Origin of the sequence: Nonomuraea phyllanthi (assembly GCF_006334985.2) — a bacterium.
GTDB classification, from domain to species: Bacteria; Actinomycetota; Actinomycetes; order Streptosporangiales; family Streptosporangiaceae; genus Nonomuraea; species Nonomuraea phyllanthi.
In genome coordinates this window covers 111,660-152,377 of sequence record NZ_VDLX02000025.1, presented here as the reverse complement: position 1 = coordinate 152,377, position 40,718 = coordinate 111,660, and the positions used below count along the sequence as shown (strand labels likewise).

The window sequence follows — 40,718 nt, the reverse complement described above, 5'->3', positions numbered from 1 at the left end:
CAGCGCGGTTCCCAGCACCCGGCTCCTAAACGATCTCGAAGATCACCATCAAACCGGCGTCGGCGAGCAACCACCCCCGATTTTCAGCCCGGAACGGGCGTCCGCACAGGGACAACTTGGGCTCCTATGGATGCCATGTCGGTCCTGCCGGTCGGTACGCTCTTCGGGGTCCCCGCCGGCGGCGACCTGTCCGGGAGCGGGCTCGTCGTCATGGGCGTGCCGTTCGACATGGGCTATCACCCCACGCGCATCGGCGCGCGTTCCGGGCCCGCGCACGTGCGCGGGCACTCCGCCCTCGTCGCCGAGCACCTCGACGGGTTCGGGGTGAACCTGCTCAAGGAGCTGGGCGTGGTCGACATGGGGGACGTCGAGGTCCTGCCCGGCAACGTCGAGCAGAGCTTCCCGGCGATCCGGGCAGGAGTGTCGCGGATCCTCGAGGCGGGCGCGGTGCCCCTGACCTTCGGCGGTGACGGCGCGGTGACGCTGCCCCAGCTCCGCGCCGTCAAGGAGCATCACGGCGACTTCGCCGTCCTGCACTTCGACGCGCACACCGACGCCTACGAGGGCATCTACCCGTACGAGTACAACAACGCCAACACCTTCGTCCACGCCGTCACCGAGGGCCTGATCGACCCCGCCGGGTCAATGCACGTGGGCATGCGCGACACCGACTACCGGGGCCACCCCGGGATCGTGGGCGTGGCCCGCGACCTCGGCTACGAGGTCGTCACGATGAACGAGCTGACGGCCATGGGCGTGCCCGCGCTCGTCGAGCGGATCCGCGCCCGGCTCGCCGGGGTCCCGGTCTACCTGTGCTGGGACATGGACGTCTTCGACCCTTCGGCGGCGCCCGGGGTGGTCACGCCGTCCTGGGGCGGGCTCACGGTGCGCGAAGGGCTGAGCATCCTGCGCGGGCTGCGCGGCCTCGACTTCGTCGCCTTCGACGTCAACACCGTGAGCCCGCCCCACGACCACGCCGGCCTCACCGGCAGCCTCGCGGCCCAGGTGGCGATGGAGTGCGTGTTCCTGCGTGCCGAATCCCCGCGCTGACCGTCCGGGCGAAGCTCACTCGGTGTTCGCGTGGGCCCGCGCGGCCTGCTCGTCCGTCACCCCGTGCCGCCGGGCCAGCTCCAGGCACACGCAGTCGAGCACCAGGTGCGCGCACTGGTCGAACAGGCTCGACAGGGGCTGCACCGTGGCCGCCTCGTCGTCGCGCCGGTGCTTGGTGGCCGCCGGGACGTGCAGGACGTGGGCCGCGCCGGCGGCCAGGGGCGACGCGGGCGCGGTGGTGACCGCCAGCACGGCGCCCCCGCCGCCGGTCACCGCTTCGGCGGCGCGGACCGTGGCCGCCGTGGTGCCCGAACCCGAGACGGCGACGAGCAGGTCTCCCCGCCTCGTGGCGGGCGTGCAGGTGTCGCCGACGAAGTACGCCGTGCGGCCGAGGTGGACCAGGCGCATGGCGAAGGCCCTGGCCATGAACCCGGACCTGCCCTCGCCCGCCACGAAGATCCGCGGTGCGCGGTCCAGCAGGTCCGCCACCGCCGACAGCGCGGAGGGGTCGATCCCGGCCAGCACGCCGGACACCTCCGCCTGGACGACGTCCAGCAGGTTCGGGCCGGTGGCGGGTGGGGTGGTCATGGCGTTCCTTCCGAGGGCCGCTCGGTGGCGGCCCGCAGCTCGATGACGGCGGCCAGGGGGTCAGGGGCGGAGGTGACGGCGCCGCCGACGATGGCGCGCAGGTGCGGCCATGCGGGGGCGAGCGCGGCGAGGTCGGCCGTACGGAGTCCGCCGCCGAGGGCCGTCCGCAGGCCCCGCGCCCAGGGGCCGAGCTCCCCGGTCACCCGGGCGGCGGTCCCTCGGGCTTCCTGGTCTTCTTGCTGGGCGTCCTTGCCCACGTGAGGCGCCCACAGGACGTGGGGAGCCGGTCCGATCGACGCGAGAAGGTCCGCGCGGCGCGGCGGGCGTACCGACAGCAGGTCGACGACCAGCTCCGCCCCTCGCCCGGCCGTGATGGCGACCGCGGCCCGCACCGTGGCGTCCGACGTCAGGCCGAGCACCGTGACGGCCCTGGCCCCGGCCTCGAAGCACATCTCGAACTCGGTCGAGGCGTCGTCGGCCGTCTTGGTGTCGGCGAGCACCGGGACCGGGCCGGCCGCGTCCACGACGGCCCTGATCGCCGCCACCCCGTACCGTTTGATCAGCGACGTCCCGACCTCGATCCAGTCGGCGTGCGGGGCGACGAGCGCGGCCAGGGCCACTGCGCGGTCGAGGGGCAGCCGGTCGAGCGCGATCTGCAGCTCCATGCCTCCCTCCTGCCCGCGCCGGCGGCGAGCAGGCGGCTGGTCCACGTCAGCAGCTGCGCCGTCTACGGCGACGGCACCCCCGGGCTCGACCCGCAACCCGAGGCCGGGCCGCTCGACCCCGGCGAGCTCTACGGCATCAGCAAGGCGGTCGCCGAGCGCGTGGTCGCCCGCTACGGGCAGCTGTTCGGGATGCCGTACGTGGTGGCCCGGCCCGGCAAGCTGTTCGGCTGGCTCAACGCCGAGGACGCCGCCCGCGCCCTCGCGCTGCTCGTCCGAGGGGCAGGGCCGGACGGCATCACGTACAACCTGGGGACCGGCCGGCGCGTCCCCTTCCGCGAGCTGCTGCGCATCGCCGAGGAGCAGGCCGGGCGCGGCCTCGTGCGCGTCGTGCCCCCCGATGAGGCCGAGCTCGACCTCGACCCGGACGCCCGCCTGGGCCGGGACGCCGCCGGCGCCATCGGCCTGGCCCGCCGGAACCTGTCCTGGCGGCCCCGGACCTTCCGCGAGCAGGCGCTGTCCTACTTCGCGTGGGCCTCGCGGAACCTGGGCTAACCACGGCTCCCATTCAGGGCGGCCCTGGTGCGGCCGGCCCATCGGCCTTCTGCCCGGTCTTGAGCGCGGCCCGGGTGCGGCGTACTATCAGGGCAGTCGTACAGGGCGATCGCCCTAGTAGGGAGGAGCGATGGTCTCGCCGGCGGCCGAGCGCGGGCGCGCGGTCCGGGAACGGCTGCTGAACGCGGCGGCCGAGCTCATCCCCGAACGCAGCTGGGCCGCGGTGAGCACGCGGATCCTCGCCGAGCGCGCCGGGGTGACGCCGAGCGTGGTGCACTACCACTTCCCCTCGTTGCAGAGCCTGCTGAACGAGGCCGCGACCAGCCGGATGAGGCAGTTGCTGGCCGGGCTGTACGAGCTGCTGGAAACCACCCGGACGCCCGCCGAGGCGATCGAGACGATGCTCGCGTCGGCCGACGAGTACACCGGCGCCGACGCCACCTCGCTGCTGTTCGTCGAGGCGTATCTGGCGAGCACCCGCGACGACGACCTGCGCGAGCGGATCGCCGGGGTGGTCGCCGAGTTCCGGCAGCGCTTCGGCGCGTGGCTGGAACGGCACGGGGTGCCCGCGCCGTTCGAGACCGCCGCCGTCCTGGCGGCCTCCCTGGACGGCGTCCTGCTGCACCGCGGCCTGGGTCTGAAGGCGAACGCTCCCTCGGCGGTGCTGCTCAGGCTCGTGTCCGCATCCCCCGAGGAGGAACGACAATGCGAACAGTGATCTGCGGGGCCGGGATCAGCGGCCTCGCCCTGGCGCACCTGCTCGCCGCGCAGGGCGGCGAGGTCGTGGTGGTCGAACGGGCGCCGGGGCCGCGCCCCCAGGGATACATGATCGACTTCTTCGGCCCCGGGCTGGAAGCGTCCGAGGCCATGGGGCTGCTGCCGGCGCTGGAACGCGTGGCCTACCACTATGACGAGGGGCACCTGGTCGACGGGGACGGCCGCCGCCGCTCCACGATCCAGACCAAGAGCTTCTCCCGCGGCCGGCTGCTGAGCCTCATGCGCCCCGACATCGAGGCCGTGCTGGCCGGGAACCTTCCGGCCGAGGTCGAGCTGCGTTACGGCACGGCGCTGACCGACGTGGCCGATCGCCCCGGCGGCGTGGCGGTCACGCTGGAGGACGGCACCGTCCTGGACGCCGATCTGCTCGTGGGCGCCGACGGGATCCACTCGACCGTCCGCCGGCTGGTGTTCGGGCCGGAGGAGCGCTACCTGCGCTACCTGGGCCTGCACACGGCGGCGTTCACCTTCGACGCGCCCGACGTGCACGCCGCCACCAAGAGCGCGTTCTGCCTCACCGACTCCATCGACCGGCAGCTGGGCCTGTACGGGCTGCGCGACGGCCGCGTCGCCACGTTCGCGGTGCACCGCAGCGCCGACCCCACGATTCCGGACGACCCGCGGCCGGCGATCCAGCGGGCCTACACCGGTCTGGGCTGGGTGACGCCGCGCGCGCTGGAGCTGTGCCCGCCGGCCGAGGAGATCTACTACGACCAGGTCGCCCAGATCGAGCTCCCGCAGTGGAGCAGCGGCCGGGTCGTCCTGCTCGGGGACGCCGCCTACGCCGTGTCGCTGATCGCCGGGCAGGGCGCGTCGCTCGGCATCGCCGGCGCCTTCCTGCTCGCCGATCGGCTCGCGCACACCCGGAGCATCGAGCGGGGAGCCGCCGAGTTCGAGCGCCTGTGGCGGCCCGTGGCCGAGGAGAAGCAGCGCAACGCCCGGTCGATGGCCCGCTGGTTCCTGCCCGCCTCGCCGACCGACCTGCGCATCCGGCGCGTCATGCTCGGGCTCACCCGGGTGCCCTTCGTCATGGGGTACGTGAGCTCCCTCCTCGCGGGAAAGGACACCAAGCTCGCCGACGTGCTGCGCCAGGCGTCCGGCACCGCGACCGAACCGGTGGTCACGTAGCGCCACCGGCGGCCTTCCGCGACCCGGGGCTGCGGCCGTCCCACGCGCCCGCGGCCGCATGGTCGGCGTCGTCCCGATCAAGGGAGCAGGGGGCCGGTGGTGAGGGGAAGCGCGGCCCCGCCGGCGATGCCGAGCGCCAGGGATCCCGCACCGGCGACGTAGGCCACCGCGGCGGACCAGCGCCCGGCGGCGTCCGCGGGCGTGTCGCCGGCAGTGCTCCAGAAGACGGGGGCAAGCCAGCGCAGGTAGTAGAAGAGGGAGGCGACGGTGTTGGTGACGGCGAGGGCGGCGAGCCAGGTGTAGCCGCCGTCGATGGCCGCGCTGAAGACCTGGAGCTTGCCGAGGAAGACCCCGGTGGGTGGTGTGCCGACCAGCCCGAGCAGGCAGATGACCAGGACGGCGGCCAGTCCTGGGCGATGGCGGGCGAGGCCGCGGTAGTCGTCGAGGGTGCGGGCGTCGGGGAGTTCGGTGACGACGGCGAAGGCGCCCAGGTTGGTGAGGGCGTAGGCGGCCAGGTAGAACAGCAGGCCCCGCTGGGCGAGGTCGCTGCGGGTGGCGACGGCGACCGCCATGAGCAGGTAGCCGACCTGGCTGATGGTGGAGTAGGCGAGCAGTCGCTTGACCGAGGTCTGGAAGAACGCGGCCAGGTTGCCGAGTGTCATGGACAGGGCCGCGAGGACGGCCAGCAGCAGCGGCCAGTTCACCTCGCTGGTGGGCAGCGCTTGGTGGAGGAGCCGGTACGCGGCGATCAACCCGCCGATTTTTGGAAGGGTGGTGACATATGCGGCCACCGGCGCCATGGCACCGTCGGTGACGTCGGGGACCCAGAAGTGGGCGGGCACGCCGCCGATCTTGAACAGCACTCCCGCCAGCAGCGCGACGAGGCCGGTCGCCACCAGGCCGTACGCGGCGGAGGGCAGCGCGGTCCTCAGCTCCCCGTACAGCGTGGCGTGGCCCGCGCCGTACGTCGTCGCGATCCCGGCGAGCATGACGGTGCCCAGCAGGGCTCCCATCAGGTAGTACTTCAGGGCGGCCTCGGTGCCCGCGGCGTCCTTGGCGAAACCGGCGAGCGCGTAGGCGGGGACGCCGGCGAGTAGGTAGCCGGCGAAGAGCATGAGCAGGTCGTTCGCGCCGATCATGGCGAGGGTTCCGGCTCCTGTCAGGAGCAGCAGCACGTAGTATTCGGCCTCGCGCCGGTGATGGCGCATTCTCTCCACCGACATCGCGCCCACGAGCAGCAGGGCGCCGAGGACGGTCAGCCGCCCGGCGTCGGTGGCGGTGTCGACGGCGAAGGCGTCGGAGAACACCGTCTGCTCCCGGCCTTCGGCCATCGTGAAGGCGGTGGCGATCATACCGGTCACGCACGCCGCGGCGGCCAGTGCCGCGATGATCCACTGACGGCGGCGGGGCAGCCATGATCCGGCGAGCAGTCCGATGACGGCCGCGGCGAGCAGCGCGATTTCGGGGACGAGTGCGGTGAGGTTCTCGTTCACCTGGCGACCAGCTCCACCAGGGTGCGGCCGGCTGGTTCGATGACGTCCAGCAGGAAGCGGGGCGCGATGCCGATGAGCAGGGAAAGTCCCAGCAGCGGCACGATGGAGAACGATTCCGTGGCGGCCAGATCGCGAAATTCGCCGCCGACGGCGGGCGGCAGGCGTACCGGGCCCAGGAACATGCGGCGCAGGGCCCGCAGGAACAGGGCTGCGGTGATGACGATCCCGGTCAGGGCGATGGCGGTGGCCACAGCCTGGGAGGCGAGGCTGCCGGTGAAGACCTGGAATTCGGCGACGAAGCCGGAGAAGCCCGGGATGCCGAGGCTGGCGAACGCGGCGACGGCGGTGGCGGCGGCCAGTTTCGGTGTGGGGGAGGCCAGTCCTGAGTACGCGTCCATCTCGTACGTTCCGCCGCGGTCATGTAGCGCGCCGGTGAGCAGGAAGAGAGCGCCGGTGAGCAGGCCGTGGCTGACCATCTGGGTGACTGCTCCGGTCACCGCGAGGGAGCGGGCCTGGACGTCGGTGCCGGCGAGCACGCCGGCGGCGCCGACCGCGAGGATGACGTACCCCATGTGATTGACGGAGGTATAGGCGATCATCCGTTTGAAGTTGGTCTGAGCCAGGGCGACCAGCGCCCCGTAGACGACCGAGACGACGCCCACGACGATGAAGACCAGCGCGTGGGCGCGCCAGCCGGCGGGCAGCAGAGGCATCGCGATGCGGACGAAACCGTAGGTGCCCATCTTCAGCAGCACCCCGGCCAGGATGGCGGAACCCGCGGCGGGAGCGTCGGTGTGCGCGGGCGGCAGCCACGTGTGGAACGGCACGGTCGGGGTCTTGACGGCCAGGCCGGCGCCGATCGCCAGCAGGACCAGCGCCGCGTATGTGCCCCGGCCGGCCAGAGGGTCGGCCCGGGCCAGTTCGACCATGTCGAAGGTGTGCGGGAAGGCAGCCAGATACAGGCCGATGAAGCCCAGCAGCAAGGCCAGCGAGCCGATGAAGGTGTACAGGAAGAACTTCAGCGCCGCCGCGCGTCCCTGCTCGCCGTGCCCCCAGCCAGCGATGACGAAGAACATGCCGACGATCGACAGGTCGAAGAAGACGAAGAACAGGATGAGGTCGAGGGCGACGAACAGGCCCAGGCAGACCGTCTGCAGGAAGAGGAACAGGCACACGTAGGAGCGGATCCGGCGCCGTTCCCGCAACGAGTACACGGCGACGGCGAGGAAGAGCAGGCAGGTCAGCGCCACCAGTGGCAGGGACAGCCCGTCCACGCCGACGTGGTAGCTCACTCCGGCGCCCGGGATCCAGCGCGCCCGCTGCTCGTACTGCAGGCCGCCGCCGGCGTCGAGACCGGCCCACAAGACGATGACGAGGGCCAGATCGGCCGCGCTGGTGGCGATCCAGGCCCAGCTGTACGCGCGGTCGTGAAGCCGGCGCCGCACCGGCAGCAGTACCGCGCACGCCAGCAGCGGAAGGAAGACGACCACCGTCAGCACGCCGTCACCTCAGCACCAGCACGAGAAGGAGCAACACCGCGAAGCCGATCGCGACCTGGGCGTAGTACTGGTGCAGCAGCCCGGTCTGCGGGCGACGCGCCCGCCTGCCGAGCCGGCGTGCGGCGATCGCGACCGCACGCACCGCAGCGTCGATCCCGCCGTCGTCGGCACGGCGGGCGAGCCGGGCCGCCGCCACTCCCCCGCGCGCGACCTGCCGCACCGCACCGTCGACGACGCGGTCGTCGAAGACGGCCAGCAGCCGGGCCAGAGCCGTCACGGGCCGGGCCACCAGCGCGTACGCCGCCTGTTCCAGGCCCAGCCACCGGCGCGAGCCCGCAGGAACGGGAACCGCGCGGTCTCCTCTCCACCAGGCGAGTCCGGCGGCGGCGAGCGCGACACCCGCCGACAGGGCCGGCTCCCACAGCCGCGGAGCAGGCTCATCGGCGCCACCGGCCGCTGCGCGCAGCCAGGCGGACGGCCCCGGGAGCCCGAAGACGCCCAGGGTGGCGGCGGCGAACGAGAGCACGAGCAGCGGCGGAGCCATGGCCGGGCTGATCCTGCGGGTTCCCTGCTTCTCGCGGTCGTAGGCGTCGGAGGCGTTCGCCGGCAGTGCTCGCCAGACGTACCAGAGCGCCTTGACGCTGTAGAGGGCGGACACCGCGGCGGCCACCAGGCCGATCGCGTACAGCCCGGGGCCGCGCTCGATCGCGGCGGCCAGGACTTCGTCCTTGGTGACCCAGAGCGACAGCGGCGGCAGCCCCGCCAGCGCGAGCGCTCCAGCGGTGAAGGCGGCGCCGACGACCGGGTAGGTTCTGGCGGCGCCGCGCAGCGCGGGCAGCTGTTTGGTGCCCAGGGCGGTCAGCCATGCCCCCGCGGCCAGGAACAGCCCGGCCTTGGTCGCGGCGTGCGCGACCAGGTGCAGGGCGCCGCCGACCACAGCGCCGCTTCCGGCGGCGAGCACCATGAAGCCGATCTGGGCCGCGGTGGACGCCGCCAGCAACTGCTTGAGGTCGCTCTGCGCTACCGCGACGAGTCCCAGGGCCAGCGCGGTGATGGCGCCGGCCCAGGCGACGAACGGGCCGGCCCAGCCGGTGGCGACCAGCAGGGGCTCGAGCCGGAGCAGCAGATACGCGCCGGCGGCGACCATGGTGGCCGAGTGCAGCAGCGCGGAGACGGGGCTGGGGCCCTCCATGGCACGCGAGAGCCAGAAGGAGAACGGCAGCTGCGCGGACTTGCCCAGGGCGGCAAGCACCACCCCGGCACCGACCAGGTGCAGCCACGGCGACGCCGCGCCCGGGAGGGCGTCGAGGCTCAGCGAGCCGACGCCGCCGGCCAGGGCCGCTCCGGCGGCGAGATACAGTCCGAGGTCGGCGGTCCGGGTGGTGAGGAACGCGGTGTCGGCGGCGCGAACCCGGGCGGGCTCGTGCCACCAGAACCCGATCAGCGCCCAGCTCGCGGCACCCATCACCTCCCATCCCATCAGGAGCAACGGCAGCGTCGTCGCCGTGACGGTCACGAGCATGGCGCCGGCGAACACCAGCATGAGCCCGAAGAACCGCCCCCCGTTCCCTCCCCTGCCGAGTTCCCCCGCGGAGAAGGCCAGGACCGCGAGGGTGACCGCGGCGACCGTGACCACCAGGACGGCGGACAGTCCGTCCACCTCGAGCCCCGCCCGGATGCCCGCGAACAGGGGCGAGCTCGCCTCGGGCCGCATCACCGCGGCGACGACGGCCAGGCCGAGCGTCACCACGGCCGCGGCGACGCCCAGACCGGGAACCCGCCGTTCGAAGCGGTGGCCGGTGAGGCCGAGCAAGGCCCCCGCGCCCAGCGGCGTGACGATCAGCGCCCAGGCGAGTGCGCTCATCCTTTGAGGTCCTCCGCCAGGTCGGTCGTGTCCACCCGGCGGGCACGAAAGATGGCGGTGGTGACAGCGAAGCCCATCGCCATCTCGACGGCCATCGCCACGACCGCTGCCACGACGATGACCTGTCCACTCGCCGCGGCGGGAGCGAGGAACGACCAGAACGCGGCGGCGGCGACGATGACGCCGCCGATCATCAGTTCGATGCCCATCATGATCATGACGATGGACTGCTGCGACAGCGCCCCGTACACACCGATCGCGAACAGCCCGGCGGCCAGCAGGAGGAAGAGGTGCAGCGTCATCGACCCACACCTCCCCCTGCCGGATCGTGCGCCGGGCGCCGGTCGAGGTCATCGCCGAACCGGTCATAACGGCCACGCCGGGTGGCCAGCACGGTCGCGCCCACCATGGTCGCCAGCAGGACGAACCCAAGCGTGATCATCGTCAGCATCTGCCCGCCCATGAGAGACACGCCCACCTGGAACGTCGTGTCCGGCGGCGGTGAACCGGCCCGCCGGGGCCATGGCACCAGGAAGATCCCGGCGGCCAGCGCCACGAAGACGGCCACGCTGATGACCGCTGAGCCGCGTTTGTTGTGGACCATCGACATCGGTGTCAGGCCCGCAGGGTTCATCATGTACGCGATCATGAATACGGCCATGACGACCATCTCCATGACCATCATCAGGATGATGACGACCCCCAGGTACGGCAGTCCCAGCAGCACCACCTCACCGCCCACGCAGATCAGCGACGACAGCAGCGCGAACGTCGCCCTGGCCATGGAGCCGCAGCGGAACACCAGCACGCCCCCGGCCAGGGCCGGCACGGCCAGCACCCAGAACACCGCCATCTCCACGAAACGTCACCTCCACAGAGCGTCACCTGCACGAAATGCCGCCTACCGACCGCCGCCCAGCACGACCAGCGCCGGGACGAGCGCCTGCAGGACCGTCAGGGGAATGAGGACGACCCAGGCCAGCTCCACGTAGCGGTCGGCGCGGATCACCGGTAGCCGCCTTCGCACCCACACCAGCAGGGCGAGCACCGCCAGGGTCTTGATCGCCGACCACGTCCAGGCGGGCAGGACGGGCCCCGCGCCGCCGCCGAGGAACAGCGGAACCGCCATGGCCGATCCGGCGGCGAGCAGCAGCCATCGGCCCGCCGACAGCAACAGCCGATCAACACCGGACGCCTCCCCGAGCAGGCCGCCGGCGATGTCCTGGCCCACGGGGTAGGAGAAGGGCCCGAGGAAGCTGAACGCCAGCACGCCCGCGAGATAGACCACGAACGCCACCGGCATCCACACCGCGAACCACACCTGGCTCTGAGCGGCGGCGATGTCGCCGACACGCAAGGACTGGGCGCGGATGGCGGGCGTCATCAGGGCGAACATCAACGGCAGCTCGTAAGCCAGTCCCTGGGCGACATAGCGGTAGCCGCCGACGAGGCTGAACACGGCGTTCGGCCCCCATCCGGCCATCCACAGCCCGGCCCAGGTCAGCACCTCCATCGCGTTGAACCACACGACGCCCACCGGCAGGTCGGCGACGACGACGTGGCCGAAGGGGATGACCGCGGTGGACAGCACGGCCGCGACCGGCACTGTGATCACGCCCGTCCGCCACAGCAGCGCATCGGGAGCGGGCAGGCGGCGTGGCTGCGACACCAGCAGGCGCGGCACCTCCAGCAGGGGACGGGCCGGCGTGGTCATCCTGATCGGCCGGGCCGCCTCCCGCGCCGCCAGAACGGCGTCGTAGCCGATCGCGCACAGGGCGAAGGCCGCGAGAAGGACCGGAGCGGTGACCACGGCCCACCACGGTGCGGCGTCAACCATGAGCGCTCTCCACGGGCTGCGCCACCCATTCGTCCGGATCCGGGTCGAGGCTGGCCACGATCAGCCGGGCTGCGCCCAGTTCGGCGCCCTCAAGCAACCGCGGCAACGCTCCGGCCAGGCCCGTCGACGGTGAGGGTGGCCCGCCCAGCCGGCCGCGCGGGGGCTCCTCCCGGGCCGGATCGAGCAACCGGCGGTCCTCCAGCCGGTCCAGGTCTTCCAGCGCAGCCGTGAGCCACAGCCGGTAGCGGGCCGGCACGTCGCCGTCCGCGCGCGCCGCCGGCCCGCGGATGCCCGCGGCAACCGCGTCGGCCGACGAAAGCCGCCCCAGGCCACGGGTCAGCCAGGAGAGCGTGCGCGAGCGGCCGACCTGCCGGGCAAAGCGCTCGGCGGCCGGACGGACGGACGCGGCCCCCGCGCCCCCCAAGAGCTCGTCGCGCAGCCGTCGTGCCGTCGTGGCCGCCGCCTGCCATCCCGCCACGGCCAGGAACCTGCCCATGCTGTCGAGGTGGCCGGCCGCCCGGCGGCGGGCCGCCTCCGCGGCGTGGACCTGCTCGCCCGCAGCGGCGCGCGCCCACGGTTCCGTCCAGAACGGGACCGCGGACGGCGGACGACGTGGTGCCGGCAGCGACAGTTCGGCCCGCTGGATGACGTCACCCTGCAGCGTGAGACGGAGGATCAACCCCTCGGGCCAGTCGGCCAGGAGCGGCCCGAGCGCGACGTGCAGCTGGTCCAGCATCAGCCCGTCACGGTCCGGCCCCTGCGCGGCCATCGGCAATCCGGCCGGCATCGCCATCCCGCCGCCACCCTGTCCGCTGTGATCGCCGGCCCGCCCTTCGGGGCTCGCATGGTCAGGGGCATCGTGGCCGCCCTGATCCTCCCCGGGCAAGCTCCTTCCGCCCCGTTCGTGGGCTCGCTGTTCACTCGGGTCCGCCAGGTGCGAGCAGGCCGTCTCGATGGCGGCGGCGACATCCCCGGCGCTTGCCGCGTGCGCCCGGAAGCGGGGGGCGGGCATGTCCTGCCACAGCCGCTCGAGCGCCGCCTCCAGCCCCGGATCGTGGGTGCCCGCGACGAGCAGGACGTCGGCGTCCGCCGGCGTGACCGCTCGCGGCAGGTCACGTGAGCGCAGGTGCCGCTCCGCTGCCAGGCGTACCGGGGTCGCGCCGGGGAGCGTGGTCACCAGCACGCGCGGACGGGCGGCCACCGCTTTCAGCAGGACGGCGGTCAGGTCCATCGCAGCGCGCCTTCGCGCCAGGCGTACACCACACCGGCAAGGAGGACGGCCAGAAAGGTGAACATCTCGATCACGGCGCCAGGACCCACGGCCGAGATGACCCGGACCCACGGATACATGAAGACCATCTCCATGTCGAAGGCGAGGAACAGCATCGTCACCGGATACCAGCGCACATGGAATCTGCTCACCGCGTGTTCGGCTGGTTCCAGCCCCGCGCCGAAGGGCCGGGCGGCGATCGGCACTCCGGTCGTCCTCAACCACCAGGCCGCGCCATAGAGGACGCCCACCCCGGCCAGGGCGAGGCCGAGCAGGGATATCGTGGCGATCAATCCGCTCAATGGCCCGCCTCCTCCCTTGCTCGCCGCTGGTCCGGAGCAGCGTCCTGATCCTCATCGCCCTCACCAGTGTCGCCAGTGGCGTGGCGCGCCTCTCGCACGACGCGCCGAGGCCCGCGCGGCTTCGGGCTCGATGTTCCGTCTCAGAGAAGGACAGCGCCGCGATCCGGGCCACCCGCAGCACAGGAAGGGCGGCGGGAGTACTAGCCCAGGATCACCTGGGCGACGATGACGTACAGCGCCCATGCTGAGAGCACCGCCATGATGATGATCTCCCGCCAGCCGAGGGCGGGACGGGCCTGGATGGCGTACGACATCGTCACGTTCGGCGGGGCGGGCGCGGGCGGCTTCCTGTCGTCGGGCAGTGGCCGGTTGAAGCGGTGGAAGAAGATCTGGATGAGGTTCATGCCGACGAGCAGCCCGGCCACGAAGCTCGGCGCGTTCATCCCGGAGGCGAACTGCAAGGCGACGACGGCCACGACGCACACGAGCGTGACGGTGTCGTAGAGGCTGATGACCCGCTGGTCGCGGGCGTAGTAGGAGGAGATCCGCCGGATCCTGGTGCTGTAGGGGACAAGCAGCCAGAGGCCGAACTTGGCCAGGCCCTGGAGGTAGAACAGCGCCATCAGGACAGCCAGGACGATCGTCATGTCTCGTCTCCGTTCGGGGTGAACCATGAACGCAGGACGGCGGGGTCGACCAGCACGATGGACTCCGCGGGCAGGCCGAGGATCCGCTCCAGGGCACAGGTGTAGGCGGCGACGGTCTCCTGCGCGGCCGGCAGGTCCGGCCGGCCGGTCTCGTCGAAGGAGAGCACCATGTCGCCGAGCCGGTCGTTGAGGTCCTGGATGAGGGAGACCACGACCCTCGCCGTCTGCTCCGGATACGGCACCGCCGTCTCGCCGTCGTCCCTCGCCCGGCGGAGGACGGCCGCGAGCAGCGGTGCGACCCGGTCCGCGATGCCCGGTCGCAACTTCTGCCGGACGACGGCGTTGTCGTCGGACTGCCACACGCGCAGCAGCGCGAGGAGCAGGTCACGACGCCGGCCCTTCCAGCGGCCCAGCGCGCCGAAGAACCGCCGCAGCTTCTCCAGCCCCGGCAGGTCCGGATCGGTGGCCACCGGGGCCAGGGCCGTGGCGATCTGGTCGGCCATCCGCTCCATCACGGCTTCGACGAGCGCCTGCTTGGAGCCGAAGTAGTGGTGAACCCGTGCACCTCTCCTTCGCGCGCGGTCATGTCCAGGCCGTCCAGCGCGCGGACCCGGCCGAAGTTCTTGACCAGCTGATGGACCTGGATCGCATCAGGCATCGGGGTGCTCCTTCGCGTGAAAGTCGGTGACGGCCCGGCGGAGCCGGGCTCCCTGCTCCGCCGCGGCCCACTCCCCCATGTGTGCGTAGACATCGGCCAGGGCGCTGCCGATCAGGCCGGCGTTCGCGCGCTGCAGCACGTCGACGCCGAGCCGCCGGGACAGGTGCTCGTGGAGGACGATCGTGCCGAGGTGCATGGCCGCCATCACGACGGCGCGTTCGCGTACCTTCGCCTCGCCGGGAGAGAACTCCTCGGGCCAGGTCTCCGCGAAGAAGCGCTCGGCGGCTTCGGCGCCTTCGTCGAACAGCGCCGCCGCCACCGGCGAGCCCTCGACCAGGGCACGGGCGAGATAGCGGACGCTGAGCTCGCTTGCGTCGTACATCCCCCGCAGGAACTCGGGGCTGACGTCGGCTCCTTCCCGGACCTGCTCGGCGGCACCCAGGACGACGTCGCGGACATGCTCGTCGCAGGCCTCCCGAAGGCCGTCCTTCGTGCCGTAATGATGCTGCACCAGCCCCACGGAAACGCCCGCCGCCTCGGCGATGTCCTGCAGCCTGGCGGACTTGACGCCGCGCTTGGCGAACTGGGCCAGCGCCGCGTCTCTGATCCGCGCCCGGGCGGTCAGATCATCGTGCGGCCTCTCACGGCTCACTTCCATGCCACGGACAATATTCTGATATTGCTTCCAATATCTAGATATTGGAAGCGGAGCATTCCTGCTCCGCTGCCGTCCCGCCTAGAGCGGGGGCGGGAGCGACGATTGGACACCTCTTGGTACGTTGTAGGCAGGTGTGCCGGGAAGTCTGGTCGGCGGTTCCCTTTGTCGATCACGAAAGGCCGCTGATGCGTGCGCGCGACCTGGTCACTCCCTTCCCGTCCGTCACGTTGGACACCCCGGTGTACGAAGCCGCACGGCTCCTGTCGGCCCAGCGGCTGCCAGGGCTCATCGTGCTCGACGCGCACGGGCTGCCGCTGAGCATCCTGCCGGGCACCCAGGTGTTAAGACTCGCGGTGCCGGACTACTGCCAGGAGGATCCGGCACTGGCGAGAGTGGTGGACGAGGAGCACGCCGATCGCTTCCTCCGGTCCCTGGCCGGCCGGACCGTGCGCGAGGCGCTGCCCAGGCAGGCTCGCGAGCTGCCGATCACCGATCCCGACGCCACCGTGCTGGAACTGGCGGCGCTGATGGCCCGCACGCACAGCCCGCTGGTGGCGGTGGTGGACGGAGCGCGGCTGGTGGGAGCGGTCACGCTGCAGGCGCTGATGGACTGGGCGGTGTCCACGTGACGGTCCTCGCATGGATCGCGGTGGCGGTCTTCCTGGGCGCGTACGCGCTGATCGCCAGCGAGAAGATCCACCGCGTCGCGGCGGCGCTCGGCGGGGCGGGGATCATGCTGCTGATCCACGCCACCGACGCCGGGGCGGCGTTCTTCTCCGAAGAGACCGGCATCGACTGGAACGTCATCTTCCTGCTGCTCGGCATGATGGTCATCGTCGGGGTGCTGAAGCAGACCGGCGTGTTCGAGTACCTGGCGATCTGGGCCGCCAAGCGTGCCAGGGGTCGGCCGTACCGGCTGATGGTGCTGCTGGTCGTGATCACCGCACTGGCGTCGGCGCTGCTGGACAACGTCACCACCGTGCTGCTGATCGCGCCGGTGACGTTCCTGGTGTGCGAGCGGCTGGCGCTGCCCGCGGCGCCGTTCCTCATCGCCGAGGCCATGGCCTCCAACATCGGCGGCGCCTCCACCCTGGTCGGCGACCCGCCGAACATCATCATCGCCAGCCGCGCCGGCCTGAGCTTCAACGACTTCCTCGTCCACATGGCACCGATGGTGATCGTGCTGATGGTGGTCTTCATCGGACTGTGCCGGCTGCTGTTTCGCCGGGCCTTCCGCTATGACGAGGAGCGGGCGGCGGAGGTGATGGCCCTGAACGAGCGGGACGCCATCGCCGACCCCCGGCTGCTGTGGCAGTCGCTGACCGTGCTGGCGCTGGTCATGGCCGCGTTCGTGCTGCATCCGGTGCTCCACTACGAGCCGTCCGTGGTCGCCGTGCTGGGCGCCGGGGTGCTGGTGGCCGCGACCAGGGTCACCACCGAGGAGGCCATCCGCGAGGTCGAGTGGCCGACGCTGGTGTTCTTCGCCGGACTCTTCGTCATGGTCGGCGCGCTGGTGCACACCGGCGTGATCGGGCAGGTGTCCCAGGCCGCGGCGGACGCCACCCGGGGGCAGCTCGGGCTGACCACGATGCTGCTGCTCGGCGCCTCAGGCGCGCTGTCGGCGATCGTGGACAACATCCCCTACGTGGCCACGATGAGCCCCATCGTGGCCGACCTCGTCCAGGCAGGCGGCGGCGAGGCGCACGCCCAGGTGTTCTGGTGGGCGCTGGCCTTCGGCGCCGACCTCGGCGGGAACGCCACGGCGGTGGGCGCGGCGGCCAACGTGGTGGTCCTGGGCATCGCCGCCCGCAACGGCACGCCGATCAGCTTCTGGCAGTTCACCCGGTACGGCCTGGTCGTGGCCGTGGTGACGATCGCGCTGTGCGCGCCGTACCTGTGGCTGCGCTACCTGTGAGGTCGTCTTCTCCCCCCAGCCCGACGGAGGCTTTTTCGATGAGCACCCTACTGACGGCCTTCGCCGGTGTGCTGCTGCTGGCCGTGCTGGTCTCCAGCCTTGCCCACCGAACGATCCTGTCCACGGCGGCTCTGTTCCTCGTGGCGGGGTTCGTGCTGGGCGACGGAGTGCTGGGGGTCGTGTCGCTGCGGCCGGGCGACGAGCTGGTGGGCACCCTGGCGGAGCTGGCGCTGTTCGCCGTGCTGTTCACCGACGGCATGCGGGTCGGCTGGAAGGACCTGCGCGGCGCCTGGCGGCTGCCCGGCCGCGCCCTGGGCTGGGGACTGCCGCTCACCCTGGCCGTCACCGCCGTCGGCGCGCACTACCTGATCGGCCTCGGGTGGGTCGAGTCGCTGCTGATCGGCGCGATCCTGGCGCCCACCGACCCGGTGTTCGCCGCCGCGCTGGTGGGCAACGAGAAGGTGCCGCCGCGGCTGCGTCAACTGCTGAACGTCGAGTCCGGCGTCAACGACGGCCTGGCGCTGCCGTTCGTGATGGTGTTCCTGGCCATCGCGGCGGGCTCGCGGGACCTTCATCTCGGCGAGCTGGCGCTCGAACTCGGGCTCGGCGTGCTCATCGGCGTCGCCATCCCGTGGCTGGCGATCAAGCTGGAGCAGACCCGCTGGTTCTCCGCCTCCACCCAGTACGAGCCGCTCAACGCCCTGGCCATCGGCCTGCTGGTGCTCGCCGTGGGCAAGGCCACGCACGGCAACCTGTTCCTGGCCGCCTTCTCCGCCGGAATCACGGTGGCCACGTTCGGGGAACGGCAACGCGAGTCCTTCGAACACTTCGGCGAGCTCATCGCCGAACTGTTCAAGCTCGCCGCGCTGCTGGTCTTCGGCGCGCTCATCACCCCGGCCCTGCTCGGCGCGGTCGGCTGGCAGGGCTGGCTGTTCGCCATCCTGGCCCTGGTGGTGGCCCGGCCCGTGGCGATCTGGGTGTCCTTCCTCGGCTCCCGGCTCAGCGTACGCGAGCAGGCGGCGGTGGCCTGGTTCGGCCCCAAGGGCTTCGCCTCCGTGGTCTACGGGCTGATCGTCCTCGCCTCCGGCATCACCGCGGCCCAGAGCGTTTTCCAGCTCGTCGCCGTCACCATCGTGCTGTCGATCGTCCTGCACTCCTCCACGGACATCGTGGTCGCCCGAGGTTTCGACGACGAGCGTGACGTACCGGCCTGGCACGGCATCGCGCGCCGGCTCCAGGCACGATCCCGGGGGGATTCCCCATCATGAGCTTCCCGGGACGGCGGACGCAGAGGGATGTCGTGGGGCCGGATGCTCCGACGAGCCGCGGGCGCGTACCGGCATCGACGTTCAGGTTGTCGAGAGCCTGGAGCGCCGTGAACCCAGCGACCGGTTCTTCATGCGGGCCGACCTGTGCGACGCGACCCATGCCCTCGACGCCCAGCGCGGTAGGAGGCGTGCGACCCACGTCCCATCCGTCGGTATGCGGCTGTGCGCCCCGCGGGTCGATGCCCGCGCTGACGGGAATCGACAAGGCCGAGGAGCCCCAACGCCACATCCGTGGCATTGGACTCCAAGTCCAATGCCGTAGTCCGCTCACTTCGGCGGGTCGACTCGGACGAAGCGGGTCGACGTCGCAGCGAGTACGCCGGAGGCGAGGACGATGGCGCCCGAGGCGATGAAGAGCGTCTGCAGGGCGGTCAACGAGACGAGGGTTGCGCCGAGACCAGAGCCGATCGCGAGCGCGATCTGGAGGTTGGTGACGTTGACGGCCGAGGCCGCCTCTTGATCCTCGGCGGGCGAGGAGTGCAGGATCCAGACCAGCGTGCCGGGGTTGACGATGCCCCAGAACCCGCCCCACAGCACGAGCAGCACGGCGGCTGACCAGGGCATCGTTCCGGTGAACGCCAGCACGATGACCAGCACCGCCACGGCGATCGCCGCGCCGGCGAAGCTGGGTACGACGCCGCGGTTGAACAGCGATCCCGCGATGACGGATCCGACGATGCCGGCGACGCCGTAGAGGACGTAGAGCACAGAGATGGCACCGCTGGACAGTTGCGTGTGGTCCGCGAGGAACGGTGTGATGTACGTCCATGCCGTGAACTGCCCGATGAAGGCCAGCGCGCCGGCTGCCATCCCGAACCGGGTAGCTGGTCGTGCGATGACGCGACCGAGGTCGGTCAGTCTGGTCCGTTGAGCGGGCGGCGGGATCGACGGCAGGACGATCGCCTGCGCGGCGACGATGAGGAGCGTCGCCGCAGCGGCAATAGCGAAGGTGTAGCGCCACCCGACGAGGTTGCCGAGGAACTGTCCAGCCGGAAGGCCGACAACCGTCCCACCGGAGATGCCGGCGGCGACGATGGAGATCGCCCGGGTGCCGCCGGCCTTCCCGACAAGCCGTGGACCCACCGGCGACACGATCGTCCAGAAGGCGCCCAGGGTCGCGCCGAACAGCATCCGCGCGACCAGCACGAGTGCGAAGCCGGGCGCGATCGCGACGACGGCGTTGGAGACGAGCACGGTCAGTCCCAGCACCAGGATGAGGGTCCGCCGGTTGAAGCTGCTGGATCCGCGGTAGAACAGCGGCGCGGCGACTGCGGCGGCGAACCCGGGCACCAGCACGATCAGTCCTGCCGGGCCGAGCGCGATGCCCAGTCCGTCGGCGATCTGCGGGAGCAGGCCGACCGGCAGGGTCTCGGTCATGACGATGACAAAGGCGCCGAGCGCGACCGCCCCCACCGATGCCCAACCACGCCGGCCGTTACCGTCCGGAGCGGTCTGCTGACTGGTGACGTCCCCAGTGGGGATGGCGCCCGTGCAAGTGGTGCTGTTGATCACCCGAACCGATGCGGTCTCATGCGATGTGCCAGATGAGATCCCAGTCATGATGTCCGCCCCGTATCGCTCGGTGTGGTCGTGGGGCGCGCGGTCTTCGGCAGTTTGTCGACGACGAGGCCGTAGGAGTCGGTCACCAGTCCTCGTATCAGGGTGTCGTCGATGCCAGGGCCGGCGGCGGCGCTGACCCAGTGCCGCTTGTCGGTGTGGTAGCCCGCGCTGATCTCCTCGTACTGTTCGCGGAGCGCGACGGCGTCGCGTGGGTCGGCCTTGACGGTCACGACGGCATGTCCTGGCAAGTCAGTCATGAGGAGGAAGACCTTGCCCGCGACCTTGTAGGTCTCCCAGTTGGGGTTGGTCCGGTGCTCGAAGGTGACGCCGGGCAGCGCGGTGGCGGTGTCGTGCGCGACCTGTTGTAGCTGTTGTTCGTCCATGATGTTCGGCTCGTTTCTGGATCACGCGAAGGTGAAGAGTTGGTCGGGCTCGAACCGGGAGATGGCGGTGGTGTACTGCTTCGTGAGATCGGGGTATCCCAGGGCGAGCAGCACGGTCGTGGTGTAGCCGGTCTCGCGGATGTCGAAGGCCTTGTCGATCGGCACGGGGTCGAAGCCCTCCAGGGGCATGGCCTCCACACCAAGCTCGGCGGCGGCCATCATCACGAGGCCCAGCACCATGTAGGTCTGCTTCTCCATCCAGTGGTACGCGTCCTTGTAGGTGTACTTGCGCAGGTTCACGAAGTCGCGCGTCATCCGCTCCCAGTTCTCCTGCTTGTCCAGCGTCGGGAACCGGCTGTCTTCGCGCTCCTTGCCGAACACGGCGTCGAGGTGCTCTTCGGGGATGTCCGCGCGGGTGGTCATGATGATCGCGTGGGAAGCGTTGGTGATCTTCTCGCCGTTGTCGGCGAACCGTTCGCCGAGGTTGGCGGCTAGCTTCGCCTTGCCCTCGGGGGTGGACAGCACGATGAAGTGGTTGGGCTGGATGTTCGTCGACGTGGGCGCCGAGCGGAGGAACTGCAGCAGCTTGTCGACCGTCTCCTGCGGGATGGTCTTGCTGCCGTCGAAGTAGCGGCTGAGGTGCTTGTTCATGATCTTGTCGAGGTCCATGGGTCTCTGCTTTCTGTGACTGTTGACGGGGTCGTGGTGGCGTGGGTCAGGATGCGGAGGCGACGAGGTCGTAGATGCGGCCGAAGCCGATGCCGGACGTCGCGGCGGCGATGTCGCCTCGCCTCAACGCCTTCGCGGCCTGCTCGAGCGCGGTCAGTGCGTTTGCGTACAGCTCGGGGCCAAGACTTACGCGCTTGACACCGGCCTTCTGCAGCTCCGGGACCGTCAGTACCCGGTCGGCCGGTGACATGAGCACGTTCACCGGTGTCGGTGCGACGGCGGTGACGATCTTCACCACGGAGTCGAGGTCCGGTGCGAGCGGCGCGTAGAGCACGTCGGCGCCGACCTCGGCAAAGGCGGTGAGTCTACGGATCGTGTCATCGAGGTCGGGACGCCCCTGCAGGTAGTTGTCGGTACGGCCGGTGACGACGATCCTCCGATCCGCGGCCTGCACTGCGGCGCGGACGCGGGCGACGGCGTCATCGAAGTCGCGGATCGGGGCGTCGGGGTTCGCGGTCGTGTCCTCGATGCCGATTCCCGCGAGGCCGTGTTCGATCGCGGCGTCCACCGTTGCGGCAACGTCTTCGGGGGTGTCGCCGTAGCCATCTTCGAAGTCGCCGTTGACGGGCAGGTTGGTCGCGCGGGCCATCACTTCGGCATGGGCGATGTGCTCCTCCCGGCTGACGGCGTGGCGTCCGTCGATGCGTCCGAGGATCGCCGCCAGCGCGGCCGAGGACGTGCCGATCGCCTCGAATCCGGCGTCGGCGAGGATCAGGGCGGAGGGGGCGTCCCAGGCATTGGGGAGGACGAGCCCGCCGGGACGAGTGTGCAGTGCCATGAACTTCTCGTAGAGCTCAGAGCCCATGATGATGTTCCTTCCGGGGTTCGTGCGGAGCGCGGGTCAGGCCGCTGCCGCCGCAGGGGTCGGGATGTCGACGGTGGTCTGGCGGACGTTGTTGAAGCGCCGCGCATCCTTCGAGGTGGCCTGTCGTAGGGGTGCGCCGGGCAGCCTGTCCGGAGCGCGCAAGGTCTGAGGATTCACCACCGTGCCGCGAGTGTCCCGTCTTGGTCAGTCAAGGCGTGAAGGAGTGATTGCGTGGCGTACTGACCGTTATGGCGTCGGCCGTTGAGGAACAGGGTCGGGACGGCCGTGATGTTCATCGGCTCGGCGTCCAGGATGTCGTTTCGGGCTCGGCCCGCGGTGTTTGCGGAGATGAGGTCCTTCGTGAGTTGGTCGATGTCCAGTCCCAGCTTGCGAGCCATGGAGATGATGTCCTGCGGTTGCTGGTGATCTTGGTCGTCGAAGACGGCCCGAGCGAAGTCGAAGAACTCGCCTTGAGCGGCAGCAGCTTCGGAGGCTTCCGCCGTGGCGAGGGCGTGGGAGTGGATCCGCGTGAGCGGGGCGTGCCTCCAGGCGTACCGGACCCGGTCGCCCAGGATCGCGCGGACTTCGAGAATGGAACCTGACGCTCGCAGGCAGAATCCGCAGTGGAAGTCGCCGTACTCCACGATGGTGAAGGGAGCGTTCGGGCCTCCGAGGATGTGGTCCTGCTCGGGTTCGACGGGGTGTGCGAGGGTCTGTCCGGCGTCGTCGTCAGGACGGATGGCGTCGGAGACGCGGAAGATGACGGTCGCGAGCGTGAAGGCGATGGCGGAGGCGGAGGCGGCAGACACTCCCACAGATCCGCGAGCCGTCACCCGATGCGGTAGCGCGCTCATCCCGAAGATCCCCGGCAATCGGCCGATCACCAGGCCCACGGCGACCGCCCATGCACCGACGAACCGGCGGCCACGACGAGGATGTCCGAACTCGGCACCACCCCTGCGTTCGCGAGCGCGAACAGCGGCAGGACCATATGCGCGACGAGCGGCTCGAAGCGGGCTTGGAGACACCCATTGATCGAGATCGACTCGCGCAGACTGTTTGCTGCGACGCGTGCGTACTCGGTGTTGGGCACGATCGCCAGCGTCGTGTAGAACGGCCCACGTCCCGCACGGAGAAAGCGGATGGTGTACACCCCGGCGAGCCCGATCGCGGCCACGAGCAGCGGCAGGGGGGTGAACGAATCCGTGTACACCAGTGCGATGATCGACGGTCGACGAGTGCGGACGGAGCCGCCTTGGCCAGGCAGCGAACTGTATGCCGACGGCATCGGTCAGATGGCCAACCCCGCGCCACCGGACACGACGATCTCCTGTCCTGTGACGTAGCTCGCATCGTCGGACGCCAGGAAGGCGACCGTGCCGGCGATGTCTTCGGGTGTGGCGAGGCGGCCGAAGGGGTTGTGCTCGGCCATCGTCGCCATCGTTCCCGCGACGTCCTCGGTCGAGGTTCGGATCGATGCTCTCGTCATGGGCGTGTCGGTCATTCCCGGGCTGACCGCGTTGATGCGTATCCGGCGCGGTGCGAGCTCGAGCGCAAGGGTGGGGATCATGGCGAGCATCGCGCCGTGAGATCCGGCCGCGACGCAGCTGCCGGTGAGGCTGCGGGTTGCTCCGATCCCCACGGTGACGATGACGGATGCGCCATCCGAGAGCAGCGGCAGCGCCTTGGCCAGGGTGAAGAACACGCCCTTGGTGTTTACGGCGAACACTTCGTCGTACCCGGATTCGTCGAACGTTTCCAGCGTCATCGGACGGTTGACGCCCGCGTTGAGGAACAGCGTGGTCAGGGTCCCGAAGTGTTCGCCGATGTCGGAGACGACCTTGTCGATGTCCGAGAGCGACCCTGCGTCAGATCGCAGGACAAGGACATCGTCGGGCAGTTCTTCTCGTGCGCGCTCCACGCTTTCCTGGCGTCGTCCGGTGACGGCGACGCGGTAGCCGCGATCGTGCAGGGCCCGCGCGGCGGCCCTGCCGATTCCGCTGGTGCCGCCCGTGATGAGGGCCGTACGTGCCGACATGGCAGTCACTCCATCTTCGTTGCTGGCTGGACGGTATGGGCCACTTGGCACCGTGTCAAAGCGATGGAACCTGGTATGACCCGCTCGATTCGAGTCTCCTACTGGACTATACCGTCCAAGTTTGCCAGAGTGGTGGTGTGACCATGACGCGCGCCTGCCGGTGACGGTGACCGGTCCGCTCAAATGGTTCTCGTTCGCTGTCACGTCGCGACAGCTCGGCAGAGCCGCCAGTCTGGCGATCTACCAGCGCCTGGTCACACGGCTGGGCGGTGCATCACGGCCGAACGCGTGCTCCAGACCGACGGACAGACGCTGCGGGACGTCGGGCTGTCTCACCGGAAGGCCTGCGCACGATCACGGCGCTGTCCAACTACGTCCACGGCTTCATCCTTCGGGAGCAGAGGGCGCAGCTATCCGCGGCACATGGGCCGGTCACCCGCGACCATCTCGCGGATCTGTTGAGCGATGGGCATGCAGCCCTCGACCCGGCCGGCGACGGCGACGCATGGGGCGAGCAGGAGGTCCTGGAACGCTTTCGCCACCTCGTGCCGGAGCGAACCGGACGCACCGACATCCGCATCAAGGACGCGGTCTGGACATCGGTCTTCAGCATCCACCGCAGGCCGGCCGACACCTACCGCCAGGGCCGGGTCCTCCTGGCCGGCGACGCGGCCCACATCCACAGTCCGCTCGGTGGGCAGGGCGTGGTCACCGGGATGGGCGACGCGGAGAACCTCGCCTGGAAGCTCGCCCTGGTCATTCGCGGGCAGGCCACCGAGGCGCTCCTCGACACCTACGAGGCCGAACGCCGGCCCCTGGCGACCGACGTGCCGCGGCGGACCACCACCGCGACCAGGCTGCAGGTCGGCGACAGCCCGCTGATGCGCTTCCTCCGCACGCGGGTGCTGGTGCCCATGGCCAACATGCCATCGGTGCAACGACGGGCCGGGCAGGTCGCGTCCCAGCTGTGGGTGACCTACCGCCGCGGCCCGCTCGCCACGGGCCTCACCTCCCGGCTGGGGCGACGGCCACGGCCCGGCGACCGGGTCCCCGACCTGGCCTGCCGGCGTCCCGACGGCAGGCGAACCCGCCTGCACGCCGAGCTCGGCCACCGATGGGCGCTGCTGGCTCCGCCCGGGAGCGCGCCCGCCCACCTCGCCGAGGCGCGCAAGCGGCTCGGCGAAACCATCACGCCACTCACCTGCCCGGCCGATCGGCAGCGCGATGTATGGCTGATCCGCCCGGACGCACACCTCGCCTGGCGCGGCCGGGCCACCCCGGCGCATCTGGGCCGCCGGCTGGACCACGCCCTCAGGGTCAGCCCGTGAGGGCGGCCGCCGCTTCCCGGTAGATGACGTTCGGGTCCTCGGACAGCCAGGCCTTCACCTGGCGGCTCCAGTCGTCGGCGAGCACCTCGGACCGGTGCGCCTCGATCCCGTCGAGGGCCTTCGCCACGATCACCTCAGGGGCGCTCTTGTCGCCCTCGTACCAGGCCATCATGTCGGTGTCCGCGGCGCCCAGGTGCAGACCCGTCACCAGAGTGCGCTGGTGAGCCAGCTCCAGGCGGACGCTGTTGGTGAGCGCCCACTCGGCGGCCTTCGCCGCGTGGTATGCGCCGGCTCCGTCGAAGGCGAGCCACGAGATCGCGGACAGCACGTTGAGAATCGCGCCGTCGGCCAGCTGGGGCGCGAAGGCACGGATCACGTTGAGGGTGCCGTAGAAATGGGTGTCCATCTCGCGGCGAATAGCCTCCACGTCCCCGGCGATCAGATTCGCCCCGGTCGAGATCCCCGCGTTGTTGATGACGATCTTCACCTCAGGTGCCGCTGCCGCCGCGGCGGCGACCGATGCCGCGTCCGTGATGTCCAGGCGCAGCGGGACGACCCCCGGGACGTCGACGAGCTCCGGGCGGCGGGCGGTGGCGTACACCCGGCCCGCGCCGCGCTCGAGAAGAGAAAGGACGAATTGCCGCCCGAGGCCGCGGTTGGCCCCGGTCACCAGCACATGTGCTCCGTTGATCTGCATGCGGCTACGCTAAAACCTGACGTTGACGTCAGAGGCAAGTCTTGTGATGGAGGTCACCGTGCGAATCGGCGAGTTGGCGGCAAGGTCCGGCGTCAGCGTGCGGGCCCTGCGCTACTACGAGGAGCAGGGCCTGCTGGACGCGTACCGGAGCGGCTCCGGGCAGCGCCACTACCCCGAGGCGGCGGCCGACCGCGTCCACTTGATCCAGATGCTGTACGCGGCCGGCCTGTCCAGCAGGACCATCGCCGACCTGCTGCCCTGCGTCGAGGCCAAGGCCAGCACCCCGGCATCGCGTGCCCGGCTCGCCGCCGAGCGCGATCGCATCGATGCCCAGATCGCCGCGTTGACCCGCACCCGTGACCGCCTCGACGCCGTCATCCACCTCTCCGGAAGCCCGGAAAGCGGCTGCGCGTGGATCGCGGACGAGGACGTCGCCGCGGAGGCGGGTCACTCCGCGACGCCGTGACTGCCAGGCACCTCGTGTCGCGACGGACGCAGCAGCGCCACGCCCATGGCGATGGCGACCGCCACCCACGCGGCGAAACCGACCCAGACCTCCACCCGGGCGATGTCGACCATGAACCAGAGCCCGGTGGAGCGGCCGTAGCCGTCGCTCGCCGCCGCGTACATGCCGAGCGGGAAGACCATGCTCCACAGCGTGGGCTCGTAGCCCATCAACGGGCCGCGCACCACGTGCCGCCACACCCCGAAGATCAGCAGGAGCGGGATCCACCAGGTCCCGAACGCCCACAGCAAGTAGGCGAGCCCGGACACCACCTGGCGGGTCGACACCAGGACCGGCAGCCCCGCCGGCAGGGCCAGGATCTTGGCCGCGGCGAGCACGGTGATCGCCGTGGCCCCCATGTACACCCAGTAGGCCGGGCTCAACGCGTGCGGAGTGACCGGATCGTCCAGCAGACGGGCGGTGACCAGGCTCGTCAGCATCAGGTACAGGACCACGCCGATCCCCCACAGGGCCACGGCCACCGGAGCCAGCCAGACCTCGAGGCCAGGGCGCCACACGGCCACGGTGGCGGCCGCGACGGAAAGGGACTGGGTCGCCACCACCCACATGAACCAGCTCCCGTTGATCCGGGGCAGGACCGATTCCCGGCGATGCCCCACGATCAGGACCCCGGGGATGGCGTAGGTGAGCACCAGCCAGATCGGGACGCTGGCCAGGGCCAGCACCGCACTGGCCCCCAGGTGGTGGTCGAGGGCCAGCCGGACCCCCAGCACGTTGGGGGCGGCCACCAACGAGAAGTACCCGAAGCCCCGGCCGGGATCCCAGGCGTCGGCCAGAGCCCGCCGCGGGTAGGCGATCAGCCGCCAGGCATAGGCCACGAGCAGCACGGCGAACGCGACGACGGCCACCACCAGGAGAACGTCGGACAGCACGTCCCACCCGAAGTGGGCGAGACCGGTCGAAACGATCCCGGTGGCCATTACCAGGGCGGCGTAGCTCGGATGGAGATCGGCGATCTCCTGGCGGATGCGGTTCATGGCGAGGCCGGCCCGGAAGCCGGCGGAACCGGTCAGGCGGATTCCGCTTCCGCGACCACCGGACCCCTGGTCGGCCCGTTCACCCGCGCCGACGCGCCGGCGAACGGAATCGCACCGTAAGACCGGCCCTCGCCCATCTCCACCGGGTCCATGCTCGTGGTCGCTCCCCCAGCCAGCGGTGTTCGCGGCCTGCTCGGCACCCATGATCCGGCCGCACGCGTCTCAGCGACCGGTCCGGCCGGCGGGAACGCCCGTCACGGGGAAACGCCGGCAGGTGAGCCGCCTCACGAGTGCCGGTCTACCGCGGCGCCGACGCGACCAAACCGGCGGTGGTGGAGGGTGGTTGTCTCTTTACGTACGGCTGGCTGCACCTTGCCCGGCGCCTTTACATTGTAGATTTCTGGGGTGGCCGAGCGCCGGCGTCACCATCCCAGTTCGTCGCAGCCGGCGTGGTCGGCGGGCTCGACCTGGAGCGTGGCATGGGCGACCCCATGGCGCCGGAGCAGCACGTCACGGGCCTGATCCAGGACGGCGTGGCTGTCGTTCTGGCCGGTGACGAGGTGCGCGGTGGCGACGTTCATGCCGGAGGTCAGGGTCCACAGGTGCAGGTCGTGGACGTCCCGCACGCCGTCGATCGCGGCCAGGTCGGCGGCCACGGCGGCGGCGTCCATACCCTCGGGCACATGCTGGCCGAGCACGGCGAAGACCTGGCGGCCGAGCGAGACGGCCCGGACCGCGACGAAGACCCCGATGGCCAGGGCCACGACCGTGTCCCAGTAGGCGTGACCGGTCGCGGCCACCAGCCAGCCTGCGACGATGACGCCGACCGACCCGGCGGTGTCGGCCACCACCTCCAGGTAGGCGCCCTTGACGTTGAGGCTCTCGCTCGCGCCGGCGCGCAGAAGCACCAGCGCGATCACGTTGACCACCAGACCGGTGGCGCCGACGACGAGCATCGGCCCGGAGGAGACCTCCGCGGTGCCGCCGATCCGGCCGATGGCCTCGATGACGACGTAGACCGCGACACCCAGCATCAGCACCACGGCGAGCAGCGAGGCGAACACCTCGGCCCGGTAGGAGCCGTAACTGCGCCGGCCGGTGGTGTCGGGGCGGGTGGCGATGCGGGTGGCGACGAGCGCCGCCCCGAGGGTGACGACGTCGGCGGCCATGTGGCCGGCGTCGGACATCAGCGCCAGCGACCCGGAGATCAGGCCGTAGGCGAGTTCGACGACGAAGAACGAACCGATCAGCGCGAAGGAGACCGCCAGCCGCCACCGGTGCCGGCCTCCCGCGTGCCCGTGTCCGTGTCCGTGCCCGGCGCCCATCAGGGGGCTCCGTCGCGTTCGGGATGAATGGCGTCGGTGTGCTCGGTGTGGGCGAGCGCCAGGTCGAGCAGCATCCGTACGTGCGGGTCCTCCAGACGGTAGTAGGCCATCCGGCCGGAGCGGCGCGCGGCGACGATGCGGTGCGCGCGCAGCAGTCTCAGGGCATGGGAGACGCCGGACTCGCTCTGGCCGGTGACCGCGGCCAGGTCGCACACGCACAGCTCGCCGTCCAGCAGGGCGACCAGCAGCCTCAGCCGGTTCGGGTCCGACAGCAGCCCGAAGATGTCGGCGGTGTCGGTCAGGTCCTCGGCGGCCGGCATCCGCTCGCACACGGCCGCCACGCGGTCGGCGTCCACCACCTTGGCGGCGCAACCGTCCATCGCCAACACACCGTCATCTGAAGAAGCGTTCATATGAGCAAGATATGGTGCCGCCTGGACGGCGTGTCAAGAGCGCCGGGTCCGTTGACCCGGGTCAATGGCGCATGGACTCGATGCGGCCGCCCAACTGCTCGCGCAGGGCTTCCAGCAGCGCCGGGGTGGCGATGACCACCCACCTGTCGCCCACCAGATAGGTGCCGCCGTACGCCTGGGCGGCGTCCAGCCACATGCGCTTGCCCGCGTCCGTGGTGAACGTCACGAGCGTGTAGCGGCCACGCGAGGTCCGGCAGACGGCCTGACGCAGCTCCGTGGCGTCGACCTGCATGTCGATGCTCGGGCAGCCGAGCGTGCCCGCGATCTGCTCCATGCCGGCCGTGGGCAGCACCTGACCCGCGGCATCCGGGGAGACATGCGTGCCGTGATGGTGCGCCACCCGTACCGGGGAGGAGGGCACCGCCGCCGCGCAGGCGGACAGGAGGAACATGCCCAGGGCGGCGGCGCACGCGACCGCGGACGGCTTGCGGCGCGTGGTTCGCGCGACGGTCCTCATCGGGACGATGCCCAGCTGATCGCCGGCGCTCTGGAGCACAGGACAGATTCGCCGTACGTCATCGCCGCGTCACCTCCGGTCTCCACGAGAACTCCTTGCGTGGAGGTACGTGAGCCGTAGGCAGGAAGTTCGACATGGTGTCGAAGTCGATGGAAGTGTCCGGATCCTGGTGCACTGCCCCGAGGCGGCGCTCGGCGCGTTGTCGTGCACGAGACCGCCGGCAGCGGGACGCGGTCCGCAGGCGATGAACCCTTGGCGACGCCGGTGCTCGTCCCCCGGCAACGGCCGGCGTGGAGGAGATCGAGGTCGTCGTCGCCCATAGCGAGCGCGCGACCCCGCGCCTCGGCGAGCCGTCGATCGCGTCGCAGCTCGACAGCGAATGCGCGTGGCTCGTCACGAACGACGTCCTTCCCACCGACCTGGTCACGCGCAACCGCCAGGTCGCCGAGACCGCGCTGCGGCCGTGGACACCGGTGTTCACGCACGGCGACCTGCAGATCAGCCACGTGTTCGAGGACGGTGACGAGGTCACCGGCGTGCTCGACTGGTCCGAGGCGGCCCAGGGCGTGATGGTCGCTGCGGAGCCTGCTGGCGGTCCGCTGGCTGGTCGAGCACGGCTTCGACCCGGCCGCGCCAGGCTGCGAGATCGACGTGCTGAAGTCCCGGATGTGAGGCCGCACGAGCCGTGACGGCCACGAGTGCCCTTCCGCCGTGCGGTGGTGACGGCCCGACGCACCCCCCGTAGTCTGCTCCCGGCGCGGGAGGTCAGGGAACCGCCTTCGAGGTGTGGCACGAGGAAACAGGCGTCTCATGCGCGGCCTCGCCGCCGTTCCCGGTGGCCACCTCATCCAGGTTGAGGCTGTGGTGCGTGGGGCCGTGCGGGTCGGGACAGTGCTGCACGAGACGGCGTAGCCCGCCATCGTCGTCGAAGGCGTGGCTGCCGGGCGTGGCGTGGTCGACCTGCAGGGTGGTGTGCTCGATGCCGTGTTCGTCGCGCAGCAGGCCCTCGACGGTGAGGCGGGCGGCGTGGCAGTCGGCGCCCGGGGCGACGAGGACGTGCGCCGACAGGGCGGCATATCCGGAGGTGACCTCCCAGATGTGCAGGTCGTGCACCTCGACCACGGTGTCCAGAGCGGCGATCTGCCGGCCGATCTCGGCGGGGCTCACGCCCGCCGGGGCGGCCTCCATGAACACTCGCCCGGCGTCGCGGACCAGTCCCCATCCGGCCTTCAGCATCAGGGCGGCGACCACCAGCGCGGCGATGGCGTCGGCGCGGCTCCAGCCGGTCAGCCAGACCACCAGGCCGGCCAGGGTGGTGGCGATGAAGGCGTACAGGTCGTTGAGGATGTGCTGGAAGGCGCCTTCGACGTTGAGGCTGGAGCGGTTGGCCTTGGACAGCAGCCAGGTGGCGCCCACGTTGACGGCGATGCCGGCCAGCCCCGTCGCCACGACGTACAGGCCCTCCACCTGCGGCGGCTCGATGAGGCGGCGGATGCCTTCATAGCTGAAGTAGGCCGCGAGCAGCAGCAGGGTGATGCCGTTGGCCTGGGCGGAGATGATCTCGGCGCGCCTGAGGCCGTAGGTGAAGCCGCCGCGCGGCGGACGGGCGGCGATCCGCATGGCGACCAGCGCCAGCACGATCGCCATAGCGTCGGTGAGCATGTGGCCGGCATCGGAGATCAGCGCCAGCGAGCCGGCGATCACGCCGATCACCACTTCGACGGCCATGAACCCGACGATCAGTACGAGGGCCCCGCTCAGGAACCGCCGATCGGCGTCCCCGCTCACCCCGTGCCCGTGCCCATGTCCGTGTCCGTGACCGGCGGCGTCTCCGGCCTGGTCGTGCCGATGGTCAGGGCCGCGGTCGTCGTGATGCCGTTCGTGGGAGCGGTTTTCGGACATCCGGGGAACTCCTCAGGGTGATGGTGGCCGACTGCGGCAGGCTGTGCACGTGGGTGCCGGTCAGCCGGTGGCCTGATCGCGCACGCATCCGACATCTGATGGACTGTTCATATATACAGATGCTCCTCGCCGAAGCGTCATGGGTCAAGTCCCATCCGGAAGATCGTGGCCGGCCATTCCCTGAACATCTGCTCAGATGTTTAAACAGACAGTCATGAGTCAACTACATTCCGTAGAAGAAGTGCGCCTCGAAGCCGCCCACGGCGAAAGGAACGACGATGAGCGAACCGCACGCCCACCCGCACCACTGTCACGAGGCCGACGCCTGCACCGACGACGCCGAACACCCCGCCGCCGACTGCGCCGCCGACTGCGCCGCCACCGATGGCCAGGCTGCGCAGGACCGGGATTCCGGCTGCGGCGGCGGCTGCCCTGGATGACGCCAGGGCAGCACCTCGCCGTCCCGCGTCCACCGTGCCACCGCCCGACCCCGACGTTCGCAGAAAGGCTGTGCCATGTTCGTGCCGGCCGGAAGGTCCACGCTGGCGGCGCCCGTACAAACCCTCGCCCTTCACGGCCCGAGCCCCGAAGGCTCCGGTTTCGACGCCGCCCTGCCTGCCTGGACGACCTGGGCCGCCGTGGCCCTGGTCACGCTGTCCACGCTGGCCGGCGCCCTGCTGGCCCGCCGCAACAGCGCGAGGATCGGCATCTGGCTGGCCGTCGCCTCGGCGCTGATGCTCGTCACCGCCCTGGTCGACCTGCTGCCCGACGCCTGGCAGGAGGCGAAGGAGACCGGCGTGCCCTTCTGGCTGGTCGGCCTGGCCGGGGTGTTCGGTTTCGTCGTGATCACCTACTTCACCCGCAAGGGCTGCGGCCACGGCCACGACGACGGCGCCGGTGGCGGCCGGCACGCGCCCGGCCTGCACCGGCGCGTCAAGCAGGCGGTGAGCGCCGCCGTCTACGGCGGGGTGGGGACCGCCGCCGCGCTCTCCCTCCATCGCATGATCGAGGGCGCCACCCTGGCGCTGGCCGCCTCCGCCGTCGTGATCGCCGCCCTGGTGATCCACTCAGCCAGCGAGGGGCTCGCCCTGACCGCGCTGCTCGACCTCGCGCGCACGCCGTCGGCGCCCTGGCTGGCCCTGTCCTGCCTGGCCCCGGTCGCCGGCGTCGTCCTGGCCACCGCGGCGCCCCTGCCCGCCCAGACCGTACCGGTCCTGCTCGGCATGGTCACCGGCGTACTGCTGCGCACGGCCGTCATCGGGCTCACCATCGTCCGCGACAGCCGGCGCCTGACCCGGCGCCACCTCGTCCTCGCCGCCACCGCCGTGGCCGGCGTCGGCGGTCTGCTGATCGCGGCACAGACCCTGCTCGCCGGCGGACCCTCCGAGCCGTCCCCGCCCGTCGCCGCCGCTCATGGCATCGCCCCTGCAACGGTCCCCCGCGCGGCCCGTACGCCGAAGCCGTCTCAGCAGATGACCGCCGCCCAGCTGCGCGACGCCGTCACGGCGGGGCACCTCAGCCTCGAACAGCTGCTGTCCCGCAGGGACCCGGCCACCATCGGGGCCGACGCCGCCGCGTTGCTGCGCGCCCTGCCTCGACGCAGCCCCGGCCAGATCGCTCGGACGCTGCGCCAGGCGAAGATCAGCGCCGGCACCAGCATCGGCGATCTCACCCTGCTCCAGCGCCACCTCCTGCTCACCGCTCTCAGCGACACGCTCCCCGGCCCGCGCTCATGAGCAGACCTCCTACCGGACGAAGAACGGGAGCGGGCGCCGGGTGCGAGGCCCGCGGGGTCGTGTCAGCGCGTCACGGCTCGCCGCTCACCCGCCCGCCGGCGCCTGGCGCGACGCGGAAGGCCCGGAGCAGCGCACGGCGATCAAGGCCACGTCGTCGTCGGTCCTGTGCGGCAGGAAGCTCAGCAGGTCGTCGCAGAGCGTGTCGAGAGGCGCCCGGCACTGGGCCGAGGCCCGCTCGCGCAGCCGGTCGAACCCCTTGTCGAGGTGCTCGCCAGGGCGTTCGACCAGGCCGTCGGTGTACAGCAGCAGGGTGCTGCCCGGCGGCAGCGCCTGCCGCGTCGACGCGCACGGGGTGTCGTACGGGATGCCGAGCAGCGGGTTGGCCCCTCCTTCCAGGAACCGCGCCTGGCCGTCGGCGCCGAGCAGCAGCGGCGGCGGATGCCCCGCCACCGCGTAGTTGAGCTCGTGACCGCCGCCGCACTCCTCGATGCGGGCGAGCACGCACGTGGCCGTCTGCTCCGCGTAGAGCGTCGCCATCGCCGTGTTCAGCCGCCCCAGGATGAGGCCGGGAGGCTCCTGGCGGTCCACGGCCAAGGCCCTGAGCATGTTGCGGAGCTGGCCCATCGCGACGGCCGCCCGCAGGTCGTGCCCCGCCACGTCGCCGATGGCCACCACGGTGGCGCCGTCGGACAGCACGAACGAGTCGTACCAGTCGCCGCCCACCTCGGCGGCCGCCGGACTGGCCCGGTAGCGGGCGATGATCTGCAGGCCGGGCACGTGCGGCGGCTCGGCCAGCAGGCTGTACTGCAGCGCCAGCGCGATGCGGTGCGTCCGCTGGAAGCGCATCGCGCTGTTCAGCCGGTCGTGCATCTGGTCGATCATCTCGCGCAGCAGGGTCAGGTCGCTCTGGCTCATCGGCGGCCGGTCACCGGTGGTCGTGGCGGTGAGCACCGCGGCGACCGTCCCGTCGATGACGACGGGGACCACCGCGACGCCGTTGCCCCCCGTGGCTTCGACCCACTTCCGGGTGCCCGTGGGCAGGAGGTCCTCCGGAGGCTTCCCCCGAGGGAACGTCTTGCGGAACGGCCGGCGAAGGCGGATCGCCCGCGCCATCCTGCCGTTCGGCGCGTGGCGTTCCCCGCTGAACGGCGGCCACCGGGGCAGGCCGGACCGCCCGGCCGTGGCCACGCGCTCCAGCAGGAAGTCGCCGCCCCGCGACAGGTCCTCTGACAGGTCGATCACCCAGTAGAAGCCGCATCCGTCGGCCAGTTCGGGCACGACGACGTTCGCCAGCGCGTTCAGCATCTCGTCCACGCTCGTCACGTCGGACGTCGCCGCCGCGGCGGCGTCCAGCAACCGCGTATGGCGCCGCCGCTGCCACAGATCCTCGATGTCGCTGGCGGTGCCGACCCACTCCACCACCCGGCCGTCCTCCCGCACCGGGACGCTGCGTATCTCGTAATGCCGGTAGGAGCCATCCGCGGTGAGCACGCGGTAGACGCACTCCCAGCACTCGACCTGATCGCTGACCGCTCGCCGCCACGAGTCGACGGTCGCCGGGACGTCGTCGGGATGGAGGGCGTCCAGCCAGCCGTAACCACGGCTCTCCGCCCATGACTGGCCGGTCACCCGCTCCCACGCGGGGGCCGGCTCGATCACCCGCCCCTGGGGATCGGCGACCCAGATGACCTCCGCGCTGATGCGCATCAGGCTGTGGTAGCGGCGCAGGACGCGGCGGCGTTCGTCGGCGACCTGCCGCAACCGGCGTGCCGTGACGACCTCGTCGGTCGCGTCCTGGACGACGGCCAGCACCCCGTACTCGCCGTCGTCGAAGGCCACGCGGGACAGGCAGGCGGTGAGGTACCGCTCGTCATCGGTCCGGCGGGCCGACGCGGCGAGGACCTGCGGTCCCGTACGCTCTTTCGGCGCGCCCGTCCGGTAGACCTCGTCGAGCGCCGCGAAGCAGTCGTCCCCGGCGAGCCCGGCGAGTGCCTGCCGGAACGGCGTCCCGATGGGGAACTCGCCGACCAGCGCTCGGTGCACGGCGTTGGTGTACACCAGCCGGTGGCCGGGCCCCCTGGTCACCGCGACGGCCACCGGCGTCGCATCGAACACCTCGAACGCCGGCCCGCCGATGTCCACGTCGTGGACGTCTTCCATGGCGCCTTCCCCCGATGACACCTCTTCGCCGTGGTCGTGTGGTGTCCCCTGCCCCTGACCGGGAGGTGGGAACCCGTCCCGGCTTTACAATGTAGATCTGCTCGTGGTCAACCTCCGCGATCAGCTGCGGGATTAGGGGATTCCGAAAGCCGGGGATAGGGTGGAGACACCGAGGACTTTTCGAGCGTTGGCAGCCAGGTCGGCGTCGCCCCCGGCGAATCACCACCGGCCCCCTTCGGAGGGGCCCGGACGGGCCAGGCGACCATGACGCCGACAGTTGCTTCCTACCTGACACCGCTCAGCCCTGCCTCGTCGGAGATGCCCCGGGTCGATTCCGCGCTACGGCTCAGCCTCCACCCTGTGCTGGATCGGCGAGCCGTGGTGGACGGGGCCTGGTGGCCCTACTCCCCTGACGCGGCCGCCGAGCTGCCCGGTCTCATCGCCGCCGTCGACCAGCGGCTGGGGCGGACGACGCTGCTCATCGGCGTGTACCGGGACGCGTGGCGGCGCATCCCGCGTCGGATCGCGGCACGCGGGCGGCAGGTCCGCGTCGGCTCGTTCCGCCACGCCGACCCTCACGTCGTCGTCCTGTTCTTCGCCGCCGGCGAGCCGGTCGCCCTGCTGCTCATCCCGCCGGACGCCGCCACCGGCCCCGCCGAGACCACGCTCGCGCGCACCGCCCGGCACACCGCCGACCTGACCGCCGATGACATCCTCACCCTCACGCGCCTGCCACTCGAGCCCGCGGCGCCGTTGCGCGCGATGGCCGCCGGTGGCCCGGCCGGCTGGGAGAACGAGGGCGGGCCGGTCATCGGCCGTGAGGCGCCCTCGTCCATCGCACGGCCGGCAGCCATGTCATCCCGACTCAGCTTCTCCAGGGAGGAGTCACTCCATGACCGTCACTGACATCGCCCCGCTCGGCCTGGCCGCCCCGTCGAGGCCCACCACCGTCCACCTGTCCGGCGAGATCGACATCTTCACCACCGCGGCGCTGCGCCGGCAACTCATCAACACGCTGCACCACAGCACCAGCGTGCTCATCATCGACCTGTCCGAGGTCACGTTCTGCGACGCCGGCGGTCTGGGCGTCCTGGTCGGCATCCAGCACCGCGCCCGGTGGATGGGCATCACCGTGGCCCTGACCGCGCCACGGCCGTTCATGTCCCGGCTGCTGCACATCACCGGCCTGGACCGCAGCCTGCCGATGATGGTCTGATCGGATGCCCCAGGTGCCGTGGGCGCGCGCTCAAGGGTCATGACGCCCGACGGGATGCGGGAAGATCGGCACCATGCCGATATCGATGCCGTCCCCGGAACGGTGCCCCTTCTGCGACTACCTCGCCGGGCTGCGTCCGTACACCATCCTGGAACAGGGCGATCAGGTCGCCATCCTGGTCACCCGTGAGCAGCGTGGTCTGGGGCACGTGCTGGTCATTCCGGTCGCCCACCGCCCGACGATCCTGGACGTGGCCCCGGAGGAGGAGCGGCACCTGATGAACGCCGTACGGCGGGCCGCACGGGCCATCACCGCCGCCCACGACCCCGAGGGCATCGCCGTCTGGCAGAACAACGGGGTGCCCGCGCACCAGACCGTCCCCCACGTTCACTTCCATGTCGCCGGCACCCTGCCCGACGGCGGCACCCGCTGGGGCGAGGTCCCTCGCCTCGACCTCGACGAGACCGACGGGATCGCCAAGCGCCTCAGCCCTCACGTCTGACCGGGCCGCCTGGGATGGCATTTCGTAGGCCCTGAGGCGAGCGCGGAGCGGCTGACAGGCCGGTCACGAGTGGTCTGGCTCGGTGAATCCGGCGATGAAGGTGGCCACGTCACGGCGGCGGGAGTGGGCCGGCCACACCGCCCAGGTGCGCCGTACGAGGGGGTTGCCGATGAGCGAGGACCAGGTGACGGTCGCCGGGAGAGGCTGCGTCCAGTTCGGCGGTGCCAGGGCGAAGGACCGGCCGGCGCTGACCGCGGCCAGCTTCACCTCGGGGATCAGCGCCTGCCCCTCGGCAGCGGGCGGTCCGAGGTCCAGGCCGTGGCTGCGCAGGATCGCGGTGAGCTCGTCGTACCAGGCGGGGCTGCCGGAGCGGGGAAAGCCCACCCATTGCAGGCCGTCGAGCGCGTCCAGGTGAATGCCGTCCGGGCCGGCCAGCTCGGCGGCCCGGACGGTGGCGAGCAGCACGCCCAGGTTCTCCCGCGCCACCGGCATCGCGTCGAACTGCCGGCCCGGCGGCCGCTCGCGCAGCAGGCCGGCATCCAGCTCCCCCGCCTGCAGCGCCGCCGCCTGCGCGGCCGTGGACAGATGGCGGGCCTCCACCCGGGTGCCGGGGCAGGCGGTGGCCAGCCGCTCCAGCGGCGGGCCGAGCAGGTCGGCCGGCAGTTCCAGCGGGATCCCCAGCCGCAGGACCACGCAGCCGTCCTGGGTGTAGCGGGTCATGGCGTTCAGCGCCTGCTCGTGCCGGGCGAGGACGGCGCGAGCCTCGCCCAGCAGCGCCGTGCCCGCCTCGGTCGGGTGCACCCCGGTGGTGCTGCGGGTCAGGAGCTTGAGCCCGAGCTGGCGTTCCAGCGCGCCGATGGTCTGAGACAGGGCGGGCTGGCTCATGTGCAGCCGGCGGGCCGCCGCCGACATGCCGCCTTCCTCCACCGCGGCCACGAACGCCCGCAGCTCGCGCAGTTCCATGTCTCCATGCCATCACAGCGGTACGGCCTCCCGCGCACCGGCTGAAGGCTGACCGAATGGGCCTCATAAGGCACCGCGATGGAGGTTGCGGAAGGCGGCGAGCGCCCTCGCGCCTTGACATCCCTTGCAGAGCTCGCCGCCCCCGCCGCATGGCGGGCAGGCGGGCGAACGAATGTCGATCAACGCGAGGTTGAAGTGATGGCAACAGCAGTGATGTCGGGAGAGCTGTCCGGGGCCGGTGCCCTGGTGACCGGGGCCACCAAGGGCATCGGGCGGGAGACCGCCCGCACCCTGGCCCGGCTCGGGGCGCACGTGGTCCTGTCGGGCCGGGACGAGCAGCAGGGCAAGGAGGCGGTCGAGGAGATCCGCGCCCGAGGCGGGCAGGCCGACTTCGTGGCAGCGCAGCTGCACGACGAGGCGTCGGCCCGAGCGCTCGGCCGCCGCGCCCGGGAGATCCTCGGCGCGGTGGACGTGCTGGTGAACAACGCCGGCGTCTACCCCTACGCACCCACCACCGCGTTCACCGAGCATGACTTCCACGCCGTCTACGGCGTGAACGTGCTGGCGCCCTTCTTCCTGGTCGCCGAACTCGCCCCGCGGATGGCCGAGCGCGGCGGGGGCGCGATCGTCAACGTCTCCACGATGGTCGCGGAGTACGGCCATCCCGGCTATGCCCTGTACGGCTCGAGCAAGGCCGCGATCGTGTCGCTGACCAAGGCGTGGGCGGCCGAGTTCGGCCCGAAGGGGGTGCGGGTCAACGCGGTCAGCCCGGGGCCGACGCGTACCGAGGGCACCGCCCCCATGGGTGAGGACCTGACGGCTCTGGCGGCGGCCCTGCCCGCCGGTCGCCCCGCGTCGGCCGCGGAGATCGCCGACGCGATCGCGTTCCTGGCCTCGCCGCGAGCCGGCTACATCCACGGAACGACCCTGCACGTCGACGGCGGCCGCTGGGCCGTGTAACCCTCTCGTCGGGCCCTCCCCCGGTGCGACGGATCCCGGCGGAGGGCTCGCGCGGGTTCAGGAGCAGAAATCCGTGACCGTGTCGGCGAGGATGCCGGTGAGGCGCTCCAGCGAGGTGAGCTCGACGTACTCGGTGGCCGCGTGGGCGCCGGCGCCGTCGACGCCGAAGAGCAGGCAGGGGATGCCGGCGCGGTCCAGGAGGGCGCAGTCGGTCCAGTACGGCTCGGCGCGCACCACGGGCGGGTGCCCGAGTGCCCTTTCGGCGTGGCGGGCCAGAGTGCGGGCGATCGGGGACCGCGGGTCGGCCTCGAAGGGTTCGCGGTACAGGCCGCGGTTCAGCCGGTACGCGAAGTCGGCAACGGTGGAGGTGAGGTGGTCGAGTACGGTGGTCAGCTCCCGTTCGACGCCGTCGGCGCTCTCGCCGGGGATGGTGCGCCGTTCGAGGGTGATGCGGCAGGACGCCGGGTAGGTGGAGGCCTCCTCGCCTCCGCGGATGACCGACGCGTGCACGGTGCCGGTGCCGAGGAGCGGGTGGGCGGGGCCCTGTGCGAGCCGTCGGCCCAGGTCCTCCAGCGCCACCAGGAAGTGGCCGGCCTTGGCGATGGCGTCGACGCCGAGCTCGGGGCGGGAGCCGTGGGCGGCGCGGCCCACGATCTCCACGTCGAACCAGGCGAAACCCTTGTGGGCGAGGGTGAGCTCGAGATGGCTCGGCTCGGTGACGACGGCCGCGTCGGCGGTGAAGGACTTCAGCACTTCCTCGGTGCCGGAGCTGGCGTGCTCCTCGTCGGCGACGCAGGCGACGATGACGTCGCCGCGCAGGGGGCCTTCCGCGGTGGCCCGTGCGGCGGCGACCATCATGGCGGCGACGCCGCCTTTCATGTCGAAGGTGCCGCGGCCGAACATCCTGCCGTCGCTGATCCGCGGCTCGAGGGGGTCGCCGTCGTAGCCGGCGAGGCCGACGGTGTCGAGGTGGCCGTTGAGCATGAGTGACCGGCCGCCGCCGGTGCCGCGGGCGATCGCGACGAGTGAGGGACGCCCGGGTCGCTCTTCCAGGCGGTGCACCTCGAAACCGCGGGCGGCGAGCCAGGCGCCGCAGAAGCCGGCGATGGCGCTCTCGCCGGCCCCACCGGGTACGAGGTCGGGGTTGACGGAGTCGAGGGCGACCAGCCGGGCCAGGAGGGAGACCGGGTCGAGGTCCGGAAGGCCGGGAGATGCTGGGGTGGCACGGGATGGGGGCAGCATGAGAGCCTTCCGCAGCGTTGACGCGCCCCTTGAGCGCACGGCGAGGGGCGGTGGGATGCCGTCAGATGAGCATCCTGCCCCAGGCGGATCGCGCCGGTCCAGCCGAGGTTTCCGGGCATGAAACATTGGAGACCCCGAACGATCTCCGGGATGCGCCGGGCCGCCGCGACCCACCCCGGACCCCGCGTCCTCGCCCGCCGCTTCCTGGTCTGGAACTTCCTGCGGGCGGTGCTGCACAACGGCTGGTGGCTCGTCACCAGCCTCTACATGGCCGTCGACGCGGGCCTGTCCTCTGCGCAACTGCTGCTCGTCGCCGCCGCGCAGGGGGTGGCGAGCATCCTCTTCGAGGTCCCGGCGGGCGTTGTGGCCGACACCCTGGGCCGCAAGAAGGCGATCGTCGCGTCGCACGTCCTGATGGCCGCCGCCATGACGGTCACCGGCATGTTCCCGAGCTTCGTCCCGCTGATGCTGGCCCAGATGCTGTGGGGCATCTCCTGGACCTTCACCA

The 40,718-nt window shown here is 71.2% G+C and carries 47 protein-coding genes (1 of these 47 only partly in view); 17 read left to right on the top strand and 30 right to left on the bottom strand.

Annotation, left to right across the window (positions count from 1 at the left end):
• The first annotated feature begins 135 nt into the window (after positions 1 to 135).
• A complete protein-coding gene (locus tag FH608_RS44605) occupies positions 136 to 1,050 on the top strand; it encodes an arginase family protein (protein WP_139637102.1) in 915 nt (304 codons plus the stop codon).
• Between the two features lie 15 nt (positions 1,051 to 1,065).
• On the opposite strand, the gene hxlB is transcribed toward FH608_RS44605, so the two are convergent.
• The gene (gene hxlB / locus FH608_RS44600; RefSeq protein ID WP_139637101.1) at positions 1,066 to 1,638 is read right to left on the bottom strand and encodes a 6-phospho-3-hexuloisomerase; all 573 of its coding nucleotides are present in this window, start codon (positions 1,636 to 1,638) and stop codon (positions 1,066 to 1,068) included.
• Positions 1,635 to 2,303 (bottom strand): orotidine 5'-phosphate decarboxylase / HUMPS family protein, encoded by a 669-nt coding sequence (locus FH608_RS52100; protein WP_193318974.1) that lies wholly within the window; start codon positions 2,301 to 2,303, stop codon positions 1,635 to 1,637. The genes hxlB and FH608_RS52100 overlap by 4 nt, the downstream gene beginning before the upstream one ends.
• Between FH608_RS52100 and FH608_RS52095 the strand changes: the two genes are divergently transcribed.
• The 3 genes from FH608_RS52095 (at position 2,229) to FH608_RS44585 (ending at position 4,760) form a co-directional block, all read left to right on the top strand.
• The gene (locus FH608_RS52095) at positions 2,229 to 2,855 is read left to right on the top strand and encodes an NAD-dependent epimerase/dehydratase family protein (protein ID WP_153263227.1); all 627 of its coding nucleotides are present in this window, start codon (positions 2,229 to 2,231) and stop codon (positions 2,853 to 2,855) included. The genes FH608_RS52100 and FH608_RS52095 overlap by 75 nt on opposite strands.
• Before the next feature lie 130 nt (positions 2,856 to 2,985).
• Positions 2,986 to 3,573, top strand: coding sequence for a TetR/AcrR family transcriptional regulator (locus FH608_RS44590; protein ID WP_139637099.1), 588 nt, complete (start codon positions 2,986 to 2,988; stop codon positions 3,571 to 3,573).
• Positions 3,561 to 4,760, top strand: a complete 1,200-nt coding sequence (locus FH608_RS44585; RefSeq protein WP_139637098.1) for an FAD-dependent monooxygenase — start codon at positions 3,561 to 3,563, stop codon at positions 4,758 to 4,760. Before FH608_RS44590 ends, FH608_RS44585 begins: the two co-directional genes overlap by 13 nt.
• Before the next feature lie 77 nt (positions 4,761 to 4,837).
• On the opposite strand, the gene FH608_RS44580 is transcribed toward FH608_RS44585, so the two are convergent.
• The 12 genes from FH608_RS44580 to FH608_RS44525 form a co-directional block, all read right to left on the bottom strand.
• Positions 4,838 to 6,253, bottom strand: a complete 1,416-nt coding sequence (locus tag FH608_RS44580) for an NADH-quinone oxidoreductase subunit N (RefSeq protein WP_139637097.1) — start codon at positions 6,251 to 6,253, stop codon at positions 4,838 to 4,840.
• Positions 6,250 to 7,752 (bottom strand): complex I subunit 4 family protein, encoded by a 1,503-nt coding sequence (locus tag FH608_RS44575; RefSeq protein ID WP_139637096.1) that lies wholly within the window; start codon positions 7,750 to 7,752, stop codon positions 6,250 to 6,252. Before FH608_RS44575 ends, FH608_RS44580 begins: the two co-directional genes overlap by 4 nt.
• 4 nt (positions 7,753 to 7,756) lie before the next feature.
• A complete protein-coding gene (locus FH608_RS44570; RefSeq protein WP_139637095.1) occupies positions 7,757 to 9,616 on the bottom strand; it encodes an NADH-quinone oxidoreductase subunit 5 family protein in 1,860 nt (619 codons plus the stop codon).
• Complete coding sequence (locus tag FH608_RS44565; RefSeq protein WP_139637094.1) at positions 9,613 to 9,918, bottom strand: NADH-quinone oxidoreductase subunit NuoK; 306 nt, start codon at positions 9,916 to 9,918, stop codon at positions 9,613 to 9,615. Before FH608_RS44565 ends, FH608_RS44570 begins: the two co-directional genes overlap by 4 nt.
• Positions 9,915 to 10,469 carry an NADH-quinone oxidoreductase subunit J family protein gene (locus tag FH608_RS44560; RefSeq protein WP_139637116.1) on the bottom strand — a complete coding sequence of 185 codons (555 nt, stop codon included), beginning with the start codon at positions 10,467 to 10,469 and terminating at the stop codon, positions 9,915 to 9,917. Before FH608_RS44560 ends, FH608_RS44565 begins: the two co-directional genes overlap by 4 nt.
• Before the next feature lie 48 nt (positions 10,470 to 10,517).
• Positions 10,518 to 11,453, bottom strand: coding sequence for a complex I subunit 1 family protein (locus FH608_RS44555; protein ID WP_139637093.1), 936 nt, complete (start codon positions 11,451 to 11,453; stop codon positions 10,518 to 10,520).
• Complete coding sequence (locus tag FH608_RS44550; RefSeq protein ID WP_139637092.1) at positions 11,446 to 12,684, bottom strand: hypothetical protein; 1,239 nt, start codon at positions 12,682 to 12,684, stop codon at positions 11,446 to 11,448. Before FH608_RS44550 ends, FH608_RS44555 begins: the two co-directional genes overlap by 8 nt.
• On the bottom strand, positions 12,675 to 13,025 hold the full coding sequence (locus FH608_RS44545; protein ID WP_139637091.1) for an NADH-quinone oxidoreductase subunit A: 351 nt from the start codon (positions 13,023 to 13,025) through the stop codon (positions 12,675 to 12,677). The genes FH608_RS44550 and FH608_RS44545 overlap by 10 nt, the downstream gene beginning before the upstream one ends.
• A 200-nt stretch (positions 13,026 to 13,225) precedes the next feature.
• Positions 13,226 to 13,672 (bottom strand): hypothetical protein, encoded by a 447-nt coding sequence (locus FH608_RS44540; RefSeq protein WP_139637090.1) that lies wholly within the window; start codon positions 13,670 to 13,672, stop codon positions 13,226 to 13,228.
• Positions 13,669 to 14,175 carry a hypothetical protein gene (locus tag FH608_RS44535; RefSeq protein ID WP_139637089.1) on the bottom strand — a complete coding sequence of 169 codons (507 nt, stop codon included), beginning with the start codon at positions 14,173 to 14,175 and terminating at the stop codon, positions 13,669 to 13,671. Before FH608_RS44535 ends, FH608_RS44540 begins: the two co-directional genes overlap by 4 nt.
• Positions 14,176 to 14,183: 8 nt before the next feature.
• Complete coding sequence (locus tag FH608_RS44530; protein WP_317135619.1) at positions 14,184 to 14,330, bottom strand: hypothetical protein; 147 nt, start codon at positions 14,328 to 14,330, stop codon at positions 14,184 to 14,186.
• Positions 14,323 to 14,988: a TetR/AcrR family transcriptional regulator gene (locus tag FH608_RS44525; RefSeq protein ID WP_139637088.1), complete on the bottom strand. Its 666-nt coding sequence runs from the start codon at positions 14,986 to 14,988 to the stop codon at positions 14,323 to 14,325. Before FH608_RS44525 ends, FH608_RS44530 begins: the two co-directional genes overlap by 8 nt.
• 185 nt (positions 14,989 to 15,173) lie before the next feature.
• Here FH608_RS44525 and FH608_RS44520 point away from each other — a divergent pair, with 185 nt between their 5' ends.
• From FH608_RS44520 to FH608_RS44510, 3 genes are read left to right on the top strand one after another with little or no spacing between them, the layout of a single operon-like run.
• Positions 15,174 to 15,617 (top strand): CBS domain-containing protein, encoded by a 444-nt coding sequence (locus tag FH608_RS44520; protein WP_139637087.1) that lies wholly within the window; start codon positions 15,174 to 15,176, stop codon positions 15,615 to 15,617.
• Positions 15,614 to 16,903 carry an ArsB/NhaD family transporter gene (locus FH608_RS44515; RefSeq protein ID WP_139637086.1) on the top strand — a complete coding sequence of 430 codons (1,290 nt, stop codon included), beginning with the start codon at positions 15,614 to 15,616 and terminating at the stop codon, positions 16,901 to 16,903. The genes FH608_RS44520 and FH608_RS44515 overlap by 4 nt, the downstream gene beginning before the upstream one ends.
• 38 nt (positions 16,904 to 16,941) lie before the next feature.
• Positions 16,942 to 18,171: a cation:proton antiporter gene (locus tag FH608_RS44510; RefSeq protein WP_139637085.1), complete on the top strand. Its 1,230-nt coding sequence runs from the start codon at positions 16,942 to 16,944 to the stop codon at positions 18,169 to 18,171.
• A gap of 327 nt (positions 18,172 to 18,498) precedes the next feature.
• Here FH608_RS44510 and FH608_RS44505 read toward each other — a convergent pair whose 3' ends face one another.
• From FH608_RS44505 to FH608_RS44480, 7 genes are all read right to left on the bottom strand, one after another.
• Positions 18,499 to 19,743 carry an MFS transporter gene (locus FH608_RS44505; RefSeq protein ID WP_193318973.1) on the bottom strand — a complete coding sequence of 415 codons (1,245 nt, stop codon included), beginning with the start codon at positions 19,741 to 19,743 and terminating at the stop codon, positions 18,499 to 18,501.
• A gap of 44 nt (positions 19,744 to 19,787) precedes the next feature.
• On the bottom strand, positions 19,788 to 20,174 hold the full coding sequence (locus FH608_RS44500; RefSeq protein WP_139637083.1) for an MmcQ/YjbR family DNA-binding protein: 387 nt from the start codon (positions 20,172 to 20,174) through the stop codon (positions 19,788 to 19,790).
• 21 nt (positions 20,175 to 20,195) lie between these two features.
• Positions 20,196 to 20,843, bottom strand: coding sequence for a nitroreductase family protein (locus tag FH608_RS44495; RefSeq protein ID WP_139637082.1), 648 nt, complete (start codon positions 20,841 to 20,843; stop codon positions 20,196 to 20,198).
• Between the two features lie 46 nt (positions 20,844 to 20,889).
• On the bottom strand, positions 20,890 to 21,708 hold the full coding sequence (locus FH608_RS44490) for an isocitrate lyase/PEP mutase family protein (protein WP_226900465.1): 819 nt from the start codon (positions 21,706 to 21,708) through the stop codon (positions 20,890 to 20,892).
• 173 nt (positions 21,709 to 21,881) lie between these two features.
• Positions 21,882 to 22,601 (bottom strand): DsbA family protein, encoded by a 720-nt coding sequence (locus FH608_RS53480; protein WP_226900464.1) that lies wholly within the window; start codon positions 22,599 to 22,601, stop codon positions 21,882 to 21,884.
• The gene (locus FH608_RS53475) at positions 22,589 to 22,921 is read right to left on the bottom strand and encodes a Na+/H+ antiporter NhaA (RefSeq protein ID WP_226900463.1); all 333 of its coding nucleotides are present in this window, start codon (positions 22,919 to 22,921) and stop codon (positions 22,589 to 22,591) included. The genes FH608_RS53480 and FH608_RS53475 overlap by 13 nt, the downstream gene beginning before the upstream one ends.
• 78 nt (positions 22,922 to 22,999) lie before the next feature.
• The gene (locus tag FH608_RS44480) at positions 23,000 to 23,746 is read right to left on the bottom strand and encodes an SDR family oxidoreductase (protein ID WP_139637080.1); all 747 of its coding nucleotides are present in this window, start codon (positions 23,744 to 23,746) and stop codon (positions 23,000 to 23,002) included.
• Positions 23,747 to 24,204: 458 nt separating this feature from the next.
• On the opposite strand from FH608_RS44480, the gene FH608_RS44475 reads away from it, so the two are divergent.
• Positions 24,205 to 25,074: an FAD-dependent monooxygenase gene (locus FH608_RS44475; protein WP_226900462.1), complete on the top strand. Its 870-nt coding sequence runs from the start codon at positions 24,205 to 24,207 to the stop codon at positions 25,072 to 25,074.
• Here the strand turns inward: FH608_RS44475 and FH608_RS44470 are convergent.
• Positions 25,064 to 25,771 carry an SDR family oxidoreductase gene (locus FH608_RS44470; RefSeq protein ID WP_139637078.1) on the bottom strand — a complete coding sequence of 236 codons (708 nt, stop codon included), beginning with the start codon at positions 25,769 to 25,771 and terminating at the stop codon, positions 25,064 to 25,066. The two genes, FH608_RS44475 and FH608_RS44470, sit on opposite strands and share 11 nt — an antisense overlap.
• A gap of 58 nt (positions 25,772 to 25,829) precedes the next feature.
• Here FH608_RS44470 and FH608_RS44465 point away from each other — a divergent pair, with 58 nt between their 5' ends.
• On the top strand, positions 25,830 to 26,237 hold the full coding sequence (locus FH608_RS44465) for a MerR family transcriptional regulator (RefSeq protein ID WP_193318972.1): 408 nt from the start codon (positions 25,830 to 25,832) through the stop codon (positions 26,235 to 26,237).
• Here FH608_RS44465 and FH608_RS44460 read toward each other — a convergent pair.
• The 4 genes from FH608_RS44460 to FH608_RS44445 form a co-directional block, all read right to left on the bottom strand.
• Positions 26,219 to 27,274 carry a tellurite resistance/C4-dicarboxylate transporter family protein gene (locus tag FH608_RS44460; protein ID WP_193318971.1) on the bottom strand — a complete coding sequence of 352 codons (1,056 nt, stop codon included), beginning with the start codon at positions 27,272 to 27,274 and terminating at the stop codon, positions 26,219 to 26,221. The genes FH608_RS44465 and FH608_RS44460 overlap by 19 nt on opposite strands.
• A gap of 422 nt (positions 27,275 to 27,696) precedes the next feature.
• Positions 27,697 to 28,599: a cation diffusion facilitator family transporter gene (locus tag FH608_RS44455; RefSeq protein ID WP_139637075.1), complete on the bottom strand. Its 903-nt coding sequence runs from the start codon at positions 28,597 to 28,599 to the stop codon at positions 27,697 to 27,699.
• Positions 28,599 to 29,012: an ArsR/SmtB family transcription factor gene (locus FH608_RS44450; RefSeq protein ID WP_139637074.1), complete on the bottom strand. Its 414-nt coding sequence runs from the start codon at positions 29,010 to 29,012 to the stop codon at positions 28,599 to 28,601. The genes FH608_RS44455 and FH608_RS44450 overlap by 1 nt, the downstream gene beginning before the upstream one ends.
• A gap of 61 nt (positions 29,013 to 29,073) precedes the next feature.
• Complete coding sequence (locus FH608_RS44445; protein WP_226900461.1) at positions 29,074 to 29,568, bottom strand: hypothetical protein; 495 nt, start codon at positions 29,566 to 29,568, stop codon at positions 29,074 to 29,076.
• A 251-nt stretch (positions 29,569 to 29,819) separates the two neighbouring features.
• On the opposite strand from FH608_RS44445, the gene FH608_RS44440 reads away from it, so the two are divergent.
• The gene (locus FH608_RS44440; RefSeq protein ID WP_226900460.1) at positions 29,820 to 30,218 is read left to right on the top strand and encodes a phosphotransferase; all 399 of its coding nucleotides are present in this window, start codon (positions 29,820 to 29,822) and stop codon (positions 30,216 to 30,218) included.
• A gap of 76 nt (positions 30,219 to 30,294) precedes the next feature.
• Here FH608_RS44440 and FH608_RS44435 read toward each other — a convergent pair whose 3' ends face one another.
• Complete coding sequence (locus tag FH608_RS44435) at positions 30,295 to 31,431, bottom strand: cation diffusion facilitator family transporter (protein ID WP_139637073.1); 1,137 nt, start codon at positions 31,429 to 31,431, stop codon at positions 30,295 to 30,297.
• A gap of 278 nt (positions 31,432 to 31,709) precedes the next feature.
• Between FH608_RS44435 and FH608_RS52090 the strand changes: the two genes are divergently transcribed.
• Together FH608_RS52090 and FH608_RS44430 are read left to right on the top strand one after the other, a co-directional pair.
• Positions 31,710 to 31,871 carry a hypothetical protein gene (locus FH608_RS52090; protein WP_193318970.1) on the top strand — a complete coding sequence of 54 codons (162 nt, stop codon included), beginning with the start codon at positions 31,710 to 31,712 and terminating at the stop codon, positions 31,869 to 31,871.
• 75 nt (positions 31,872 to 31,946) lie between these two features.
• On the top strand, positions 31,947 to 33,167 hold the full coding sequence (locus tag FH608_RS44430) for a ZIP family metal transporter (RefSeq protein WP_139637072.1): 1,221 nt from the start codon (positions 31,947 to 31,949) through the stop codon (positions 33,165 to 33,167).
• A gap of 84 nt (positions 33,168 to 33,251) precedes the next feature.
• Here FH608_RS44430 and FH608_RS44425 read toward each other — a convergent pair whose 3' ends face one another.
• Positions 33,252 to 35,327: a SpoIIE family protein phosphatase gene (locus FH608_RS44425; RefSeq protein ID WP_139637071.1), complete on the bottom strand. Its 2,076-nt coding sequence runs from the start codon at positions 35,325 to 35,327 to the stop codon at positions 33,252 to 33,254.
• A 264-nt stretch (positions 35,328 to 35,591) separates the two neighbouring features.
• Between FH608_RS44425 and FH608_RS44420 the strand changes: the two genes are divergently transcribed.
• From FH608_RS44420 to FH608_RS44410, 3 genes are all read left to right on the top strand, one after another.
• A complete protein-coding gene (locus tag FH608_RS44420) occupies positions 35,592 to 36,233 on the top strand; it encodes a DUF5994 family protein (RefSeq protein ID WP_317135618.1) in 642 nt (213 codons plus the stop codon).
• Positions 36,220 to 36,543 carry an STAS domain-containing protein gene (locus FH608_RS44415; protein ID WP_139637069.1) on the top strand — a complete coding sequence of 108 codons (324 nt, stop codon included), beginning with the start codon at positions 36,220 to 36,222 and terminating at the stop codon, positions 36,541 to 36,543. Before FH608_RS44420 ends, FH608_RS44415 begins: the two co-directional genes overlap by 14 nt.
• A gap of 73 nt (positions 36,544 to 36,616) precedes the next feature.
• Positions 36,617 to 37,045, top strand: a complete 429-nt coding sequence (locus FH608_RS44410; RefSeq protein WP_139637068.1) for an HIT family protein — start codon at positions 36,617 to 36,619, stop codon at positions 37,043 to 37,045.
• A gap of 63 nt (positions 37,046 to 37,108) precedes the next feature.
• Here the strand turns inward: FH608_RS44410 and FH608_RS44405 are convergent, their stop codons facing one another.
• A complete protein-coding gene (locus tag FH608_RS44405; RefSeq protein ID WP_139637067.1) occupies positions 37,109 to 38,008 on the bottom strand; it encodes a LysR family transcriptional regulator in 900 nt (299 codons plus the stop codon).
• A 198-nt stretch (positions 38,009 to 38,206) separates the two neighbouring features.
• On the opposite strand from FH608_RS44405, the gene FH608_RS44400 reads away from it, so the two are divergent.
• A complete protein-coding gene (locus tag FH608_RS44400; RefSeq protein ID WP_226900458.1) occupies positions 38,207 to 38,968 on the top strand; it encodes an SDR family NAD(P)-dependent oxidoreductase in 762 nt (253 codons plus the stop codon).
• 57 nt (positions 38,969 to 39,025) lie between these two features.
• Here the strand turns inward: FH608_RS44400 and FH608_RS44395 are convergent, their stop codons facing one another.
• Positions 39,026 to 40,210 carry a M20/M25/M40 family metallo-hydrolase gene (locus FH608_RS44395; protein ID WP_139637066.1) on the bottom strand — a complete coding sequence of 395 codons (1,185 nt, stop codon included), beginning with the start codon at positions 40,208 to 40,210 and terminating at the stop codon, positions 39,026 to 39,028.
• Positions 40,211 to 40,327: 117 nt separating this feature from the next.
• Between FH608_RS44395 and FH608_RS44390 the strand changes: the two genes are divergently transcribed.
• On the top strand, positions 40,328 to 40,718 hold the 5' end (the start) of the coding sequence (locus tag FH608_RS44390) for an MFS transporter (RefSeq protein ID WP_226900457.1). It continues 890 nt past the right edge of the window; the window shows 391 of its 1,281 coding nt (coding positions 1-391); it begins with the start codon at positions 40,328 to 40,330; its stop codon lies beyond the right edge, outside the window.

Bases quoted from the DNA above. Each gene is read 5' to 3' on its own strand.
- FH608_RS44605 (WP_139637102.1), top strand. From the start codon at position 136: ATGTCGGTCCTGCCGGTCGGTACGCTCTTCGGGGTCCCCGCCGGCGGC.
- hxlB (WP_139637101.1), bottom strand. From the start codon at position 1,638: ATGACCACCCCACCCGCCACCGGCCCGAACCTGCTGGACGTCGTCCAG.
- FH608_RS52100 (WP_193318974.1), bottom strand. From the start codon at position 2,303: ATGGAGCTGCAGATCGCGCTCGACCGGCTGCCCCTCGACCGCGCAGTG.
- FH608_RS44590 (WP_139637099.1), top strand. From the start codon at position 2,986: ATGGTCTCGCCGGCGGCCGAGCGCGGGCGCGCGGTCCGGGAACGGCTG.
- FH608_RS44585 (WP_139637098.1), top strand. From the start codon at position 3,561: ATGCGAACAGTGATCTGCGGGGCCGGGATCAGCGGCCTCGCCCTGGCG.
- FH608_RS44570 (WP_139637095.1), bottom strand. From the start codon at position 9,616: ATGAGCGCACTCGCCTGGGCGCTGATCGTCACGCCGCTGGGCGCGGGG.
- FH608_RS44565 (WP_139637094.1), bottom strand. From the start codon at position 9,918: ATGACGCTGCACCTCTTCCTCCTGCTGGCCGCCGGGCTGTTCGCGATC.
- FH608_RS44560 (WP_139637116.1), bottom strand. From the start codon at position 10,469: ATGGCGGTGTTCTGGGTGCTGGCCGTGCCGGCCCTGGCCGGGGGCGTG.
- FH608_RS44555 (WP_139637093.1), bottom strand. From the start codon at position 11,453: ATGGTTGACGCCGCACCGTGGTGGGCCGTGGTCACCGCTCCGGTCCTT.
- FH608_RS44550 (WP_139637092.1), bottom strand. From the start codon at position 12,684: ATGGACCTGACCGCCGTCCTGCTGAAAGCGGTGGCCGCCCGTCCGCGC.
- FH608_RS44540 (WP_139637090.1), bottom strand. From the start codon at position 13,672: ATGACGATCGTCCTGGCTGTCCTGATGGCGCTGTTCTACCTCCAGGGC.
- FH608_RS44535 (WP_139637089.1), bottom strand. From the start codon at position 14,175: ATGGCCGACCAGATCGCCACGGCCCTGGCCCCGGTGGCCACCGATCCG.
- FH608_RS44530 (WP_317135619.1), bottom strand. From the start codon at position 14,330: ATGCCTGATGCGATCCAGGTCCATCAGCTGGTCAAGAACTTCGGCCGG.
- FH608_RS44525 (WP_139637088.1), bottom strand. From the start codon at position 14,988: ATGGAAGTGAGCCGTGAGAGGCCGCACGATGATCTGACCGCCCGGGCG.
- FH608_RS44520 (WP_139637087.1), top strand. From the start codon at position 15,174: ATGCGTGCGCGCGACCTGGTCACTCCCTTCCCGTCCGTCACGTTGGAC.
- FH608_RS44510 (WP_139637085.1), top strand. From the start codon at position 16,942: ATGAGCACCCTACTGACGGCCTTCGCCGGTGTGCTGCTGCTGGCCGTG.
- FH608_RS44500 (WP_139637083.1), bottom strand. From the start codon at position 20,174: ATGGACGAACAACAGCTACAACAGGTCGCGCACGACACCGCCACCGCG.
- FH608_RS44495 (WP_139637082.1), bottom strand. From the start codon at position 20,843: ATGGACCTCGACAAGATCATGAACAAGCACCTCAGCCGCTACTTCGAC.
- FH608_RS44490 (WP_226900465.1), bottom strand. From the start codon at position 21,708: ATGGGCTCTGAGCTCTACGAGAAGTTCATGGCACTGCACACTCGTCCC.
- FH608_RS44480 (WP_139637080.1), bottom strand. From the start codon at position 23,746: ATGTCGGCACGTACGGCCCTCATCACGGGCGGCACCAGCGGAATCGGC.
- FH608_RS44470 (WP_139637078.1), bottom strand. From the start codon at position 25,771: ATGCAGATCAACGGAGCACATGTGCTGGTGACCGGGGCCAACCGCGGC.
- FH608_RS44460 (WP_193318971.1), bottom strand. From the start codon at position 27,274: ATGAACCGCATCCGCCAGGAGATCGCCGATCTCCATCCGAGCTACGCC.
- FH608_RS44455 (WP_139637075.1), bottom strand. From the start codon at position 28,599: ATGGGCGCCGGGCACGGACACGGACACGGGCACGCGGGAGGCCGGCAC.
- FH608_RS44450 (WP_139637074.1), bottom strand. From the start codon at position 29,012: ATGAACGCTTCTTCAGATGACGGTGTGTTGGCGATGGACGGTTGCGCC.
- FH608_RS44435 (WP_139637073.1), bottom strand. From the start codon at position 31,431: ATGTCCGAAAACCGCTCCCACGAACGGCATCACGACGACCGCGGCCCT.
- FH608_RS52090 (WP_193318970.1), top strand. From the start codon at position 31,710: ATGAGCGAACCGCACGCCCACCCGCACCACTGTCACGAGGCCGACGCC.
- FH608_RS44430 (WP_139637072.1), top strand. From the start codon at position 31,947: ATGTTCGTGCCGGCCGGAAGGTCCACGCTGGCGGCGCCCGTACAAACC.
- FH608_RS44425 (WP_139637071.1), bottom strand. From the start codon at position 35,327: ATGGAAGACGTCCACGACGTGGACATCGGCGGGCCGGCGTTCGAGGTG.
- FH608_RS44420 (WP_317135618.1), top strand. From the start codon at position 35,592: ATGACGCCGACAGTTGCTTCCTACCTGACACCGCTCAGCCCTGCCTCG.
- FH608_RS44415 (WP_139637069.1), top strand. From the start codon at position 36,220: ATGACCGTCACTGACATCGCCCCGCTCGGCCTGGCCGCCCCGTCGAGG.
- FH608_RS44410 (WP_139637068.1), top strand. From the start codon at position 36,617: ATGCCGATATCGATGCCGTCCCCGGAACGGTGCCCCTTCTGCGACTAC.
- FH608_RS44405 (WP_139637067.1), bottom strand. From the start codon at position 38,008: ATGGAACTGCGCGAGCTGCGGGCGTTCGTGGCCGCGGTGGAGGAAGGC.
- FH608_RS44400 (WP_226900458.1), top strand. From the start codon at position 38,207: ATGGCAACAGCAGTGATGTCGGGAGAGCTGTCCGGGGCCGGTGCCCTG.
- FH608_RS44395 (WP_139637066.1), bottom strand. From the start codon at position 40,210: ATGCTGCCCCCATCCCGTGCCACCCCAGCATCTCCCGGCCTTCCGGAC.